The 57,671-nt window shown below is 42.4% G+C and carries 55 protein-coding genes and 3 pseudogenes (1 of these 58 running past the window's edge); 22 read left to right on the top strand and 36 right to left on the bottom strand.

The window, feature by feature from the left end; all coding sequences use genetic code 11:
• Nucleotides 1-509: pseudogene (locus V7K61_RS27715) on the bottom strand (hypothetical protein); the annotation flags it as partial.
• 37 nt (nucleotides 510-546) lie between these two features.
• A complete protein-coding gene (locus V7K61_RS27720; RefSeq protein ID WP_335058450.1) occupies nucleotides 547-759 on the bottom strand; it encodes an IS4/Tn5 family transposase DNA-binding protein in 213 nt (70 codons plus the stop codon).
• Between the two features lie 490 nt (nucleotides 760-1,249).
• Between V7K61_RS27720 and V7K61_RS27725 the strand changes: the two genes are divergently transcribed.
• The 3 genes from V7K61_RS27725 to V7K61_RS27735 all read left to right on the top strand — a co-directional run bounded on the left by V7K61_RS27725 (nucleotide 1,250) and on the right by V7K61_RS27735 (nucleotide 3,815).
• The gene (locus tag V7K61_RS27725; protein ID WP_289796130.1) at nucleotides 1,250-1,684 is read left to right on the top strand and encodes an NfeD family protein; all 435 of its coding nucleotides are present in this window, start codon (nucleotides 1,250-1,252) and stop codon (nucleotides 1,682-1,684) included.
• Nucleotides 1,685-1,810: 126 nt separating this feature from the next.
• The gene (locus V7K61_RS27730; protein ID WP_334704148.1) at nucleotides 1,811-2,818 is read left to right on the top strand and encodes an SPFH domain-containing protein; all 1,008 of its coding nucleotides are present in this window, start codon (nucleotides 1,811-1,813) and stop codon (nucleotides 2,816-2,818) included.
• A 427-nt stretch (nucleotides 2,819-3,245) separates the two neighbouring features.
• Nucleotides 3,246-3,815, top strand: coding sequence for a Uma2 family endonuclease (locus V7K61_RS27735; RefSeq protein WP_335058453.1), 570 nt, complete (start codon nucleotides 3,246-3,248; stop codon nucleotides 3,813-3,815).
• A 76-nt stretch (nucleotides 3,816-3,891) separates the two neighbouring features.
• On the opposite strand, the pseudogene V7K61_RS27740 reads toward V7K61_RS27735, so the two are convergent.
• From V7K61_RS27740 to V7K61_RS27750, 3 genes and pseudogenes are all read right to left on the bottom strand, one after another.
• A pseudogene (locus V7K61_RS27740) lies at nucleotides 3,892-4,224 on the bottom strand (type II toxin-antitoxin system VapC family toxin); the annotation flags it as partial.
• Nucleotides 4,225-4,414: 190 nt separating this feature from the next.
• A complete protein-coding gene (locus V7K61_RS27745) occupies nucleotides 4,415-4,621 on the bottom strand; it encodes a type II toxin-antitoxin system Phd/YefM family antitoxin (RefSeq protein WP_335058455.1) in 207 nt (68 codons plus the stop codon).
• A 221-nt stretch (nucleotides 4,622-4,842) separates the two neighbouring features.
• Complete coding sequence (locus tag V7K61_RS27750; protein ID WP_335058457.1) at nucleotides 4,843-5,247, bottom strand: Fur family transcriptional regulator; 405 nt, start codon at nucleotides 5,245-5,247, stop codon at nucleotides 4,843-4,845.
• Nucleotides 5,248-5,392: 145 nt separating this feature from the next.
• Between V7K61_RS27750 and purS the strand changes: the two genes are divergently transcribed.
• From purS to V7K61_RS27770, 4 genes are all read left to right on the top strand, one after another.
• Nucleotides 5,393-5,671 (top strand): phosphoribosylformylglycinamidine synthase subunit PurS, encoded by a 279-nt coding sequence (gene purS / locus V7K61_RS27755; RefSeq protein WP_335058459.1) that lies wholly within the window; start codon nucleotides 5,393-5,395, stop codon nucleotides 5,669-5,671.
• A gap of 197 nt (nucleotides 5,672-5,868) precedes the next feature.
• On the top strand, nucleotides 5,869-6,540 hold the full coding sequence (gene purQ / locus V7K61_RS27760) for a phosphoribosylformylglycinamidine synthase subunit PurQ (protein WP_335058461.1): 672 nt from the start codon (nucleotides 5,869-5,871) through the stop codon (nucleotides 6,538-6,540).
• A 432-nt stretch (nucleotides 6,541-6,972) separates the two neighbouring features.
• Nucleotides 6,973-7,497, top strand: coding sequence for a DUF937 domain-containing protein (locus V7K61_RS27765; protein WP_335058463.1), 525 nt, complete (start codon nucleotides 6,973-6,975; stop codon nucleotides 7,495-7,497).
• A gap of 116 nt (nucleotides 7,498-7,613) precedes the next feature.
• Nucleotides 7,614-8,168: a pyridoxamine 5'-phosphate oxidase family protein gene (locus tag V7K61_RS27770; protein ID WP_335058465.1), complete on the top strand. Its 555-nt coding sequence runs from the start codon at nucleotides 7,614-7,616 to the stop codon at nucleotides 8,166-8,168.
• A gap of 163 nt (nucleotides 8,169-8,331) precedes the next feature.
• Here V7K61_RS27770 and cls read toward each other — a convergent pair whose 3' ends face one another.
• From cls to V7K61_RS27790, 4 genes are all read right to left on the bottom strand, one after another.
• Nucleotides 8,332-9,774 (bottom strand): cardiolipin synthase, encoded by a 1,443-nt coding sequence (gene cls, locus V7K61_RS27775; RefSeq protein ID WP_335058467.1) that lies wholly within the window; start codon nucleotides 9,772-9,774, stop codon nucleotides 8,332-8,334.
• Nucleotide 9,775: 1 nt separating this feature from the next.
• Nucleotides 9,776-10,621 (bottom strand): endonuclease/exonuclease/phosphatase family protein, encoded by an 846-nt coding sequence (locus tag V7K61_RS27780; protein WP_335058469.1) that lies wholly within the window; start codon nucleotides 10,619-10,621, stop codon nucleotides 9,776-9,778.
• Between the two features lie 579 nt (nucleotides 10,622-11,200).
• Entirely contained in the window at nucleotides 11,201-11,857 is a 657-nt protein-coding gene (locus V7K61_RS27785; RefSeq protein WP_335058471.1) for a glutathione S-transferase family protein, read from the bottom strand.
• 4 nt (nucleotides 11,858-11,861) lie between these two features.
• Nucleotides 11,862-12,146, bottom strand: coding sequence for a hypothetical protein (locus tag V7K61_RS27790; RefSeq protein ID WP_335058473.1), 285 nt, complete (start codon nucleotides 12,144-12,146; stop codon nucleotides 11,862-11,864).
• 177 nt (nucleotides 12,147-12,323) lie between these two features.
• Here V7K61_RS27790 and V7K61_RS27795 point away from each other — a divergent pair, with 177 nt between their 5' ends.
• Entirely contained in the window at nucleotides 12,324-13,214 is an 891-nt protein-coding gene (locus tag V7K61_RS27795) for a LysR family transcriptional regulator (protein ID WP_335058475.1), read from the top strand.
• Between the two features lie 284 nt (nucleotides 13,215-13,498).
• On the opposite strand, the gene V7K61_RS27800 is transcribed toward V7K61_RS27795, so the two are convergent.
• The 5 genes from V7K61_RS27800 to V7K61_RS27820 all read right to left on the bottom strand — a co-directional run bounded on the left by V7K61_RS27800 (nucleotide 13,499) and on the right by V7K61_RS27820 (nucleotide 18,887).
• The gene (locus V7K61_RS27800; protein WP_179066346.1) at nucleotides 13,499-14,140 is read right to left on the bottom strand and encodes a transaldolase family protein; all 642 of its coding nucleotides are present in this window, start codon (nucleotides 14,138-14,140) and stop codon (nucleotides 13,499-13,501) included.
• 100 nt (nucleotides 14,141-14,240) lie between these two features.
• Nucleotides 14,241-15,170 (bottom strand): ribokinase, encoded by a 930-nt coding sequence (gene rbsK / locus V7K61_RS27805; protein ID WP_335058477.1) that lies wholly within the window; start codon nucleotides 15,168-15,170, stop codon nucleotides 14,241-14,243.
• Nucleotides 15,171-15,722: 552 nt separating this feature from the next.
• Nucleotides 15,723-16,370, bottom strand: coding sequence for a hypothetical protein (locus V7K61_RS27810; RefSeq protein WP_333783579.1), 648 nt, complete (start codon nucleotides 16,368-16,370; stop codon nucleotides 15,723-15,725).
• 236 nt (nucleotides 16,371-16,606) lie between these two features.
• Complete coding sequence (locus tag V7K61_RS27815; RefSeq protein WP_335058481.1) at nucleotides 16,607-17,695, bottom strand: DNA-methyltransferase; 1,089 nt, start codon at nucleotides 17,693-17,695, stop codon at nucleotides 16,607-16,609.
• Between the two features lie 4 nt (nucleotides 17,696-17,699).
• Nucleotides 17,700-18,887 (bottom strand): cysteine desulfurase family protein, encoded by a 1,188-nt coding sequence (locus V7K61_RS27820; protein WP_335058483.1) that lies wholly within the window; start codon nucleotides 18,885-18,887, stop codon nucleotides 17,700-17,702.
• 217 nt (nucleotides 18,888-19,104) lie between these two features.
• Here V7K61_RS27820 and V7K61_RS27825 point away from each other — a divergent pair, with 217 nt between their 5' ends.
• Nucleotides 19,105-20,736 carry a DUF655 domain-containing protein gene (locus V7K61_RS27825; protein ID WP_335058485.1) on the top strand — a complete coding sequence of 544 codons (1,632 nt, stop codon included), beginning with the start codon at nucleotides 19,105-19,107 and terminating at the stop codon, nucleotides 20,734-20,736.
• A gap of 95 nt (nucleotides 20,737-20,831) precedes the next feature.
• Here the strand turns inward: V7K61_RS27825 and V7K61_RS27830 are convergent, their stop codons facing one another.
• Nucleotides 20,832-21,908, bottom strand: a complete 1,077-nt coding sequence (locus V7K61_RS27830) for a glycosyltransferase family 4 protein (protein WP_335058487.1) — start codon at nucleotides 21,906-21,908, stop codon at nucleotides 20,832-20,834.
• Nucleotides 21,909-22,948: 1,040 nt separating this feature from the next.
• On the opposite strand from V7K61_RS27830, the gene V7K61_RS27835 reads away from it, so the two are divergent.
• From V7K61_RS27835 to V7K61_RS27855, 5 genes are all read left to right on the top strand, one after another.
• Entirely contained in the window at nucleotides 22,949-23,683 is a 735-nt protein-coding gene (locus V7K61_RS27835; RefSeq protein WP_335058489.1) for an ABC transporter permease, read from the top strand.
• A gap of 331 nt (nucleotides 23,684-24,014) precedes the next feature.
• Nucleotides 24,015-25,853 (top strand): bifunctional serine/threonine-protein kinase/formylglycine-generating enzyme family protein, encoded by a 1,839-nt coding sequence (locus V7K61_RS27840; RefSeq protein ID WP_335058491.1) that lies wholly within the window; start codon nucleotides 24,015-24,017, stop codon nucleotides 25,851-25,853.
• Nucleotides 25,854-25,879: 26 nt separating this feature from the next.
• Nucleotides 25,880-26,341 carry a hypothetical protein gene (locus tag V7K61_RS27845; RefSeq protein ID WP_335058493.1) on the top strand — a complete coding sequence of 154 codons (462 nt, stop codon included), beginning with the start codon at nucleotides 25,880-25,882 and terminating at the stop codon, nucleotides 26,339-26,341.
• Nucleotides 26,342-26,927: 586 nt separating this feature from the next.
• Nucleotides 26,928-27,602, top strand: coding sequence for a hypothetical protein (locus tag V7K61_RS27850; RefSeq protein ID WP_335058495.1), 675 nt, complete (start codon nucleotides 26,928-26,930; stop codon nucleotides 27,600-27,602).
• 191 nt (nucleotides 27,603-27,793) lie between these two features.
• Complete coding sequence (locus V7K61_RS27855; protein ID WP_335058497.1) at nucleotides 27,794-28,225, top strand: hypothetical protein; 432 nt, start codon at nucleotides 27,794-27,796, stop codon at nucleotides 28,223-28,225.
• Between the two features lie 490 nt (nucleotides 28,226-28,715).
• On the opposite strand, the gene V7K61_RS27860 is transcribed toward V7K61_RS27855, so the two are convergent.
• From V7K61_RS27860 to acsF, 17 genes are all read right to left on the bottom strand, one after another.
• Entirely contained in the window at nucleotides 28,716-29,261 is a 546-nt protein-coding gene (locus V7K61_RS27860; protein ID WP_335058499.1) for a GNAT family N-acetyltransferase, read from the bottom strand.
• Between the two features lie 50 nt (nucleotides 29,262-29,311).
• Entirely contained in the window at nucleotides 29,312-29,875 is a 564-nt protein-coding gene (locus tag V7K61_RS27865; protein WP_335058501.1) for an NUDIX hydrolase, read from the bottom strand.
• Between the two features lie 39 nt (nucleotides 29,876-29,914).
• A complete protein-coding gene (locus V7K61_RS27870; RefSeq protein WP_335058503.1) occupies nucleotides 29,915-30,493 on the bottom strand; it encodes an O-methyltransferase in 579 nt (192 codons plus the stop codon).
• A gap of 26 nt (nucleotides 30,494-30,519) precedes the next feature.
• On the bottom strand, nucleotides 30,520-30,906 hold the full coding sequence (gene hpxZ, locus V7K61_RS27875) for an oxalurate catabolism protein HpxZ (RefSeq protein ID WP_335058505.1): 387 nt from the start codon (nucleotides 30,904-30,906) through the stop codon (nucleotides 30,520-30,522).
• A gap of 68 nt (nucleotides 30,907-30,974) precedes the next feature.
• Nucleotides 30,975-32,228, bottom strand: a complete 1,254-nt coding sequence (locus tag V7K61_RS27880) for an MFS transporter (RefSeq protein ID WP_335058507.1) — start codon at nucleotides 32,226-32,228, stop codon at nucleotides 30,975-30,977.
• Between the two features lie 27 nt (nucleotides 32,229-32,255).
• The gene (locus V7K61_RS27885; RefSeq protein WP_335058509.1) at nucleotides 32,256-33,032 is read right to left on the bottom strand and encodes a sulfite exporter TauE/SafE family protein; all 777 of its coding nucleotides are present in this window, start codon (nucleotides 33,030-33,032) and stop codon (nucleotides 32,256-32,258) included.
• A 23-nt stretch (nucleotides 33,033-33,055) separates the two neighbouring features.
• Complete coding sequence (locus V7K61_RS27890) at nucleotides 33,056-33,736, bottom strand: HAD family hydrolase (RefSeq protein ID WP_335058511.1); 681 nt, start codon at nucleotides 33,734-33,736, stop codon at nucleotides 33,056-33,058.
• A 283-nt stretch (nucleotides 33,737-34,019) separates the two neighbouring features.
• Nucleotides 34,020-34,982, bottom strand: a complete 963-nt coding sequence (locus tag V7K61_RS27895) for a DMT family transporter (protein ID WP_335058513.1) — start codon at nucleotides 34,980-34,982, stop codon at nucleotides 34,020-34,022.
• A 278-nt stretch (nucleotides 34,983-35,260) separates the two neighbouring features.
• Nucleotides 35,261-36,640, bottom strand: a complete 1,380-nt coding sequence (locus V7K61_RS27900) for an LLM class flavin-dependent oxidoreductase (protein ID WP_335058514.1) — start codon at nucleotides 36,638-36,640, stop codon at nucleotides 35,261-35,263.
• A gap of 68 nt (nucleotides 36,641-36,708) precedes the next feature.
• Complete coding sequence (locus tag V7K61_RS27905) at nucleotides 36,709-37,302, bottom strand: glutathione S-transferase family protein (protein WP_335058516.1); 594 nt, start codon at nucleotides 37,300-37,302, stop codon at nucleotides 36,709-36,711.
• Between the two features lie 76 nt (nucleotides 37,303-37,378).
• The gene (locus V7K61_RS27910; RefSeq protein WP_335058517.1) at nucleotides 37,379-38,071 is read right to left on the bottom strand and encodes a hypothetical protein; all 693 of its coding nucleotides are present in this window, start codon (nucleotides 38,069-38,071) and stop codon (nucleotides 37,379-37,381) included.
• 102 nt (nucleotides 38,072-38,173) lie between these two features.
• Nucleotides 38,174-39,088, bottom strand: coding sequence for a TauD/TfdA dioxygenase family protein (locus V7K61_RS27915; RefSeq protein ID WP_335058817.1), 915 nt, complete (start codon nucleotides 39,086-39,088; stop codon nucleotides 38,174-38,176).
• Nucleotides 39,089-39,173: 85 nt separating this feature from the next.
• On the bottom strand, nucleotides 39,174-39,974 hold the full coding sequence (locus V7K61_RS27920) for an SDR family oxidoreductase (RefSeq protein ID WP_335058519.1): 801 nt from the start codon (nucleotides 39,972-39,974) through the stop codon (nucleotides 39,174-39,176).
• Nucleotides 39,975-40,003: 29 nt separating this feature from the next.
• A complete protein-coding gene (locus V7K61_RS27925; RefSeq protein WP_335058521.1) occupies nucleotides 40,004-40,378 on the bottom strand; it encodes a hypothetical protein in 375 nt (124 codons plus the stop codon).
• Nucleotides 40,379-40,515: 137 nt separating this feature from the next.
• Nucleotides 40,516-41,463, bottom strand: a complete 948-nt coding sequence (locus tag V7K61_RS27930; protein ID WP_335058523.1) for a zinc-binding dehydrogenase — start codon at nucleotides 41,461-41,463, stop codon at nucleotides 40,516-40,518.
• Between the two features lie 368 nt (nucleotides 41,464-41,831).
• Nucleotides 41,832-43,235: an eCIS core domain-containing protein gene (locus V7K61_RS27935; RefSeq protein WP_335058525.1), complete on the bottom strand. Its 1,404-nt coding sequence runs from the start codon at nucleotides 43,233-43,235 to the stop codon at nucleotides 41,832-41,834.
• Nucleotides 43,236-43,604: 369 nt separating this feature from the next.
• Complete coding sequence (acsF, locus tag V7K61_RS27940) at nucleotides 43,605-44,660, bottom strand: magnesium-protoporphyrin IX monomethyl ester (oxidative) cyclase (protein WP_099102199.1); 1,056 nt, start codon at nucleotides 44,658-44,660, stop codon at nucleotides 43,605-43,607.
• Nucleotides 44,661-44,926: 266 nt separating this feature from the next.
• On the opposite strand from acsF, the gene V7K61_RS27945 reads away from it, so the two are divergent.
• Nucleotides 44,927-45,106 carry a hypothetical protein gene (locus V7K61_RS27945; protein ID WP_335058528.1) on the top strand — a complete coding sequence of 60 codons (180 nt, stop codon included), beginning with the start codon at nucleotides 44,927-44,929 and terminating at the stop codon, nucleotides 45,104-45,106.
• A 48-nt stretch (nucleotides 45,107-45,154) separates the two neighbouring features.
• Here V7K61_RS27945 and V7K61_RS27950 read toward each other — a convergent pair whose 3' ends face one another.
• Both V7K61_RS27950 and V7K61_RS27955 read right to left on the bottom strand, forming a co-directional pair.
• On the bottom strand, nucleotides 45,155-46,906 hold the full coding sequence (locus tag V7K61_RS27950) for an ABC transporter ATP-binding protein (RefSeq protein ID WP_335058530.1): 1,752 nt from the start codon (nucleotides 46,904-46,906) through the stop codon (nucleotides 45,155-45,157).
• Nucleotides 46,907-47,144: 238 nt separating this feature from the next.
• Nucleotides 47,145-47,795: a hypothetical protein gene (locus V7K61_RS27955; protein WP_335058532.1), complete on the bottom strand. Its 651-nt coding sequence runs from the start codon at nucleotides 47,793-47,795 to the stop codon at nucleotides 47,145-47,147.
• 403 nt (nucleotides 47,796-48,198) lie between these two features.
• Here V7K61_RS27955 and galE point away from each other — a divergent pair, with 403 nt between their 5' ends.
• Complete coding sequence (galE, locus tag V7K61_RS27960) at nucleotides 48,199-49,197, top strand: UDP-glucose 4-epimerase GalE (protein ID WP_335058534.1); 999 nt, start codon at nucleotides 48,199-48,201, stop codon at nucleotides 49,195-49,197.
• A 108-nt stretch (nucleotides 49,198-49,305) separates the two neighbouring features.
• Here the strand turns inward: galE and V7K61_RS27965 are convergent, their stop codons facing one another.
• Together V7K61_RS27965 and V7K61_RS27970 are read right to left on the bottom strand one after the other, a co-directional pair.
• Nucleotides 49,306-50,007: a hypothetical protein gene (locus V7K61_RS27965; RefSeq protein WP_335058536.1), complete on the bottom strand. Its 702-nt coding sequence runs from the start codon at nucleotides 50,005-50,007 to the stop codon at nucleotides 49,306-49,308.
• Nucleotides 49,982-51,277 (bottom strand): annotated as a pseudogene (locus tag V7K61_RS27970) (urease accessory protein UreH domain-containing protein). Before V7K61_RS27970 ends, V7K61_RS27965 begins: the two are co-directional and overlap by 26 nt.
• Before the next feature lie 460 nt (nucleotides 51,278-51,737).
• Here V7K61_RS27970 and V7K61_RS27975 point away from each other — a divergent pair.
• From V7K61_RS27975 to V7K61_RS28000, 6 genes are all read left to right on the top strand, one after another.
• A complete protein-coding gene (locus V7K61_RS27975; protein WP_335058538.1) occupies nucleotides 51,738-53,129 on the top strand; it encodes an ABC transporter substrate-binding protein in 1,392 nt (463 codons plus the stop codon).
• 41 nt (nucleotides 53,130-53,170) lie between these two features.
• Complete coding sequence (locus V7K61_RS27980) at nucleotides 53,171-54,082, top strand: carbohydrate ABC transporter permease (RefSeq protein WP_335058540.1); 912 nt, start codon at nucleotides 53,171-53,173, stop codon at nucleotides 54,080-54,082.
• Nucleotides 54,083-54,085: 3 nt separating this feature from the next.
• Nucleotides 54,086-54,970: a carbohydrate ABC transporter permease gene (locus tag V7K61_RS27985; protein WP_335058542.1), complete on the top strand. Its 885-nt coding sequence runs from the start codon at nucleotides 54,086-54,088 to the stop codon at nucleotides 54,968-54,970.
• Nucleotides 54,954-55,220, top strand: a complete 267-nt coding sequence (locus V7K61_RS27990; protein ID WP_335058544.1) for a hypothetical protein — start codon at nucleotides 54,954-54,956, stop codon at nucleotides 55,218-55,220. The genes V7K61_RS27985 and V7K61_RS27990 overlap by 17 nt, the downstream gene beginning before the upstream one ends.
• Nucleotides 55,221-55,345: 125 nt before the next feature.
• On the top strand, nucleotides 55,346-56,437 hold the full coding sequence (locus V7K61_RS27995) for an ABC transporter ATP-binding protein (protein ID WP_335058546.1): 1,092 nt from the start codon (nucleotides 55,346-55,348) through the stop codon (nucleotides 56,435-56,437).
• Nucleotides 56,438-57,123: 686 nt separating this feature from the next.
• A protein-coding gene (locus tag V7K61_RS28000) for a M28 family peptidase (protein WP_335058548.1) crosses the window boundary here: on the top strand, nucleotides 57,124-57,671 show its 5' portion. 502 nt of this gene lie beyond the right edge of the window; 548 of the gene's 1,050 nt are visible here — the first part of the coding sequence; the start codon lies at nucleotides 57,124-57,126; its stop codon lies off the right edge, out of view.

Raw genomic sequence — 57,671 nt, forward strand, 5'->3', positions numbered from 1 at the left:
TGCGACCTAAAAACCCACCAAGTCGAGCAATCCAATTGACCACTTGAGCCAGAGTCGGTGGTGTAGTACGAGGATAAAGTTGATGATGAATAGTGTAAATGCTGCTCACAGTCAGCCAAACAGCGATTTTGTGTGGCTCTAATCAGAAAATCTGACCCTTGACGGCGAGGACAAGCAAATAAATCATAAATATCGGCTTCTCGGTCGGCAATTGTGACTACTTGTACCGATTCCGGGATGATTGAATCTGTTGTGTTCAAAGCATCCAGCCATCTAATACTTTCTTTGTGAGCAATCGATTTTTGTTTCCGATGTTCGGCTTTTCCTAATTCTTCTTCCTTTCTTGACCACACTTGTTGCTCAATGATACCTAATGGTATTCCCTGTGCTGAGGTCGTGAAGACTGAGTGGACTTTTAATCCTTGGGCATATTTACTATCGAGATATCCTCTTCCCGATAAGGCTTTGTGACTGGTGTAGTTCAGTTCTGTAGTGTCTTGTATTGCCAAGACTACTCTCTGCTTGGTGATTCGCTCTACTGTCGCATCAATATGTCAAGAGCCTAATCATCGATGGTTTGATGTATGGTGAATCCCAGAAGTCATAAGTGGCTTTTGTTTGCGCCCATGTCCCACTCGCTTGTGGAATACTCGATTCTGGTTTGGCACTTAAATTTTCCACTATTTTGATCAACCGTTTGGTTCTTCTGCTGTCACCTAATTCTGTCCTTTCTAGCTCTTGTGTGATCCATTGTTCCATTGCTGACTTTGATCTGCTGTTATCCCTTTTCCTACCAAGACCATATTTTCTCTCTTATGTCAATTTCTCTGTTAAGAAAGATGTTTATAATGGATAGCCCTTAGAAAGGGGAGGGTTAGGGTGGGGTAATTTAACTTGTGTGTACACTGTAGCCCGAAGAGCGGGGAGGGGCTGGGGGTGGGGTGCAATGATTGTGGAAATCATAACTAATTACCCGGACTTGATATCACTGGTTCCCTGCAACCCTTTTCATTCCTGAATTCTGAGTTCTGAATTCTTTTTTATACATAAACTTCGATTAACTTTAGCTGGCAATGAATTGAAGGCTAGAATAAACTGGACTTGTGTACCGCTAGCTACACCTTGTTACTGAAATTAATCAAAATTGTTGGTATAAATACCCAGTTTTGTTTTCTGTAAATAACTTATGTCTGGCTGTATCTAATAGTAGAAATGCATTTACGTCAATCGTAGAGACTAGGATGGCGCTATGCCAAGTTTTACCTTAATCTGGCTTCTGGCAGGAGCAGTTTTGTGTTTAACAGAACTGTTTTTACCATCGGCGTTTGTCGCCTTCATGATGGGAGTTAGCGCTTTTGTGGTGGCGCTGCTGTCTGGAGTAGGTATGGGAAGTGTATGGTTGCAAATTGTGGTTTGGCTCTTGCTTTCCACAGTATTAATCGTGCTTTCTCGTCGGTTTTTGCAACCAAGACAACGCAAATCAAAAATTCGGGATGCAGTCATAGCTGAAACCTTAACAGAAATTCTGCCTGGAAAAACAGGGCGGGTGCGGTATGAGGGAAATTCTTGGCAAGCAAGATGTGACGATGACAAATTTACCATACCACCCCATCAAAGAGTTTATGTGGTTAGGAGAGAAGGTACTACTTTGATTGTTGTACCGGAAAATCTATTGAATTCTTGAGTATTTGTCATTTGTCATTTGTCATTTGTCATTTGTCAAAATTCAAGAGTTCTTCTTACTCTACTTCCTCGGCTCACTCATCTCCTCCACTCTGCACTCCCTTTATTAAAAATTAGGAGATTCACAATGGAACAGTTCTTTTTACTAGTATTTTTAGCTCTTGGTGGTTCTGCTGTGGCAGGTTCTGTGAAAGTCATCAATCAGGGCAATCAAGCTTTGGTTGAAAGATTGGGTAGCTATAACAAAAAACTGGAACCAGGACTAAATTTTGTCGTTCCTTTCCTAGATAAAGTTGTTTACCGAGAAACTATCAAAGAAAAAGTCTTAGATATTCCTCCTCAACAGTGCATCACTCGTGACAACGTTGGCATTGAAGTAGATGCGGTGTTTTACTGGCGTATTGTGGATATGGAAAAAGCTTGGTATAGAGTAGAAAATCTCCAGTCGGCAATGGTAAATATGGTGCTGACTCAAATTCGCGCCGAAATGGGACAACTAGAGTTGGATCAAACCTTTACTGCTCGTTCTCACATCAGTGAACTTTTATTACAGGATTTGGATGTTGCTACCGATCCTTGGGGTGTGAAAGTGACACGAGTAGAACTGCGAGATATTATTCCGTCTCAAGCAGTGCGAGAATCGATGGAATTGCAAATGTCGGCAGAACGACGCAAACGGGCAGCAATTTTAACTTCTGAGGGCGAACGCGAAGCTGCTGTCAATAGCGCCAGAGGTAAAGCTGAGGCGCAAATATTGGATGCGGAAGCTCGTCAAAAATCGACAATTCTGCAAGCAGAAGCTGAACAAAAGTCGCTTGTTTTGAAAGCTCAAGCAGAACGTCAGCAACAAGTTTTGAAAGCTCAAGCGATCGCAGAATCAGCAGAAATTATAGCCCAAAAACTCCAAACAAATCCCAATGCCAATAAAGCAGTAGAAGTTCTGTTTGCCTTGGGTTATTTGGATATGGGCGCGACAATTGGTAGAAGCGATAGCAGCAAGGTATTATTTATAGATCCGCGCACTATTCCTGCTGCTTTCGAGGGTATGCGTTCCGTTATCTCAAATGGTCAGATTGACTCTAACGAGTTGTTTTCCAAGCAAATCCCAGGATTAGAAAATAACCGTCCTGGTTAGGAGTAAAGGTGGAGAGTGGAGACAAGGGAACAAGTTTCTTCCTTGTCTCTTTCCAATAACTAATGACAAATGACAAATGATAATTAACCCAGAACAGGTCATCAACGCTATTATTGCGATCGCCTAATATTTCATCTGACCTATTTGATAAAATTACAATAGCTAGTCAAAGGAATGTGATGTTTAAAAGGTTGTTTGAAAAGTAGTTAGCTGTGATTTTAGGCACTTGTACAACCCCCTAACCCCCCTTAAAAAGGGGGGAACTGGAATTAAAGTCCCCCTTTTTAAGGGGGATTTAGGGGGATCTAAAACTTTTTGTTACCGAGAAGAGGACTTTTCAAACAACCTCTAAGACGGGCTACGCCTATGCACTAATTGTTACATTCTTCTCATGATGAAATAATCAAGTTTTGATAAGTTGTAAATTATGACATTATCTATTCAGCCAACCACAGGACTAAGTTTAGAAGAGTTCTTAAAACTACCAGAGACAAAACCAGCAAGTGAGTATTTTAACGGAAAAATATACCAAAAACCTATGCCCCAAGGAGAACACAGTGCTTTACAAATTGAATTAGCTTCTGCCATAAATCAAGTTGCAAAACTACAAAAATTAGCTTATGCCTTTCCTGAATTACGCTGTACATTTGAAGGTCGTTCAATAGTACCAGATATTGCTGTATTTGAATGGCAAAGAATTCCCCTTGATGCAAAAGGTAGAATTGCCAATAAATTTGAAATTCCCCCAGATTGGATAATCGAAATTCTGTCACCGGAACAATCGCCTAACCGAGTTATCAGCAAAATTACTTTTTCTATTCAAAATGGAGCAAAGTTAGGTTGGTTGCTCGATTCGGCTGATGAGTCAATCATGATTTTTGAACCCAATAAATTACCAGAACTAAAAGAAAATCAAGATATCTTACCCGTTTTGAGTGTTATTGAAAATTGGCAATTAACAGTTGCAGATGTATTTAGTTGGTTGAGTTTTATTTGAATAAAGCAACAGTAAGCTGACACTAATGCACTTCTGAATCATTATATAAAATGAATATTTGTCAAGAAAAGTTGATTTACCCCAGTAACAAAAACTCAACTCCTAAAACCTCAGCACTTGTTGCTAAAGCTTCATCAGCCGTTACCAATTGGATATTATTTTGAAATGCGATTGTCAAATGTAGAGCATCAAGTGTACGCAATGATGTATCAAATCGACTAATCCACTCACGCGCTAAATTATAATGAACTGTTTCCACTGCAATTTGAGTATAAAATCCACTATCCAAATGTGCTTGGAACCTTTCTACAACGGCTATTGCATCCTGCTGAGATATTTCTTGCATTCTGACTCGACGCGATAACGCAGAAACAAGTTCAACCTCAACCAACTGACTCAAAGCTACTTCAGCTTCATTGTAGCGGTTCTCGGTTGAGTGAGGTACAAGAACCCCACCCCCAACCCCCTCCCCGCAAGCGAGGAGGGGGCTAAGATGTACCTCATGTGATTAGGAAACGCTATAAGTAGTAATTCTTCAACTGCATCGCTTAAAACTTCTCTCCAATACAAAGGAGCAATGACGCTTGTATCTAAATAAATCAACGACGTTCCTCTGTACGTGCATTTATGACAGTTGTACTCAATGATTCACCTTTAATCGCAAGAGAATCACGAAATTGTTTCATACTTGCTAATCGTTCTTCTTTTTGTAGCGGAGGAACTAAGCGAGCTACAGCTTTATCTTGCTCTAGCAAAATTACTTCTTCTCCCCTAGCTACTCGTTCCAAAAGAGATTTTAAATTCATAGCTGCTTCTTCAACGCTAATTCTCAACACTGCATTACTCCTGTAATTAAGCTTGAAGAGCAAAGAAAATTTCCTGCTCACACCATTTATTTATGAAAATTCATATCATTAGCCGTCTAAGCAGGCTACCCTACGGGAAGCCGATTTGCTTCTATGTTCTGGTAGCCACAGGCTTTAGTTTGTAGGAGAATAAAGTGCAACACCATATAAAATTGATATGACTATTGACCAATCTCAGTACCTTGATTCACCTGGCATTGACTGCACAACCCAAAAAACTCTAGGGTGTGGTAAAAAACTTTAAACTTATGGCTGGATTCTAACTGGTTTTCTAAGTCATGAACAGGGCATTGATGAATCGGAATTGAGACACCACATTGCAAGCAAGTAAGGTGGTGTTTATCTTGCTGCGCTAGGCTGTAGAGGGCTTCACCGTTAGCCAAATTCCGCACTTGTACCATGCCTTCTAGTTTTAAGGCTTCTAGAGAACGGTAAACTGTTGCTAAACCCATGCTCTGATTTGTATTACGTAGTTCTACGTAAATATCTTGGGCAGAAATGCCTTTTTTGATAGTTTTCAGTAGGTTGAAAATACGCTCTTGACTGCGGGTGCGTATGGCTCTCATAGACAATTATTTAAATATGCCACTGTAGTTGAAGCTGTTAGATTAAGTTAATCGATCGATTAACTTTAACCGCTTCGTAATCTTATTTTCACTCAGTTAGAGCATAAAGTTATAGTATAGCGATCGCAGCATTCAGCAAAAGCCCGTGCAAACCAAGTATCTAGCCAAAATTTTCGTGACCCTTCGTCCTTCAGTTTTAGACCCCGCTGGTGTGGCAGTACAATCCGGTCTTCAGCAACTGGGATACGATAACGTTGACCAGGTGCGGATTGGCAAGTACATTGAACTCACCATCACCTCAACTGATGAGAAGAAAGCGCGTAAAGACCTTGATACCATTTGTGACCAAATGCTATCAAATCCCGTAATTGAAAATTACCGCTTTGAATTAATTGAGGTCGAAACTCAAACTGGGGTATTTTAGGGATTGGATATAAGAGGCAGAGGGGCGGAGGGGCAGAGGAGCAGAGGGGCAGAGGGGAAAAACTTACTGCAACTTCTCCTCTGCTCCCCTTCTCCTCTGCTCCCCTGCTCCCCTGCCCCCCTGCCCCCCTGCTCCCCTGCTCCCCTGCCCCCCTGCTCCCCTGCTCCCCTGCCTCCCCCCTTCTCCCCTAACTAATCATGAAATTCGGTGTTGTTGTTTTTCCCGGTTCTAATTGCGATCGCGATGTTGCTTATGTAACCAGAGATTTACTGGGGCAACCAACTCGCATGGTTTGGCATCAAGAAACAGATATTGCTGATTTGGATGTCGTGATTATTCCTGGTGGCTTTAGTTACGGGGATTATCTGCGCTGTGGTGCGATCGCACGTTTTTCACCCGTGATGCAGCAGGTTGTGGAACACGCTCAAAAGGGTAAGTTTGTCCTCGGTATTTGCAACGGCTTTCAGGTATTAACTGAAGCTGGACTTTTGCCAGGGGTGTTAACCAGAAACCGGGATTTGCATTTTATTTGCGATCGCGTCCCCTTGAAAGTTGAGCGTACTAATCTATGGACGCAAGTTTATGCAACTGGTGAAGTTATCACTTTGCCCATTGCCCACGGAGAGGGGCGATTCTACGCTGACGCAGCCACTCTTGCAGAAATTGAAGATAACGGGCAAGTCATATTTCGCTATGAAGGGGAAAATCCCAACGGTTCACTGAACAACATTGCCGGGATTTGCGATCGCCGGGGTAATGTGTTGGGAATGATGCCGCACCCAGAAAGGGCATCAGACGCAATGCTAGGGGGTAGTGATGGCTTGAGGTTGTTTCAAGGCTTACTAGAGAAAGTAGCGGCATTAGCGTAGAGCAAATGTCGGTCAAATTAAGTTGAGCGTTTTGCGATCGCTGTCTGCAAGATAGACGAACATTCTTCTACAGACAGCGATTTATTTTTGTAGTAGAAACTTTCAAGCATTTTTTACAACGAAATCACGACATATTAAGGGTTTAAGGCTAGCGATTCCTGCGGTGGGCTTACACCTAAGCATCTCAGATTGTGATAAAAAACATCTGAGTAAAATTATTTATCAATCTAAGTTAAATCGAGGCACAGAATTTGGGTTGGCTTTGCTCACAACAAGTATCGCTCGATCGATTTCTCATACTTGAGCTAGTTGTTAAAATTTATAGGTAGCGTGTTTTAATCTTTTATTAGACTTACAAAAAAAGTCCGCGTACACAAAAAAACTTCAAGCCAGTTTTGGCAAGTTTTTGAGAACAAAGAGAGAAACAAACTTATGGGACTTTTCGATCAAATTCTTGGTGCTGTCACTAATCCCAATCAACAGGGCAGCTTAGGTCAAATAGGAAGCATTGTTAACACTGTACAGCAGTTGAGCAGTAGCACAGGCGCAGACCCTTCTACCATCCAATCAGTTTTGTCAATTGTGGGTGGTCAAGTGCGTTCTGCTTTACAAGACAAACAAGCCACAGATGGTAATGAAGCCACACAAAATTTAGTCAATCAATATGCTGGTACTTCTGCCAACCCCCAAGCCGTCAATTCGTTGTTTTCTCCTCAGATACAACAGCAAGTCGCTGAAGTTGCTGCCCAGCGCACTGGGTTGGATGCTGGTATAGTTCAACAATTGCTGCCTTTGGCAGTACCCTTGGTGCTAAAATTTTTGCAATCAGGAGCCAATGCTCAAAATCCCCAAGCTGGCGGAAATCCTGTCCTAAATTCCTTCTTGGATGCTGATGGTGATGGTGATGTCGATATCGCTGATGCCATCCAAATGGCTAGTCGGTATATGAGACAGTAACAGTTTTCCCCACTCCCTTCCGATAAACCAGACATCAGTAATTATACCTTGCTAGATTTTTAGCTAAGACATAGGCTGAGAAAACGATCAATTTGTAAATATAAATCAGACAGTCTATGTCTAAATTGTTTGACTGTATTACTGAAGAATTGCAAGACTTTATTGCTGCCCAACACCTTTTCTTTGTTGGCTCTGCACCTTTAAGTCCTACAGGTCATGTTAACCTGTCTCCTAAAGGTCAAGACTGCTTTCGTATCTTGTCTCCTAACCGAGTAGGTTATATAGACCTCACAGGTAGTGGTAACGAAACATCAGCCCATTTGCAAGAAAATGGGCGGATAACCTTCATGTTTTGTGCTTTTCAAGAACCCGCGTGTATCTTGCGTCTTTACGGTCAAGGAACCACGATTTTACCGAATTCTCCAGAGTGGGACTCTCTCTATTCTCTATTTTTGCCGATACCTGGAACTCGTCAAATTATTGTCGCTGACATTGAAAAAATCCAGACTTCTTGTGGTTTTGGCGTACCACTCTATGAATATCAAGGTCAGCGCCAGACTCTAGTAAACTGGGCTACTAAAAAAGGCGAAGAGGGAGTTCGAGAATATCAACAGAAGAAAAATCTTGTCAGTATTGACGGTTTAGCGACACCACTGAGCCAATTACCCTAACTTTGCCTGATGGATTATTATATTCATCCATATATTAATGATTAAAGTACAATACAGTTCAGTTAAGGCTAAAACTCTTTGCCAAAGTCAATTTTTTAACGAACCGCAAAGGACGCAAAGGACGCAAAGAGAAGAAAAAAATGCTTAACTGAACCGTATTGGATCAAAGTAAAGGAGTCAGCAATCGAGAGACTCTCACAGCTAACTTGAACCAAAAAGGTTTTTTATCGTACTCATTAAGATCGACAGCAACACAGACAGCTAAATCATCCTCTAACATCTTTTTCACACTTTGGACAAACCCAGACTTGGTAACAAAACCCATAACTTCAAAATTTAGGGAAAAAGAGCGATTATCTAAGTTAACAGTTCCTACCCCTGCTAGATTCTCATCAATGACTATAATTTTTTGATGCATAAATCCATTTTTGTAACGATACAACTTGATACCGATTTTTTCCATTTCGGTGTAGTAAGAGAAGGAACATAAATAAACAAATAAATGATCGGGTCGATTTGGTAAGAGAATTCGCACATCGACACCTCGCATTGCTGCCAGTTTTAAGGCTGACAATGTTGCCTCATCCGGTACAAAATAGGGACTAGCAATCCAGAGATGAGTTTGAGCTTGATTAATTAGTTCGACGTAAAAAAGCTTACAAGCTGGCAGATGATCTGCGGGGCCTGTAGGAAGTATGAATACAGTTTGATTAGTTTCCCGATTAATTTTTACCTGCCAGTTAACTTCGATAAGTTTTCGAGTTGCCCAATACCAATCTCGCACAAAGGAGTTTTGTAGACTTTGTACACTTGGCCCTTCAAGCATGATATGAGTGTCACGCCAGGGACTCAATCGAGGATTTTTTCCTAAATATTCATCACCAATATTTAGTCCACCTACAAATGCGATTTCTCCATCCACCACCAGAATTTTCCGATGATTGCGAAAATTAAATTGGAACCGATTACCCTGGCCTTTAGTGGTGTTAAATGCACTCACTGCAATTCCATGCTGTTGTAGAGATTGGATATAAGGGCGAGATAATTTCTTGGAACCAATTTCATCGTAGAGAAAGTAGATGTTTATTCCTTGCTTGGCTTTAGCAATCAACGCTTCTCTAAACTCATTACCTGATTCGTCATCGTTAACAGTATAGAATTGAAACAAAATATAACTTGTCGCCGATGCAATCTTTTTCAGCATCGCTTCATAGGTTTGCTGACCATTAATCAGTAATTCGGCAGCATTGCCTGATGTGAAAGAAATGTCTGTAAAAGCCTCTGCTAAGGGTTGCAACTGGGCTAGATTATCTGGTGGCGCAACCTGAAATTTAATCAGTTCGCTATAAGTCGAATGAAAAAGCTTATAGTGTTGTCCATAGACTGAGCGCAGTGTTTCAGCATATCCATGAAATTTAGTTCTTCCTAAAATCCAATACAACGGAATCGCTAGCCAGGGAAAGGTAATTAGAGAAATGCTCCAGGCAATTGCCCCTTGAGAAGAACGCACATTCATCACTGCATGGGCTGCATGTATAACTCCCACGCAATGAACAACAACTGTAGCTGTGCTAAAAATAGCTAGAACACCACCATCTACAAGCATCTTAATTTTTTTGAGTATTGGTATAAGTAAATTCTGCCAGCAATGGCTTATGATCGGATGAACAAATTTGGTCTAGCACTTTAGCACTAGCTTTCTTCATACTGATATCTCGATAAAAGATATGATCTAAAGGGGGTGACAACAGGAAGCGTTTAATTTTCTCCTTCTCTTCAGGTGCGAAAATTACAGGCGTTAATCCTAATTGAGTTGTTACTTGATTGAGAATAACTGCTCTTTTTCGACTCCAAGTATTGAAATCTCCTGAAAATATTAGTGGCCCCCGATGTATAGATAACGCTTGCTCTAATTCATTTAGTTGGATTTTAAATTTATTTAAATCTACAAAATTGATCAGATGAGTATTGATCGTCATGAGAGTTATGCTTTGCTCAGATAGCACATACTCAGTAATTAAAGAAATTTTCGGAGTTTTAACAATCGGCTCATAATGTTTAGTAGTTATAACTTTTTTGGTAATTGGGTTGATTGTCGATGCTGTAAAGATTCCTGAATAAGTTTGATGATGAATATCTACAAAATTAGGAGCAAAACTCCAATTCATTTTCAACCATTTTGCCCATTCGTCTGCTTCTAACTTTAAAGAAAATTCTTGTAGGAATATGAGGTTTGGTTGATAAGTTGCAATTATTTTGGAAAAATCTTCTAACCAAGCGGTATTATAGTTTTGTTTAGCAATATTCCAACTGAGAACTTTAATTGATTTACTATTAATTTCTGTTTGAATTGAATTATTTTTATCAATTGTCAGTTCTTGTAAACGAAAAAATCTATAACCCGGAACAAATTTCGTAACTAGAGTGTTTACGTGTTCTTGAATATTAGGCATTACTAATATTAAAATGGATTTATTCTAGCTTAACGCTATTAAACAATCATTAGAGAAGAATGGCAAGCTTGGAAAGCTATAAGCTATGCTCCATAAGCACTAGAGCTTGAACAGTGTCGGGCTGGATCGGGCGATTTTCCTGGATAGACCTTACAGTTTACCAGAGTGGCTTAAGAGAGCGATCGCAATCCTAAATGATTTGTAATAAAATTCACCCCCAGTTCGCCGTCCTCCCAATGCTTTGAGGGAACTACAGGGGGCTATAACTATCTCAAATTATCAATCTCTAAAAAAGAATATAGAGACGTAGCATTGCTATGTCTCTGTACAAGGGTTCTAGATAACGCATATTTAATTTCTAGAAATATCTATAGGAATCCGGTTTGATTTCTGAAAAAAATTAAGTATTTGTAGGGTGCTTTATGACTTTAGTCTAACGCACCAAACCCTTGAAAATGGTGCGTTACGCTTCGCTATAACACACCCTACGTGTTGTTCAAAAATCAAATAGTAATCCTATAGTAGGAATATCCCTTTGATTTGCATCTAAAATTGAAGTTATTCTTATTTCCTATTTCCTTAAAATTCATATTGGGGAATAACTTCTGTCTCATTTTTTGCTGCATTTATCCACTCTTGCATTGCTGGAAGTGCCAAAACTGACTCCACATAATTTCTAGAAATAGTATCTAACTGCACATCATAGGCGATAAAGCGCAGGACAACTGGAGCAAAAAACGCATCAGCAATCGTGAAATTGCCAAACAAAAAATTGCCACCAGTCCCAAACTTTTGGCGTGATTCTTGCCAAATACTAGTAATGCGGTCAATGTCTTGTTGTACGCCGGGTTCTAAACCTTTACCAGGATATTTAGTACGGCAGTTCATTGGCATATTCTGACGCAAGTTTTGAAATCCTGAGTGCATTTCCGCACTGACAGAACGGGCTAATGCTCTTGCGACCTTGTTCTCTGGCCACCATTGCAGGGTTGGAAAAGTTTCAGCTAGATATTCACAAATAGCGAGAGAATCCCACACCGTTTGCGTATCGTGCAATAACACAGGTACTTTTCCTGATGACGAGTATTGCCGAACCTTTGATGAAAAATCTGGGTTGTTGTAGAGAGAAATCCGAATCTCATTAAATTCCAAACCAAATTGCTTCATCGCTAACCAAGGACGAAGTGACCAAGATGAATAATTTTTGTTGCCGATTACTAAAGTAAGTTGTGTCATGTTTTTAATACCGATAAAGTTGTTCAATCCACATAAACACATCAGTTTCGGAACCAGAAGAAAAAGATTTTCCGGTTGCCGGGTCGTAAGCTTGCCAATAGATATTACCTTGGCGGTCAACCTTTTGCCAAACTTGTAATTCATTAGGATCTGCTAGGAGTTTTTTGACAAAATTTTCCCAAATCAGATGCAGAGATTTCCAGAAGTTTGAGGGGATTTTTTTCTGGAATGACGGACTACAATTTATTTCTATATCTTCTGTTGATAGACACTTAATGTTATTGTTCATAAAATGATTCCTGAAAGTTGCTCAGTAAATAAAACAGTAACAACATCTAAGTTAGGAATCAAATCATGGCTTGCATAGGTTCTATAAACAGGATTTATAGATATTAAAAATCACTCATACAACCTTTTTGCCACAATAAAGTCAGGATGTGTATACCCTTGTTCTCATCAATTGCCTATGAAACTCTCCCAACTCCGAGCCATAGTTGCAGTAGCAGATTGTGGTAACTTTAGTGAAGCAGCCTTAGAATTGCAGCTTTCCCAGCCTGCAATTAGTCATGCGATCGCTACCCTAGAAGAAGAATTAGGTGTGCCATTATTTGCTAGAGGTCGTCACGGTGCTGTGCTGACACCTGCTGGAGAGCGCATTTTGTATCATGCGCGTCAAGCAATGCAGCATCTAGAGATGATGCAGCACGAAGCAAACTTGCATAAAGGTTTACACGGTGGTCATGTACGAATTGCAGCTTTTCGGAGCGTCGCTACCCATCTATTACCAAAAGCGATCGCTCAATTTCACAATCAATTCCCAGAGATTGCTGTCACAATCATAGAGTGTGCTGCTTTCACGGATGTAGAGCAGTGTTTGCATGATGGACGTGCCGATATTGGTATTACCTGTCTCCCAACTGGTGAAGAATTTAAAACCTGGGAAATTTTTCGGGATGAATATGTAGCTTTACTACCACCAGATACCAAAATTAGCAGTCCGCAAATTACTTGGGAAGACATAGCAGCCTATCCGCCAGTTTTGCTTCCTTGTACACCTTGCGGACGCATTCTTCACAACCACCTAAAGACTTTGGCAATTCCAATGCATACTGCTAGCGACATTCAAGAAGATTCCACAGTCGTTAGCATGGTGAATCAAGGATTAAGAGCAGCTATTATGCCTCGTTTAGCTGCTGTACCCATTCCCCCAAAGGTGCAAGTATACAGTTTACCTGCACCGCTTGAAAGAGTAATTGCAACTGCAACTTTATCTAATGCTCTGCAAGTACCTGCGGTATTCACATTTTTGGAGATGTTAAGTAAATTTGATTTTTATAGTTTAGCTAAATTCACTTAGGGACTTCCAAGAAATAAATTATCCAAATAAACGTAGACGCTTCTCTACGAGACGCTACGCGAACGGCTTGCCGCAGGCTACCACAGAGACGCAGAGAACACAGAGAGAATACGCAAAATCATGAAAAAACGAACCGCAAAGGACGCAAAGGACACAAAGGAATAGGAGTTTCAGAGAGCTTTTGCGTAAGTCCTAGAGAAATAGAGAGGATTTTTGCGTCGGTTTTGGGATATTTTTTTATTTGGAAGTCCCTTATTGAATACATCCGAATTACGAATTACGAATTACGAATTAGTTAAACCAATGCCTCCTTTAGCGAATTCTTCAACAGTTTTTTGTGAGAATTCATGAGTTGCGATCGCCTGCAACATTGCCAATGGTAAAGTTAAATGATCCGCCCCGGCTTGCAAGGATGCGGCTGCTTCTTCAGGAGATTTGATACTAGCTGCTAAGATTTCCGTATCGCTACCTTTAAGTACGCTAGCCATATCCCGCACTAAAGCAATACCGTCACCTAACAATCGGGTAGCTCGATTTACATAAGCTATGGCAATTTTAGCTCCTGCTTCTCGTGCTACTGCTGCCTGGGCTGCACTATAAATCGCTGTCACCGAACAGGTAATTTCTGGTGAGAGACTCGCCACCACTTCAAACCCTAACGGTGTTGCGGGAATCTTCAAAATTGTTTGTGAACCAATAATCTCGAAAGCTTTTCTACCTTCAGCTAGCATCCCAGCTTTATCGGATGCCATAAGTTGATAGTATAACGGCCCATTTGTTAAGGCAACCAACTTTTTGAGCGTGGTTTCTGGTGGAGTATCGCTTTGAGATAACAGCGTGGGATTTGTTGTAATACCTTTTACCCATCCCCAAAGCTTAACAACTTCAGCTTCCGATGCGATCGCGGAGTCTAGATATAGTGCCATACTTAATTCCTCACTTTTCCTATCTGCATTTCTCCTGCTACCCTACATCGTTCAGAAGCTCCGCGTTGATATTTCTGCCAATCCTCATCAGATAAGTATTTTACCTGCTTATTCCCCTTTCCTGAAGAAATGCATCAAATGTAAACCTATCCGGTAGCGAAGTTTGTGCGCCTGGTTTTGTCGCTGTCAAAGCACCTGCTGCTGCGCCCCAAACAACTGCTTGATGTAAGGAAAGTCCTTCAAAAAGTGCCGCCGCTAAACCACCATTAAAAGCATCGCCTGCGGCTACTGTATCAACTGCATGAACTGAAAACGCGGGTACAAAAAACTTTTCTTCAGCAGTGGCGCAAAAAACACCCTTAGCACCCAATTTGACGATCGCACATTTCACACCCCGTTGTAATAAAACCGCAGCTGCTTTGGCTGCTTGTTCCTCTCCATTCACAGTAAAACCCACCAACTGCGCTGCTTCAACTTCATTCGGTGTAATAATGTCTACCAATGGATACAATTCATCTGGTAAATTAGATTGTGCGGGTGCGGGGTCAAAAATTACTTTTATATTTGCACCTTTTGCGGCTTTAGCAGCAGCAATCACGGTAGTAATCGGAATTTCTAGTTGTAAAAGTAGTGCTGTAGCTTCTGGTAAAAAGTGGGATAATCGCTCTACATCTTCTTGATTGACGCGCCCATTTGCACCAGGAATGACAACAATTTGATTTTCACCAGTCTGACTCACGGTGATAATAGCGACTCCAGAACTAACAGTTTCATCCACAAAAATGTTATCAGTCTGCACACCAGATGTTTGCAAATTGTTAACAAGTTCCTTACCAAAATCGTCTGCACCTACACGCCCTATTATCTGGGTAGGAATGCCCAATTTTGCTAATGCTACGGCTTGATTGGCTCCTTTCCCTCCCGAAACTTTAAAAAAATTTTCTCCTAGCAACGTTTCTCCTGCAACTGGCAACCGGGGTGTTGTTGCTACCAAGTCTATATTGATGCTGCCGAAGACGATAATACTCATGATGCTGATCTTAAAGTTATTTTGATTGATATTACAGGATGCGATCGCAAACTGCATAAATATCGCCCTTACTCAGGAACTTGCACAAAAACTGCGATTGTATAGAAGACACACTCAAAATTTTACCTGTTGCGAAAAAACTCGTTTCCGGCTTTCAGCGACAGTAACATAGAGCGCCGATCAGATAAAACCTAGATATTTTGATACGCGATACCCAAGCCAAATTCCTACAAGGCCACCAATGACGCTGAACAGGATCGAGGTGAACGATAGCAAACTTCCACCCCATAATACAGGAATGTAGCTACCAATCGTAGAGCCAACAAACATCCCAATCCCAATGATGAATTTATTCATTCAAAAAAAGCCTCAAAAGTAATTAAAATAAGTCATGCTTAAGCTCCTTTATGACTCAAAATATTAACTTTTGGGAAAATAATTATTTAACCATTTCGGCAGCCGTGACATAGAGAACTGTTAAATTAGCTAGTTTTTTGGGTGTTAGGTAGTTTCTCGCTTATAGTTCTACAAGCAGCCGTTATTTAGAAATTTTTAGCTGTCATCAGTAACATCTTCATGTGTAGAAACGGGTAATGGCTGTCCGACAAACAACAAGCTGCTTTGTTGTAACTTCTCCTCAATTTGCCTTAACATTACTTCTAGTTCCACTCTTGGGCTGGTTTGTAAACCAAGACACTGTGCAATTCCATTCGCATCCGTGCTCCAACGCTTTGTAAGTTGAATACGATAACCTGAAGCTTCAGCAAGCAACTCATAGGAGTGAAAATGCATAGGATTTCCAAGACGAGCATCTTGAATATGTTCAAAGGAAAATTCTCGTTGCATGTAATCAATAAGGCAATCTTGAACTACCAAAACAAGATGTTTGCTGAGATGTTCAAACGTGTGAATTTTGTGATGGAGTTGCATCAAGATTGTCTTTGCAGTCATTTTCCAGTTCATACCAAAACCTTTCCCCGATGCGACATCCACATCTCTCACTGAAACACCATGACGCTGAAGAAAACGTTGTCGTTCTGGCCAGACTGTTCCAGTAGTATCAAGAGTTTGCAGTTCAATGCCAATAAAATCGATGACTTTTCCTGAACGTACAGAAGCAAGACAGTAATCTATGCTGCCTCCTGGTACTGCAATTTCAGGAACAATCCGAAGTTCGTTACCAGGCTCATGAAGTGTCAATAAATGAATACAATCTGTAAAGATTTGACTACGCTCAAGAAGTCGAAACGGACAGATAATAATATTCCGGGCTTCTCTACCGTAAGAAACTGTGCATGAGCCGATAGTAAGATCAGGCTCACTTTTCCTATTCTTGAGACATTTGCGAGATAGGAAAGGACAGTTTTGACTAGAGGCAATATCACTCCAGATAAGTGATTGGTTTGTAGGATTCCCGTACAATTCGACAACTTTAGTCATGAGAGTAGTCCACACCTTTCATGAGCAGCAGTAATGTATTCGCCTGAAATATCAATTCCAATCGAGCTTCGTCCCAGTTGAAATGCAACCAAATTCGTTGTGCCTGTTCCTGTAAATGGATCTAGTACAAAACCGGATTGTGGACAGGTAGCCAGAATCGGAAGTTTACAGATATCTTCAGGGTAGGGTGCAAAATGAAGTTTCCGTTTTTGAGTATCTTCTGGCAAAATATCCCAGACATCGCTAGGTTTACTACCATTTGGGTGATATTTAAGAAAATAGAAGCCGCGTTCAGTAAGTTCACGCGCTCGTCCAGAAACCTTTGCTGAATCGGAGTGCGTAGTTCGTTGCTGACCACGAATAATCATACGAAAGTCAGATAATTTACCTAGTCGCACTTCCTGTAATATTTCACCAAGAGCCTTCAGAGCATTTGTACGTTCCAAATCACTAAGTGCTGTAGATAATTCAATTTGTCGACGATAGCGTACACCAGAAACGCCTGTTGCAGAAACTACGGAACCATTGACAACCTTGGCTTGTCTTGGCTTCGAGCGAATTGCATCAACATCGTAAAAATAGCGGTCTGTCTTTACAAAATGGAAAACAGGTTCATACACATTTCGGAGTTTGTCTTTTGCATTATCAGGTGCGCCTTTTACTTTATTCCAAATGACGCTGTTGCGAAGAATCCAACCTTGTTTATCGCTCATTGCTAGTGCAACTCGCCAGGGTATACCAATCAGAGATTTACGCTGATATGTATCTCCGAGATTGAGCCAAAAAGAGCCACTGGGTTTAAGAATTCGCTTTACTTCACAGAAGATTCCAAGCAAGTTATTGATATAATCTTCCCACTTGTCCTCAAGACCAATTCCTCCATTAATGTAAGCTCTTTGTCCCCAATAGGGGGGAGATGTGATTACACAATCGATACAATCAGCAGGAAATAACTTTAGTAGGGCATAACTGTCAGCCTGTAAGAACAGTGGTGTGCTGTTTGATGAAGTGAGGTAATCCTTAACAGAACCTATATTCTTCAGAAGCTCGTTCTCCTCAATCATCGGAACACCTAGCGAATTCATCCTATTACTTTACTCGAATTTGAAGGAGTTGTTGCTTTAATGATTCACTTGTCAGCCTTTGCAAAACTTGCTTCAATACCATCACTGTCCAATCTATATCAGCTTCCGTCGTATCACGCCCCAATGTGATGCGAATTCCCCCCAAAGCGGCTTTTTCGGAATAACCCATTGCTAACAATATCGGGCTAGGGCTAAGTTTACCACTGTGACAGGCAGCACCAGCACTGATGCCAATGCCAGCAAGGTTTAGCTGTCGTACTAAGGCTTTACCGCTAAGTTTTTTGCCATCAGCGTTTTCTAAGCACATACTGACATGGTGAGGTAAACGATCGCAGCCATCCCCTGTAGGAATTAAACCAGGAATTTCAGCTAGTTGGGCAAAGGCGCGATCGCGTAATTCAATTAATCGTGGTGTTTCTATAGCTAATTCTTGCGCTGCTAATTCTGCTGCTACACCAAATCCGGCAATTATCGGTACTGCTTGCGTACCAGAACGCAGTCCCATTTCTTGCCCACCACCACTCAGCAAGGGCATCAATTCCACACCAGGACGCACATATAGCGCCCCTACACCTTGCGGCCCATATATTTTATGACTGGAAAGGCTAAGTAAGTCTACAGGTAGTTGTTGCACATCTATCGGTAAGCGTCCCGCAGCTTGAACCGCATCTGTGTGGAACAAAGCACCATGCGATCGCACAATTTTACCCAGTTCTGCGATCGGTTGCACAGTCCCAACTTCACTTTGACCGTAAATTATAGAAACTAAGGCTGTGTTATGTCGCAACGCCGCCTTTAAATCCAACGGGTTGACTCTGCCTTTAACATCTACAGACAAGCGCGTAACTTCCCAACCCCACATTTCTAGCAACCGTGCTGTCTCAGAAATTGCGGAATGCTCAATGCTGGAGATAATTATATGTTGAGGTACAGCATACAACCGAGCCACACCCATAATTGCTAGATTATCTGCCTCAGTGCCACCAGAAGTAAAAACGATCGATTCAGGGGTAGCGGCGTTAATTAAACCAGCAACTTGGACTCTGGCTTGTTCTACAACCGTTGCCGCCCGTTGTCCCCACTCATGTAAGCTGGAAGGATTGCCCCACTGTTGAGTGAGGATTGTTTGCATAGCTGCGATCGCTTCTTTTCGAGTCGGAGTAGTGGCGCTGTAATCTAGATAAATTTGCATAAAACCGATAATAGTGAGAACACACGTTAGTGATAGACTGCGGATTTGTCAGCATATACAGTTTTAGTGGACAAATCCTGAAAAAAATATCTGTAATTTTACATCGAATAGTGGATTTTTCCCTTTACTTGGAAACTTCTTTCTCTACTTAATTCAGAACACAAAATTTTGGGAATGATAAATATATCCACTTCCAATCCACTTTTAACAGATTACAGTGCAACTTATCTCTAGACAAAGATATTTTTTATATATCTTTTTACTGATATTCTCCCTCGCTGGTTGTCAACGAGTCCAGTCTTATAATCAGCGTCCAGCACCCTTACCACAAGACCCATTAATTCAAGCTTACTTTAATCATTCTGAGTCTTCAGAATACCAAGAAGCTTACCGTCAGCAAACTCGTCTGGGGGATGATTTAGAAAAACAGATTGTGGATGCTATTACGAATGCTAAATCTACAATAGATGTAGCGGTGCAAGAATTACGTTTACCCAAAGTTGCCCAAGCACTGGTTGATAGACAAAAAGCTGGGGTAAAAGTCAGGATAATTTTAGAAAATCTCTATAGCCGACCTTGGAGTAGCTTAACATCTGCTGAAGTAGGTAAGTTAGATAAAAGAGAACAAGAACGCTACAACGAATTTCGCCAATTTATTGATATTAACCACGATAATCAACTTAGTCCAGCCGAAATCAATCAAAGAGATGCTCTGATAATTTTGCAGAATGCCAAAATTCCCTGGCTAGACGATCGAGCCGATGGTTCAGCGGGTAGCAGTTTGATGCATCATAAATTTGTGATTGTGGACAATCGCCTCGTAATTATCACTTCAGCTAATTTTACATTAAGTGATACTTCGGGTGATTTTACAAATTCTAGCAGTTTAGGCAATGCCAATAATTTATTGCAGATTGACAGCCCAGAATTAGCATCTTTATTTACAGAAGAATTTAACATTATGTGGGGTGACGGGCCGGGAGGTCAACCAGATAGTCGATTTGGTTTGCAAAAGCCGATACGTTTACCTAAACAAATAACTTTGGGTAATACCAAAATTACTGTGCAATTTTCGCCTACTTCTCCAACTCAACCTTGGAATAATAGTAGTAATGGTTTAATTGGTAAAACTTTAGGTTCAGCAACCAAGTCTATTGATATGGCGTTATTTGTCTTTTCTGAACAGCCTCTTGCCAATATTTTAGAAAAACGCCATCAACAAAGTGTGCAAATTCGCGCTTTAATTGAACCACAATTTGCCTACCGTCCTTACAGCGAAGCCTTAGATATGATGGGGGTTGCTCTTAGTAACAAATGTAAATATGAAGTTGACAATCATCCTTGGCAAAATCCAATTACTACCGTAGGTGTACCTGTATTACCCAAAGGCGATTTATTGCATCACAAATTTGGTGTTATTGATAGTCAAACAGTAATTACAGGTTCTCATAATTGGTCTGATGCGGCCAATAATGGTAACGACGAGACGCTTGTAGTGATTGAGAATCCGATAGTTGCTGCCCATTATGTGCGAGAATTTGCTCGTCTTTATACCAAAGTCAAACCCGGTTTACCACCAGCAATTCAAGAAAAAATTAAATTAGAACAAACACGGTGTCCTCAGATAAAAACTTCTTCATCAACTGAGCTAGAAACGATTCAAAAAGTCAATATTAACACTGCAAGTTTAGCAGAATTAGTAACTCTCCCCGGCGTGGGTAAAAAATTAGCACAACGAATAATTATTAGTCGCCAACAGCAAAAATTTACATCTTTACAAGACTTAGAAAGAGTTCCAGGAGTGAGTGCTAGAACTTTAGAAAAATGGAGCGAACATATGACTTGGTAGGGTAGCACAGTTGTGCTACCCTACGATAGTCTGTATTCTACTTAGTTAAAAAGATGTAAAATTACACAAATGCGATATTTAAAGGCGATCGCTAGCTAGCTAGCTAAATCAACCAAACTGCGGAAATGCCCATTCTGAGAAAATCGTTCTGCGATTATTTGTTGATAAACCGCCTCATAGCCATCAGTCATGTGCTTAACACTGAAAAGATTTTCGACATACTGACGACAAGCATAACGGTCTAACTCAATGACGCGATCGATGGCACTAATACACTCTTGAATATTATTGCAGAGGAAACCCGTCTTGCCGTGGGAAATTACCTCTTCAGTAGACCCCAATTTCATCGCAATCACTGGCGTACCAGAAGCCATTGACTCTACCATCACCAATCCAAAAGGTTCCCGCCAAGTGATAGGGAATAGAGTTGCGACTGCACCACCCATCAGGGCATTTTTTTGAGCATGGTTGGCTTCACCCAGATACTCAATTTGCTCTCCGTCAATATGTGGTTTAATTTCCTTCTCAAAGTATTCCACATCAACGACATCTATCTTACCTGCCATTTTTAAATGCCAACCGGCTTTTTTGGCAATTTCTATAGCTAAGTGCGCTCCCTTCTCTGGAGACATCCGACCTAAAAATGCTAAGTAAGGAGGATCTTCTGGTTGGGAGTGAAACTCATAACTGCTGACATCAATCCCGTTGTAAACCGTCGCTACATAGTTCAATCCTAACCTTGGTTCTCGTTGTGCATCAGAAATATTGACGTAGGGTTGTTTTTTACCAAAACTAAACATCTTTTCGTTGTCAGAGGTAAAAATACCGTGCAACGTGTGAACCGTAGGGGTTTTTACCAGATTTGCATAAGCCAGCGCCCCATGTCCGATATGGGAGTGAATAATATCAAACTCTCCTGCGCGTTCGTACACCGAAGCTAGATTCAGCATCTCGTAAATGCCGTAATCTTTGATAGTAGGATCGAGTCTGAGAGCGCGGGGATGAACTGAAGTTAGTTTTGCCAGACTAATAGAATCTCCCGATGCAAATAAAGTTACTTCATGTCCGCGTCGGACTAACTCATCGGTCAGTAACCCTACTACTAACTCTATGCCACCATAAGCTGGAGGCGGAACTCTCTCCCACAATGGAGCTAATTGAGCAATTTTCATCACAAATCTCCTGAAAAATAAAACTTGAATTAGAAGTTTTTTATTTCTGTTGTTTTAGTGCTTGTAATTGATCCACTTTGGCATCAGAAAGTAACTTCAGATTACTAAACTTATTAACAATTTCCTTTAAATCTTACGCTGTACCTTCTATATTTTTTGTCTATCTTAGTACGGAAATTACCCACTCCTAAAGAGGTAGCTGTATTCTGATTTATTAATTTTTATGCGATCTATGGCAGTTTTTAATAGAAGTTTTTTTATAAAAAGTAGCTTTCTATAATCGTCTAAAAATGTCATTTAAAGGTAGTTTTAACTGAAAAAGCTCTATTTCTGACCCTCAATCATCCAATTTTAAAATGTTAATTAAAGAATAAAGTCTGTAGACACTCTTTGGGTGGCTTTCCGTACTCTAAAGGATCATTTCTAGCCGACTCAAAGGTAAATTTTCGTAAAGTAGGTACTCTGAAATCAGAAGCAGCAATTTTTCTGATAACTTCTATCCAAGTTCTTAAAAGTAAAATTAACCTGACTTTTAACGTTGTATGGAAAAGCCTACAAAAAACCTAACCCCTAACCGTTCTGATGATTGCGATCTGTTGAAATCTGCCTAATTTTATTGGTTGATTTTGGGGGTTATTTTTCGTCTTTTTTCGACTCCCTGAACGCTTACATAAATTTAGCGTCTCGTAGAGAAGCGAGAATCAGATTGAGATGACTCATAAAATCTCTGCGTTCTCTGTCCTGGATTTCTCACTTGTGAGAAATCCAAGGGGTGTGGGAGGTGTGGGAGGATGGGGAAGAAGTCTTACCCCCACACTCCCCACACTCCTCTTCCCCTGAAGCCTACACTATGCGTGAGAAATCCGGGTCTGTGCCTCTGCGGTTCGATAAATAAATTTTAAGTCGTGATTGACTGATTGCATAAAATATGCTATTTTGTATTTCTATCAATAACATATATAAACGTGAATATCTCTCCATCTCTCAAAAAACCGCGTGTCTCATGGCAGGCGGTTTTCTCACTGTTGATATTTGTATTCATGTACCTGCCCATACTGGTACTTGGCTTTTATAGCTTCAATCAGTCGCCCTACAGCGCAACTTGGCAAGGATTCACTTTCGATTGGTATCGCAAGTTGTTCAGTGACGATCGCATCTTATCAGCTTTACAAAACAGTATGATAGTTGCTGGTTGTGCCGTGGCAATTTCCGCAGTGCTGGGAACCTTGATGGCGGTTGGGTTGGCGCGTTACGAATTTCCTGGTAAGAAATTGTATCTTGGTATTGCTTACCTACCATTGATTATTCCCGATATTGCGATCGCAGTGGCTACCCTAGTATGTCTAGCAGCCTTTGCGATACCTTTGAGTTTGTGGACAATAGTTGCAGCCCATGTAGTGTTTTGTCTGGCTTATGTCGGACTTGTAGTTGCTTCCCGACTGACTAATTTAGACCCACACTTAGAAGAAGCAGCACTAGATTTAGGTGCGACACCAACCCAAGCTTTCATCAAAGTATTGTTACCTCAATTAATGCCTGGGATTGTCGCTGGTTGTCTCTTGGCTTTTGTTCTTAGCTTAGATGACTTTCTTATTGCTAGTTTTACTGCTGGTAGTGGTTCTAACACCCTGCCAATGGAAATTTTTAGCCGCATTAGAACCGGAGTTAAACCTGATATTAACGCGCTGAGTGTCATGTTAATTTTAGTATCTGCGATCGTTGCCCTTGTAGCGGAATTAATTCGCGCTTCTGGAGAGAATAAAACTTTTAAATAAGACTCGCTATTGCCAATAAAAATTATGGTTAATTTGGTTCTTTATGAACTTTTTTAGATAGTGAACAACAGCTATATTAAAATATCGGGTGATTTATGCTTGCCATAAAGCACAAATATCAGTGTAATTCAGAATTTTAAATCCCCTGATGTAACTCTCTTAAATTTTTAATTTTTAATTTTTAATTTTTAATTGTACTTATCCTTATGCCCTCGTGTGAAAGATAGTTTTAAGCACATGAATAAACTTCCGTGTTCGCTTCTCTACATAACTGTTTTCAATTAGATAATATTGGGGCTAACTTTGGAGAAGATGCTATTTCCCCCTCATTATGCAAATCTGCCAAAATCCCAATTGCTCAAATCCATTCAACTCTGATAGCAATAGATTTTGCGTGAGTTGCGGACAAAGCAACTTTGGCAAACTTCTTAGAAACCGTTACCGCGTATTAAGACTCTTAGGCGAAGGTGGATTTAGTAGAACCTATGCTACAGAAGATGTAGACAGACTAAACGCCCCTTGCGTCATCAAGCAATTTTTCCCACAGTTTCAGGGAACAGGACAACGTACTAAAGCCGCAGAATTTTTCAAAGAAGAGGCTTTTCGGTTGTATGAACTGGGAGAAAATCATACGCAAATTCCCAGATTACTAGCTTATTTTGAACAAGGTACTAGCTTGTATCTCGTCCAAGAATTTATTCAAGGAAAAACTCTCTTACAAGAAGTTCAGCAACAAATTTATGGCGAACAACAAATTTGGGAACTTTTAGCTGATTTATTGCCAGTTCTGGAATTTATTCATGCCCATAACGTCATTCATCGAGATATCAAACCGGAAAATATCATCCGCCGTGCAAGTGATGAAAAACCCGTATTAATTGACTTTGGTGGTGCGAAACAGGTAACACAAACCAGTATAGGAAGACAAGCTACGGTAATTTATACCCTTGGCTATGCCCCAACAGAACAAATGGCTGGATTTGCTTGTCACGGCAGTGATTTGTATGCTTTGGGCGTAACTTGTGTGCGTCTTTTAACTCAATGTTTGCCTTTGCAGGATGCTTCTGGACAGATTAATGACCCTATTTATGATGCCATGAGCGCTAAGTGGTTGTGGCGCGAACGTTTACAAAAAAAAGGTATTACTATCAGCGACGAATTAGGAAAAATTTTAGATAAATTACTCAAACATCTACCGAGTGAAAGGTATCAAACAGCAGTGGAAGTCATCAACGATGTAAAGTTTGCCACATCGAACATTGAACCTGTTGCCTTAAAAATTGTTTCGATGCCTCAACCTATATTACCGCCGCTACCACAAAAAGTAATTGTCCCATTACCCCCATTAAAAACCTTTGAATTTGACGTAGTGACAGTAGACACAGGTGGTAGAGAAGTAAACCGCATGAGTGGTAATGCAAACTTCTTTGCTGAAGAATTAGGTAAGTCTGTCACATTAGAAATGGTATCGATTCCTGGTGGTACTTACATGATGGGTTCACCGGAATTTGAAGGAGATGCTGACGAACGTCCTCAGCATCAAGTTACCATCGAACCATTTTTTATGGGGAAATTTCCTGTAACTCAAGCACAGTGGAGAGTAGTAGCAGCTTTACCCAAAGTCAAACAAGCTTTAAATCCCCATCCATCGAAATTCAAAGGTTTAGATAGACCAGTAGAAAATGTATCTTGGTATGAGGCTGTAGAATTCTGTCTCAGGCTATCAGAAAAAACTGGACGCGATTATCGTTTACCGAGTGAAGCTGAATGGGAATATGCCTGTCGGGCTGGAACTACAACCTCATTCCACTTTGGCGAAACCATTACCTCTGAGTTAGTCAGCTGCACTATGGAACCAAAAAGCAAATTCCGTAAAGAAACAACAAACGTCGGTAGTTTTGAAGTCGCCAACGCCTTTGGATTGTACGATATGCACGGGTTAGTTTGGGAATGGTGTGCTGATTCGTGGCACAACAATTACAATGACGCACCCTTAGATGGAACAGCTTGGGAAGTTGGCGGTGATATAAATCGTCGGGTGCTACGCGGTGGTTCTTGGAGTTTCAGTGCAGAACTGTGTCGCAGCGCTAGCCGTAGCTGGAATGAGTCAGACGGTGGACTGAGGGTTTGTGGCTTTAGAGTAGTATTTTCTGTAGAGGAGATTATTTAGTAATTCAATACCAGGCTATATAAATTATGAACAACAGAATTGAGAAAGGTGACATAGTAATTATAAATAAAAGTGGAAACCATTATCAGCAAGTGGGTGAAGTTAGTGAGGTAGATTACAATATTTTCTTTGTCAAAATAGTCTTAGTAAAGTTAGGTAATCAAGAAGAAACTTTTGAAGAGAAAGATTTACAATTACAAACTAAAAAGCCGAGTCTGCAAGAAGTTATTACATCAATAGACAAAATTTTAGAACAAGTAGATCGGATTTACCAATTGCCGACACAAGAGAAAGTAGAGTTACCCAACCGTTTGAAATATCTGAAATTAGATATTCCTAAACTAGATAAGCAATTGATTCAAAAAAACTTCGACAGTATAGATAAAATACTTGCAGCAACAAGAGAAGTAGACTCTTCAGCCAGCTTTTGGCAAGAAATAGATCCTAATTTGGAGAAAATAAGCTGGTGGATTAGAACAAGTCTGTGAACTAAGAAGTAAATCAGCGAGAAGAAATCAGCTTTTTCTGGTTCTCAGCTAGAGTCTATAGGAATCCGGTTTGATTTCTGAAAAAAATTAAGTATTTGTAGGGTGCGTTATGACTTTAGTCTAACGCACCAAACCCTTGAAAATGGTGCGTTACGCTTCGCGATAACACACCCTACGTGTTGTTCAAAAATCAAATAGTAATCCTATACGAATACCTAATTAGACTTATTGCATGAATCAATGAGCTTTCACCCTAAATCCCTATCCCAAGCTTGGGAGAGGGATTTTGAAATTGGCTCCTAAATAATTGGCATTGGACATAATTAAACGTAACTATATTTTTTCCTCTTCTATCCTTAATGCTTGATACCTTATACTTTACGCTTCATTTTGATGATTGATTTTTATTTGTACCTACTTACTGAACTTTCTTTTTGCAACTGTCTAGCTTAAATTTTGTTATTAACTGTACGTTTACATAAACTTAACTTTTTTGAATATTTTTTTAGAGTAAATAATGACTTTATATATTAAGAAAAGACGTTTTATTATATAAAATAAACTACGAAGATCATCAGAAATATATATGCGTTTTTTTCAGTGTGCAGGAATTCTTGGTTGTACGACAGCAGCTTTTATCTCAATAGCACCCATACAGGTAGAAGCTGCAACTTTTAAAGTGATATCTGGAGTCACCAGCATCGATCGCGATCACGAAGAGATTCTTAGTAGTATTGGGCTAACCTTGACAGGCACTAATCAGGCAGTTGCACCAATTCCCAGCAATTATTTAGTTGGCTGGAACATCGACTCACTTACTAACTTCACCTTCAGTGACGAGGGCGGTTTTACTCCGCTCTCAGGTACAATCGAGCATACTGGTACTGTTACATTCAATAAAAATGTTACTGTTGGTGACTTTTCAATTGGTTTTGCTCCAGGACGTACTGTTACAGGTGCCAGCGGACTTGTTTTAAGAGACACATTTTCTTTAAATACAATTTTGTTTGATTTGAGCGCTCCGGGACTTGTCGCATTTGATGGTCAAAATTTAACCATCCCTGATGTGAAATTGTTGATTTCTCCAGAGTTTGCTGATATATTAGGCGACTCTAAATTGACCGGTTTGTTTGCTGGAACTGCACAAATTGATGCTCAAGTTGCTGCCGTCCCTGAACCTGATAATGTACTAGCAACTTTAGTAGCAGGTGCGGCTCTTTTAGCAGCTAGGTTTTATACTCAAAAAATTAAATGCACCTGATATTTTGAAGCATAGCCAACCAGAAGTTCGCTCTACAACCAACGCTTAATCGTTTTCAAATCTCGTTCCTAGTCTCCGCTGGAACGAGACAGCCCAATTATCACGACTCCTACAAATCTTTTAGGTAGTAGCGAGATTTGACCGAAAGATGTTTTTGCTGGAAAACTATGTAAATTACCACAAATACAATAATGCACCGCATCTGTGTTTTAGCTATTTTCCTTTTCATCGCTTTACCAATAACCATTTTAAGCATATACTTTAGCTTAAATTATTCAGGCTTCTGCTTTGCTAAAATGCGTTATCTCAGCGATGAAGAGAGATTTGGAATGGTTTTTGATTATCAAAATGAGCGAACAGATTTAGGACGAAGCAGTTACAACTACATCAAGTATGCAAGTTTTGATGAATATATCAAAGAAAATCCAGACTGCTGTTCTATAAATCCCGGTGGCCCTTACGAGATTCGACATTCTTCATTTTTAGATCGTATATTTGGATATGATGCTCGCGATGTCATAGTTATTAATTTCAAAGTGCGTTATTTAGATGAAAACGATAATAAAAGAGTTTTTGAAACACGTTTTGAAAATACCTTACAAAATTGTGGACATCCCCAGTGATATTTTTATTTATTAAAAAACTCAAAAATATCGGAGATGAATAATGGCAAACCTAACAAAAAATGATATTACAAATTTGTATTTGTACGGGTAATTATAAACTCCTACAAATCTTGTAGATGCTAATTTAATTTCTCACTTCTTTACTCAGCACAGGCTAAACGTCTCGCTAACGCTAACGGAACTCGCAAAAGAGAAACTGTTATGCCCAATATTTCTCCACAAGACGCTACGCTAACGCTCAGTAAAAATAAATGCCCTATGATCAAATACTTTCCGCTCTCATGTTGATGCAATGGCTAATACCAATTCTGTATGAAGATGCGCTAAACCATATTTAAGTACAAGAAAGAAGAAAGAAAAACGAACCGCAAAGGACGCAAAGGACACAAAGGAAGAAAGAAAGAAGTCAAAAGGGTTTGGCGCAGCCTCATAAAGAAATGGTATAACTATGTTCCCGCGAACAGCCTCAATGTTGGTACAGAGATTATTAAACTTCTCTGTTTCTGAGATTACTTGTTGTAAGAAGTTTTCTTTCTGAGCGCTGCACAGCATATATATAGTGCGGTATGTCGCGCCAGAGTGTCTCCTGAACAACCTTGAGTCCATTCTTTTCAGCTACACGGCGAGAGGGAATGTTTTCTGGACGAATCAGGGAGATAACGCGATCGCTACCCAGCACGTTAAAGGCGTAGTCTTGGCAAGCAGATGCAGCTTCAGTTGCGTAACCCTGCATTTGTTGGTCGCGGCGGACATGATAGCCAATTTCGAGTTCTTGTTGTCCCTCGACCTCCTGCCAAATCAGTCCGCAGTCGCCGATTACCTCACCCGTCGTCTTGAGAACCATCGCCCACAAGCCGAGGCCGTGCTGTGCGTAGTTGTGGCGATGCCGCTCGATCCATTTTTCCACCATCTCGCGGTCAAAGGGCTTTGGGTAGTAGCGCATCGAATCTGCATCGCCGAGGACAAGCAGTAATGCATCGAGGTCAGAAAGCGTCATTTCCCGCAGTAATAGGCGTTGAGTTTCCAATATCATTGATGAATCCTCATTTAGCCATTGTCTAGTTTACCTAATTGAGACACACTCTAAGAAAATTGCATTTTACCAAGTTTTCTTAAAGCAAAGAATAAGGAACTAATATGTAATGTTTGCAGCAATATACCATTATCAATATTTTTGATTAGCCTTTCTAGAGGTAATAAAACTACATCAATCTGTTCTGTAATGTCTAGCTTTAAATCAGCCACACGTTCTACATCTGTTGCTAAAAAGCAATGGGTTAAATTAGTATGATTAGCTGGGTTTGGTGATAATATCCCAGTTTCAATAAATTGATTGCTAGTGTAACCAGTCTCTTCCAATAATTCGCGTTTTGCAGCTTCCACTGGTAAAACATCTTCAGTCTCTACAGCACCACTGGGCAATTCTAGAATTGTTTTTTTCAGACCGTGGCGATATTGCTTTACTAAAATAACTTCCTGATTTTTGGTTAAAGCTACAACATTTACCCATGTTGGATATTCTAGAACATAATAGGGGTCAACTATTGTTCCATTAGGCATTTGGCAAGTATCAGACCGTACTGAAATCCATTTATCTTTTACTATATGTCTAGATTTTAATACAATCCAATCAAATGAATTTCCCATATTTCAACCTCTATTTGTCTACTTTTTACAGTAATTATTTCATTGAATGCGTGTTGCTAAAATTACTGAATTTTTTGCTGTCACGCGGATTTCTGTGGCAGCAATCCGAGGATCTTTGAGCCAAAATTCCCTGATTGGATCTGTGCGTCCGTGCCATTCTGGTGGCCAGTATTCTTCGGGTGTGAGATCGTCTAGTAAGATGAAGCCTCCGGGTTTGAGAGCAGTTATCAATGTCTGAGGTTCTGTGAGTTTTGCCTTTCCGCCATCGGCAAATAACAAATCAAAGGGAGCATAGGTAAGTAAGTCGCGCCAGTCGCCTTGAAGTGCGCGGACATTAGACTTATCTGCAAATAGCTGTTGCACAACTTTGGCACGATCGCGATCGCTTTCAATAGTAATCAATGTACTATCTGGGTGTAATGCACTCACAATCCACGCTGCACCAACCCCACACCCGCTACCAATCTCGCCAATTTGACCCTGTGTGATATGGCTGGTGAGGACGTGCAACAGCCGACCAACTTCTGGGAGTGAGGATTGGGTAAACTCAAGTTGTGCAGCTAAGGATTCAGCCTGCTGCACTAATGATGGACTAGAGGCGATGGGATAGGTTGTCATATCTACTCCTCGATCAAAACGCACCATCACACTGGCAATAATGAAACATGGGCTGAAACCACCCTCCATCCTTCGGTAAACCTGTACCAAGTCTGGCTTTGTCGTCCGAAACGCTCTACACCATTAATCATCCGGCGAAATTCTAAAGTTACTGTTGCTGCATCTTTCCCAAAGGCTGCAACCTTGAGATTCGAGATTTCTCGCTCTATTTTTGGGTTTGGTCGATTCTGGCGAAAGTTACGAACTTCATCGCCACCATAGAGGTTTTCTGTGATGCCAAACCGTACTACTTCGGGTGCATCCCAAAACAAGCTATCCATCACCTCCAAATTGTTATTAGAAAGGGCTTCTTCGTACTTGAGGTACAAATCAGTTACTTCATTTACAATAGTGGGGTCATTTATAGTAGTCATTATTGTTACCAATTTTTGGTGTTATGGCTGATTATGCACTCTTTCAAATAGCCAGAGCTATTTTTCTTTTAAGCTCCTTCAGTACGTAAATTTAGACGAATCAGATCGCGGAAGGTAGAGATTTGTTGCATAAATAAAATTGAGCCTGCAATACAAATACTTGCACCAAAAATGACAGTATTGCTACTACCAATTTTACTTGCTAGTGCGCCAGCTATTAAGTTCCCTATAGGCACTGCGCCTGTAGATGCCATAACGTAAAGACCGGTAATTTGTCCGCGATTTTCATCGCTCACCAACAACTGAAGCAAAGTGCGTCCGGCAATTATCTGCAAAATAAAGCCGAAACCAGCTGCAAATAATGAGAGCAGTGAAAGCCAGAATACACGGGATAGGGCAAAGATAATTAAGCTTACTCCCATAAAACCTATACCCAATGCTAGAACTTTACCCGATTCCAATACATTGCTATGTTTAGTTAAATAGATACCACCTGCTAAGGTTCCCAAACTGGAAGCTGTCATCAAGAAACCGAAGGTGTTAGGGCCACCTTGCAAAATATCCTTGGCAAAAATCGGCCCCAAAGCTAAATAAAATCCCCATACGCAGCAGACTAAAGCCGAACCAATTAAGACTGAGCGAATTGGCAAAAATCCAAAGGCATATTTAAAACTAGTTTTTAATTCTTCTAAAGGTTTGCGTTTGGAAATAATGGCTTTTCTGGATGTCAGCCGTATTGCTAGGAGGGCAATAATTACAGCGATGTAACTGATGCTATCAATTAGGAAACATAGCCCCGAACCAATGGCCGCAATTAGTAAACCTGCGATCGCAGGGCCTAGCATACTAGTCACACTCACCAGGGAAGAGTACAAGGCAAAGGCATTACCAAGATTTTCCTTACCAACTGTTTCAGGAAGAAATGCCTGTCGAGTCGGAATATCGAAGGCGTTGATAATCCCTTGCAGTACACCAAGAATTGCAATGTACTCGATATTAATCGTACCGCTTAGGGCTAGCCACGTTAGAGCTAAAGACTGAAGCATCCCTAGAATCTGGGCAACCAGCAAAATTTGATGACGATTCCAGCGATCGGCAATGATTCCACCTATAGGAATCAATAGAAGTGTGGGAATTTGACTGGCAAAGCCCACTAGACCTAGTAACCAAGCGGAATCGGTGAGGCGATATACTAACCAACTAGTAGCTACTTGAGTCATTGACGTACCAATCAGAGAAATTGCTTGACCTGTGTAGTACAGGCGAAAATTTCTAGAACTAAAAGCACGCAGCATGACTTGTGATTTTTTTGATGCTTCCATACATCACCCCTGAGTTGTTCCCAGTTTTTAACCGTGAATAAAAAAGTAGGCAGTCATAGTGAAGGCAACAATCATGACAAATTTCCGAATTAAGTGCGGTTCAAGTTTACGAGCATAATGGGCACTTAAATAACCACCAAGAGAGCCACCGACTGCCATCAAAATAGCTTGATGCCAAGCAATCACACCTGCAAAAAGAAATGGAACGATCGCAATACCATTGATACAACTCCCTAAAAATGTCTTAAAAGCATTCATTTTGTGGATACTTTTGATACCTAAAAATGTCAGAGTTGCCAGCATTAAAATCCCTAAACCTGCGCCGAAGAAACCCCCATAGATGGCGATCGCTAGTTGAGCCAGTGCCAAATTAAACAACGGTACAGATTCCGGTGATGTATTCTGGTTTCGACGCTGCAACCATTTTTTGAACGGTTCGCCAAAGGTAAACACAATTGTTGCTAGCAGCAATAGATAGGGAATCAGCTTTTTAAAGACATCTGGCGATGTATACAACAAAGCGATGGAGCCAATCATGCCACCAACTAAACTGATGCCACATAGAACTAAAAAATCTCGCCGCTCGATGCCCAAATCTTGACGATATGCTCCAGCACTGGCGAGAGCTGCCACCCAAATTGCAGTATTATTGGTGGCGTTAGCTGCGATCGGGGGTACACCCGTAAAGATAAGAGTTGGAAACGTGATAAAGCTTCCACCACCCGCTACAGCGTTTAAGCCGCCTGCAATAAAAGCGGTACTAAACAATAGCAAGCTATGGATAAACGTTAATGATGGCGGCATTATTTTTAATTACGAATTACGAATTACGAACTTGTACTGAGCGTAGCCGAAGTATTACGAATTATTAATCTGGGAATATCACTTGGAGAATGAGCAATCAAGTCAGCACCATGAGCTTTCAATTCCTCCTCAGTTCCATAGCCATAGGTGACACCAATTGAGGCGATTTGATGGCGCTTGGCTCCAATGATGTCATGTGAGCGATCGCCTACCATCACCACAGTAGAGGGTAAAAGTTTTTCTGTTAATAGAATATGGTGAATTAAGTCACCTTTTATGCTCCGCGTTCCGTCAAGTTCACTACCATAAACACCATCAAAAAGCAATGACAAGCCAAAATATTCAATAATTTGCGTAGCATAAATATATGGTTTAGAAGTCGCAACAAAAGTTTTACAACCAGCAAAACGAATGGCTTTTAGGACTTCTGAAATTTGGGGATAAAGGGAGTTTTCAAATAATCCAATTGTGGCAAAGCGATGACGATACAGTGAAATCGCCTGTTCAATTACTGTGCCATCTAAGGTATTGAGTAATTGCGAAAAGCTATCTTTCAGGGGTGGGCCAATACACCAATGTAATTCATCAGCATTCGGTGGTTTGTAACCGAGTTCAGAGAGCGCATACTGAATGCAACTAGTAATGCCAGGTTTAGGATCTGTTAAAGTCCCGTCTAAATCAAAAAGGATAGCGGAGAAAGGCATATTTGATATTAATTCGTAATTCGTAATTCGTAATTAAGAAAGTCAATTTTAATCGGGGTTTATAGGTCTATATCTCTAGCTTTATTTGGGATAATTGGTATTACATAAAGCGGTTTTCGTTTATATGCAATAGATTTTGACCTATCTCCAAACCTCTCTCCTCAAAGGAGAGAGGCTTTGAATCTTACTCCTCTTCTCTTGTAGGGAAGGGGCTGGGGGTTAGGTCTGTATTCGACTCAACCCAGAAGCGCTGTAAGGTATTCTAAAATTCTCCATGCCCAATTCAACCCCTAATTTTGAGCGATTTCACAAAGCCTTCTGCACTAAGTAAGGCGATCCCCAATGTGACAACACCAATCCCCACGCTCTGAACAACGTTTAAAGTTTCGTTAATCGTTATCCATGCAACTAACGCTGTCAATGCTGGACTGCTAGAGCCGATTATGGAGGCGGTAGATGCGCCAACCATCCGAATCCCCACATTGTTTAAAGTGTGTCCGAGAAAGCTGACAAGACCGGAAAATATGCTACCAATCCATAAGGGTGTCCAGTCAAGTTGAGCGCTTTTACCTGGCCAGAACAGTAAGCTAATACCAGAAAGCAGTAGAGTACAGGCAAAACTGATCCAGGTAAAGGGAATTGGATGGAATTTTTCTAAACATTTTTGAGCAATGATGCAATAAAAGGCGTAAACAATCCCAGCGCCAAAACTAGCGAAAATGCCGATCGCAATGGTATGACTGCTGTAGGTGGCAGAAGATTGGGGAATGGTGAGAGCGCTTCCCACCAGAATAATAGCCATTACCAGCCAACGGAACAATGTGGGGCGTTGTCCAAAAAACCTCCATGACAGCAGCGCTGTAAATACGGGATAGGTGAAGAAGAGGGTCAAGGCAATGCCTGTGGGAATCAAGCCAATAGCAATGTAGAGTGAGGCAATATACACAAACATCAGCACTCCACAGCCAAGAGCTTGGATTAGAATATCTCTGCGATCGCGGGTTAACAAGTATTGGAGTTCTGTCCAAGCAGATGGATATAGCTTGAATGATAGAGATGCCATGAGTGGAACCACCAGCAGCATTCGCATGAACATCAGCAAGAAGGAATTCTGCAAATCCGGTTTAACGTATCCACCGAGTAAAAATAAACCTAGTACGAGATGTTCTGAAAACAAAACTCGGACTGTAACGTTGTGAAACGTCAAAACAAAGGAGGATAGTAGAACCGTTAGGATGCCCAACACGATAAAAAGTTTCCTTAGAGACGACTTGATTGTATTGTTAAAACCACTGGAATAACAAACCAGATGAAGTTTGAGGAAATCAAAGCCGTCGCTTCAAAAGACGCGATAAATCGCCGTCTCTACAGGGAATTTATCCATGAACCTATCCCACTATTCTAAAAATCCCTACTTCTTTTCGTAAAATGTGCTTGAAAACCTTGATTTTTCGTTTTCATTTCTCAATAAGCTTAAGCTTTGTAGCACAAATATTATTAGTGGGATAGGTTCATCAATTATTACTATGCCAAGGAACCGGCGCTCACAGGTTCAGGAGCAGTCTTTGTAATGAACTGGTTCACTGGACGAGGCAAACCGAGATTCTCGCGCAAAGTACTACCTTCATACTCAGTACGAAATATTCCTCGGCGTTGCAGTTCGGGAATTACCAAGTCTACGAATTCCTCTAAACCCCCAGGTAGCCAAGGCGGCATGATGTTAAATCCATCAGCCCCACCATTAACAAACCAATCTTCTAACTGATCGGCAATATGTTCTGGTGTTCCGAGAATCGTTCGATGTCCCCGCGCTCCTGCAATCCACAAATACAGTTGTCGGATTGTTAAATTTTCTCTGCGGGCAAGATCGGTAATCAGTTGCAAGCGGCTTTTGCCACCGTTAGTATCAGGCAGATCCGGCAGCGGCCCATCTAAAGGATATTTGGACAAATCATGACCACCCACTAGTCCAGAAAGTAGCCCTAATCCAACCAGCGGATGGATCAAGTCCTGAAGTTGCTCATATTTATCCTTAGCTTCTTGCTCAGTCTTACCAATTACCGGGAATACCCCTGGCATAATTTTGAGATGGTCAGGGGAACGTCCGTATTTAGCCAATCTCCCCTTAACGCTGCTGTAGAAGGCTTGAGCTTCTGCCAATGTCTGTTGTGCAGTGAAAATCGCCTCTGCTGTTTGGGCAGCTAAATCCTGTCCAGCCTCGGAAGATCCCGCTTGTACGATTACTGGATATCCCTGTGGTGGACGCGCCACATTCAGCGGGCCGCGCACCGAGAAATATTTACCCTTGTGGTGGGGAATATGCAACTTTTCTGCATCGAAGTAAATACCTGACTCCTTATTGTGGAGGAAAGCATCGTCTTCCCAACTGTCCCAAAGTTTGGTGACAACATCCACAAATTCCCTCGCCCGTTCGTAGCGTAGCGAGTGTTCTAGGTGGTTTTCTTGGCTGAAATTGTGCGCTGCGGCTTCAGCAGCAGAGGTTACAAGATTCCATCCGGCACGACCACCGCTGAGATAATCTAGTGATGCAAACTTGCGGGCGAGATGAAAAGGTTCATCATAAGTCGTTGATGATGTCGCCACCAACCCGATATTTTCTGTCACCGCAGACAGAGCCGATAATAAGGTTAAAGGTTCAAAGTGGACACTGAATTGTCCCGAACGGCTAAAAGCCTCAGTCCCTTGCCCTCGATCCCAGACGGCTAAACCATCTGCGAGGAAAAGCATATCAAATTTTCCCCGTTCAGCCGTTTGTGCCAGCTGCTTGTAATGTTGGAAGTTTAAACCTCCATCAGCCGGGGTATTGGGATGTCGCCATGCTGCGACGTGATGACCACTACCGGGTAAAAATGCTCCGAGTTTAAGTTGTTTTTTTGTACTCATGTTTGTATTTGCGAGGGCGTACTTATGCTTTTTTCGTTCTCTTGTTTGGAACAAGAAAATGTTAGTTATTAAGACTCTGGTCTTGTTGCTTGCATGGAGGGTAGTTTAGAGAATTCATCATACCAATAGGCAAGTTTTGGATATTTCTGCCGCCATTGCAAATCAGGAAGACGGATTTTTAGTCCCAGTGCAGAGGCGAGGGTTATATGAGCAAGTTTTGGAGTTTGGTCGAGTTTATCTGATATCTTCTCGAAGTAGTCCAAAATTCTCAACGCCCGCTCACGCTCAAACTCAATCACCCCAGGAGACTGCTCACTGTGGGGACGCCTTAACTCCCGCACCCAGACAGCAATACCATCTATGAACCCACCAGTCATACCTTCGAGTTGCTGTAAAAAGCCATTAGAAATGTCAGCAACTAGTTTGATCTCAGGATTTAAGTGATTCAGATAGACGCAAATTATACGTGTTTCACTCAAAATAAATCCGTCGTCAGTCGCTAGAGTTGGAACTTTACCTGTAGGGTTGTAATTCAATAGGCTGCTGTTCGGATCTCGTGCAATGACTTTTTGCGTTTCGATGCGATCGCATAAATTCAATTCTATTATTGCCACCCGTACAATGCGTGCATAGGGTGAGTTAGGTGTATAGAAGAGTTTCATAAAAAAGTGCGATCGTCATTAGATACTGGGTTCAAATGTCTACCGTTTTAACATTTGAAAAAATCTGGTAAATAAATTAGGAAAGATGATTTGCTCTAAAGAAGAGAATCGGTTCTGCCAAATTATTGTTTTTCAATAAAGCATCGGCATACTGCACAGGATTAGATTCTGCAAAATAGATTCGTTGTGCAGCATGGTATCGCTGACGATACAGAAGAACTGCGTTTTCCCAAGATCCAAGCCGTGCTGCATCCCTGTCTACCCCACGCTGCTCGGCCACCTCAAAATCTGTATCTATATAGATACGATAGTCAAAGTAAGAGACAATCTCTGGTCGTAGCAGAAAACTGGCAGCAAAAAGAAAAATGTCTCCAGGATGGGCTTTATTAAGTGCCTCTTCCACTGGAGCATCTGTTTCCAAGTCGAACCCACGTGCCTGGTAGATTAAATTACCTCCAGGCCCAAGTGGTTCAAGCACAAGCTTTTTGAGGAGCGAATAGTTGTAGGCATCAAAATAGTAGCCTTCAGCCGACTCACGACCTCGGCGATGGCGCAGATCGCGTGGGTTATGAAAATCATCCACTGCAATGTGAACAGAACTTCTTCCACGTCTGGTTAATATCTGCGCTAGCTCCTGTGCCAAAGTGGATTTGCCACTAGCAGTAATGCCTGTCACCGCTACTTGCAGAACACGAGAAGGCAGAGCCTCAGCACGCTCGATTAAAGTATCCGCTATTGTTTCCAAAACAGTAGCGCGTGTATCACCCATGCATTGCTCCTCTGTCCAAGTATGGAACTTGCTTTACTACCAATGAAACTTCTACTTCATAGAGATTGTCTAGCTGGTATTTGATTTTGACGCGAGTCTCTATTACGCAGTCACCGCCTGACGGCGATTGTACTCAGAAGCATCTCCTTTGATAGCCTCACTTTGTTTACCATCGATGCCCACTGGGAGATCGCCGACAATTGTCACGCGTTGAACGTGGCGGGGCTGATCGCCGTAATCTGCGATCGCATAATGTTGAGTAGCCCGGTTGTCCCAAAAAGCAACATCACCAACTTGCCAACGCCACCGGACTGTGTTCTCAGGACGTGTAATATATGCTTGCAACAGCCGCAGAATGTCATCTGATTCAGTTGTTGATAAGCCACGGAACTGACGCACAAATCCGCCGATGAATAGTCCCCGCTCCCCAGATTCGGGATGGACGCGTACAACTGGGTGCAGAGTCTCGTATACAGTGGAGGTGAAGACAGCCCGGTAAGCCTTGGCATCTTCAGGTAGGTCAAATGCAGTGGCATAGTCGTATTTGTTGCTATGTACTGCCCAAAGTTGGTCTGCAAGATTACGCAAATGAATAGGTAAATCTTCGTATGCAGTTACCGAGTTTGCCCAGATTGTATCGCCACCAGTTGGGGGAATATCAAGCGCTCGTAAGACGGAACCGAGAGGTGGACGGTCTACAAATGTCACATCGGTATGCCAACTATTGGCGCGGGAAGTGGTGCGCCCATAATTCAGGTCTAAGACTTCTGGGTTTTCTGGCAGCGATGGTACGGTAGGGTGGGCTGTAGTGACTTCACCAAAACGACGAGCGAAAGCAACCTGTCCATTAGCATCGAGTTGTTCCTGACCGCGGAAAAAGATCACTTTGTATTTAACTAGAGTCTTGCGAATATCACTGATAATGTCATCGCTGAGGTTAGAACTCAGATTAACACCAATGATTTCAGCACCGATACGTCCTGCAACTGGTTTGATATCAAAGTATTGAGAACCCATGTTTTTATCTCCAAGAAGTTTATGTTTTTGATGTAGAGACGCGATGAATCGCGTCTGATTTATCGCGTCCGATTCATCGTGTCTGTTAAACACCAGGGGTAGATCCGCCATCAACGATAATCTCTGTTCCTGTAATCGATGCAGCAAGATCGGACACCAAAAATAGCGCCAACGCGGCAATTTCTTCTGGCTGGGCGATTCTTTTTAAAGGAATACTTTGGATGCTTTGCGCCTTCACTTCCTCGACGGTGATGCCTTGCGCTTGGGCATTTTGCCGCGCTAAAGTCTCGGCACGATCGGTAGCTGTAGCACCAGGGGAGATAGCGTTAATGCGAATCTTATACTCGGCTAGCTCTTTAGAAATGCCCTTTGTGAAGTTCAGCAAAGCAGCATTGCTTGTACCACCAGCTAGGAAGTTCGGACGAGGTGTCCGTCCTGCACCGCCGATTATATTGACAATCCGGCCATCACCGCGACTTTTTTGATGGGGAACGACGGCTCTAACGAAGCGGATATAGCCCAATAATTTTAAGTTCCAAGCATCCAAAAATAAATCATCCGTGGATTCTAGGAAAGATCCAGCACGGGCTGATCCGGCATTGTTAATCAAGATATCAATCTGATTAAACTGGGCTAATGTAGTTGAGACAACTTTCTCAATATCTTCTGCTTTCGTTAAATCAGCGCTAATGGCAATAACTTTCGCGCCTGGGGTGGGTAAAGACTGGATGTCAGCGACAGCCCGATCTAAGCGTTCTTGATTGCGGGCTGCGATCGCCACATTCACACCCTCACTATAAAGTGCTTTGGCAGTAGCTAATCCAATTCCCGCGCTTCCTCCTGTAACGATCGCTGTTTTACCTGATAGTTTTAGTTCTAAGCTCATACAAACTTACCCTCAAAAATGTAATTAATTTATTTGCGAACCAATAATATTGCTGATTGAGAGCCTATATTCTGGATATCCAAGATGACTTGATTTTCCTCAGAAGTGCAGCCCAGAAGTATTTTGATTTCTGCATCCCGCTTTTCCAAGTCAACACTACAAATGACGGCGGTAACTTTTTGACTAGACAAACTACCTATCCAGACATCAATATCGGCTCCATCTCCAGAGCGAGTATTTTCCAAGTATCCATAGTCCAACGGATAAACAAAGGATGGATAACGTGGATGTGATGTCCCTTTTGGGCGATCTATCTTGAGATTACTAAGGGCTACAAGCCGATCTAGTTTGAACCAAAAGTCAGCAGAATTAGTAGTTCTTAATTCATAATTCGTAATTATCACCTCACAAATAAATTAAATCTGCTTGATTGCAACAAGAAAAAACATTAGTCTTTCTCAATAAATCAGTGCATGAAAATAAAAATAATTACGAATTACGAACTTGTACTGAGCGAAGTCGAAGTATTACGAATTACGAATTATTTGGAAATGTGCAACACAGCTTTGCCAGGAAAACGCCTATCGAGTAGTTGTTGGGCCACATCAGCTATTTCTGTCCAAGAAGCTTCTAAATCAATGTGAGGATGTAACTCACCTGCTTCTACTAGACTCAAAAGCCGTTTTAAACCGACTGCTGCTGATTCAAATCTCAATTCATCGAACAGACGTAAACCATACAGGCTGACGCTACCAGTCCCAAAAAATTGAGCCGCGTTGAATGTCACTTCATCTCCCCCAGATACTCCATACAGCACAGTTTTCCCATCCTGCGCCAGAAAGCCAAGGGCTACCCCCAAAGTCTTGCCACCTACTGACTCTACAATTAGATCGTAGGGGCCGTACTCGCTGGCGGGTGAAAGGTCTTCGCCAATCACCACCGATTGCGCCCCTGCTTCTCTAACTAGAGTTTCATAGCCAGCTTGACGAATATGTGCCACAACTTGCGCGCCTGACAGTTGCGCCAATTGGATAGCGAAGTAACCAACGCCTCCTGATGCACCTGTAACCAGAACTGTCCGACCCAAAAGTGAACCACCTTTTAACACCGCATGGTATGCAGTTAAACCCGCTACAGGCAGTGTGGCAGCTTGAGCAAAAGATACCGATGGCGGCACTACAGCTAAGGCGTTAGTAGGAACAGACACGAGTTCTGCCCAAGCACCGGCACGGCGCAAGCCAACTACACGCTCCCCTTGGGGAGGCCCCGAACCATCGGTGGCGGGGATTTCCACTACACCTGCTAAATCCCAACCAGGCTGCCAACCAGCCTCAGCAGTGGTTGAACGTTTTATCTCTCCCCGATTTAGGGAAATTGCCGCTACCCGCACTAGAGCTTCATCTGGGGCGGGCTTTGGTGCAGTCACTTCACTCAGTGCCAAACGCCCCGGCACATTGGGATCGACAATCACAGCACGTATTTTGCTCATAAGGTTGCCCTGGCTTAGAGATTAATTTCTAGTTCGTTGGTTCGCAATCTTATACCTGCAATACATAATCTCGATAGATTAGCTATTTATTCTTAACTTCAAATCTTTGCAACTAGGTTAACGAAAATCATAAACAACGGTATCTTGATAAACTTAAAGTATTTTATGGTTTGTAAAAAGAAAACTATCACAGACAGCCAGAAGAATCAAGCACCTTGTGAATAAATTCGCCGTTGACACTTCTTGCACTGTAGTCAAACCAAGTGGCTTCCGTATCGTTCGGCGTTCTTTTTATGATTTATCCATGTGAGTCCAAACAGTGCAAACGCGAAAATGATTAGCAGGTCTGCGTTATGGTGTTTTCGCCTCTATTGTTGAGTTTGAACCTCTACCTTTGCATCCGATTCATCTCCACTTTGAGAAACTTTTTCTGGGCCGCACTGTACCGGAGTTACTCCTGTACCTTGAGTGAGTCCGTGTTTCGTTGTGGCATCGTAAGTATTATTATCAGTATTCGCTTGAGCGTAAGTATCGTTAAAAATCTTGTCAGATGCTGAGGTTGTTTTGCCAAGAAGCTTTTTGTGTAAATCTTTAAAAGCCTTCTCGTCAATACTTATATGCCCATTTTCGTGCGTATCAAGAGCGCTATAAAACCTTGCCCATTCTTTTTTAACAGGTTCGCACTGTTGGTCGAGTTCCGTCCAGACGGGCATTGCCTTAGTTTCTGTTACTAAGACATCTGCCTCGTAAACAATTTCATCGGATTTATCTTCTGCTTGGTAAGTTTTGACATCTTTTGCGGGGGCACAGGTAACACTGCCCGCTTCGCCCTTTCCTTGTGATGTTAAGTTTGTAATTGCTTCTGTAATATTTTTTCCCGAAGCAGTAATTGTGGCATTCTTTTTGTCAATTTTAGTTGTCCCTTTTTTGGGCGGCATACCATTAGATGTCTGTTCAACAGTGGCTGGTGCTGTAGATGCATCGCTTTGTTTCTGCACTTTGCCTGTCTGCTGTACCACATGGGTTAACTCATGGGCTGTCAACTCGTTATTACCAGGTGATTTCTCGGCGCTAAAGTAAACATCACTACCATGAGTAAAGGCCTGCGCTCCCAACGACTTACTAATCTGCGTAGCATTGGAGTCAGTATGTACTCGTACATCGTCGAATTTACTACCAAAGCGTGGTTCCATAAAGTCTCGCACTTCGGGAGATAACGGGCTTCCTCCACCCTTACTATTGCTTAACTGACTCTCAATATTGTCTTGGGTTTGAACGCTGTTATTACTAACGCGTTGTAGCGACAACTCAGTTTGTACTTCCTCTTTTTCTTGCTCACAATCTACACATTCTCGTTGTACTATATGCGAATCTATTCCACCAATATTTATATTTGACTTAGGTCTAGGTAGAAGCATAATCTGGTCAGTTGACTGCTCATACTGGTCTTTTGGCTGGCTACCTATAAGTTGCGGCTGTGGACGACGCAAAGATATCCGACTAATGTCGTGAACAAGAGGTTTTTCTTTAATAGCTTCTGGTTCTAATAATTGCTCGTTAGCAGACGGGGCTTTTTGAAGGTCGCCTACTACTTCAATGACTGTATCTAGTGGAGTATTATTATTTGTTGGTAAACCAAAACTGCGTGTTGGATTGGCCAATGTGGGAATATTGGATGAGACAAGCGATGGATTCGTAAAATTTGATGTTTCTGTGTTGGGTCGCTTCCGTGTGGGTAAAGGCAAAGCGGCTTGTATTTTAATGTCGCTCATCTCTCAATTCCTACATTTTCTAGATTAATTAGTGAACCTCTTATCTATTGCATTCCAGGATTATATATATACAAAAATTTAACTATTTTATTGACATATTTATATATAGACTTTAGTCTAATTTTGTCATCATATCAAGTCCGCTTAATCACTTACGATATGTCATTGCGAGTGGAACAGAGTGGAACGAAGCAATCACTTCGGATGCGATTACTTCACTCCGCTATCGCTGCGTTCGTAATGACAAGTATGTAGCCGGACATGATATCATTCAGCTACCCAAATATTCAAGAATTGACATCTGGTGAAATTAATTATGTATTATTCAGAACGCATAATTAATTTCACCAGCAGATGTCTAATAAATAACTAGCGAACCGTTCCCCGCAGGGCTTCAGTATCAATTGGTTTGATGAGGTAAATTAACAGTAGATTCCAAACAATTGCTGCAATCAAAGGTAGTTTGCGAATTAGCTTTACCAATTTCGGATGATAACTGCCTTCAATCTCTGCAATTTTCAAGTTGTAACCTGCACAGCGTTGCAGACGTGGGAAAAACTTGGGATGTTCGGTATTCAACATCACAGGAAAAGCCCGTCCTGCGGTTTCATTGGTGTTGCGGACAACTTGGATATCAAATTCTGTGGCATCAAGTCCCAATGATTTGTAGAACCCAGAACGTTCATGAACTGTCAGAGTGTGAGTAGCAAATACTGATAGCAAGAAAAAGCGACTCCACAGCCTAGATTTCCAAGTGTTCCAAAGTTGCGGTTGAGAACGCAATAATGCCTTGAATATATCTCCGTGGCGGTTTTCGTCCTGACACCAGCTCTCAAAGTAGCGGAATATCGGGTAAAACTGGTTTTCCGGGTGCTTTTCTAGATGCCTGAAAATAATAATGTAACGCCAGTAGCCGATTTTTTCTGAGAGGTAGACGGTGTAAAGTACCCATTCAATCGGGAAAAATGTATAAGTGCGGGTTTTGGTAACAGTGCCCAAATCAAGGGAGAGTTTAAAATCGGCCATGGCTTTGTTGAGAAATCCAGCATGGCGGGCTTCATCACGTGCCATCATTTGAAATATTTCCGCTAGCACTGGACTGCGATTTTTTAGCTTGCGGGATAATTCCTTGAATAGCAAGAAGCCGGAAAACTCAGAAATGCAAGAGCGTTCCAAATACTCTATGAACGCCTGCCTTGCTTCACCGTCAATGTGTTCCCAAGACTGCTCAAAGGCTTCATCGCGAACAAAATGGTGGCGGTTGTAGTCTGTCCGCATTTCTGTCAACATCGCCTGCAATTCCGTTTCCTGGGCAGACAAATCCAGCTTGGCTGCGGTTTCAAAATCTGTAGTGTAAAACCGGGGGGTGAGTACGGTTTCTTTGCTGGGGGTTTTGATTTCTGGCTTGGGTAGGGTGTTAACCATGAGTAATGAGGCGATGGAATCAATAGTTCTATAACTATCAAGTTATGACAAATGCAATTATTTTGCTAGACCTCTTTACAAATCCTTCAGTAAACTCGGCAGGCAGGGATTTTTAATAAAGAAATTATCCATCTTGTGGGTTGGGCAGCCTTTGACTGAGCGCTGACGCCGAAGCCTTGCTGCCCTGAATATGAGACGGGTGGAGCGATCGCAGCAATTCATGTAGAATTTACAGGATGAGATTTGCACAGCGTTAGAGCAAGTTGATGGAGAAGAACGCTTTCAACAAGCCACTGAAGCTAGCAGAAGGCAAAGAAAGACGTAACAGCGTGATTCCAGAAGGGCGGGTGTTTGAAGAGGGTGTGAATTTTCCGCAGTTTGGAAAAATAGCCTATCGGTTTTTAATCGATTGCGATCGCACCGTTAGACATTTAGCTGGGGCATGAGATACTCCTAACTATTTATCCTATCTAAATTCTTGCCCTCTGTCTTCTTCACCGCAGTAATTCTTCAACTTGATGCTGGCTCCACAACGTTCTGTATAAACCCTGTTGTTGTAAAAGTTCTAAGTGATTTCCGACCTGAACAATTTTTCCCTTTTCCATGACAAAAATTCGGTCAGCAGCCGCCGCCGCTGATAATTGGTGAGTGATAAAAATTACTGTTTTACGTTCAGTACCACTGGAGAGATTTTTGAGAATTTTCGTAGCTGTTTGATTATCCACGCTAGAGAGAGCATCATCCAAAATTAACACTGGAGCATTGACCAACATTGCACGAGCTAAAGCAGTACGTTGTCGTTGACCACCAGAAAGATTAATACCGCGTTCGCCAACAATAGTTTCATATTGCTGCGGAAAATTCTGAATTTCTGATTCAATTTGGGCAAGTTTAGCGACAGATTCTACCTGCTGTTGTTCGCTAACTGGATCGCCGTAGCGAATATTATTTTTGATTGTAGTGCTAAATAGAAAGCTATCTTGAGGAACGTAGGCGATCGCACCTCGTAAATCTGTCAAAGCGATCTTAGTAATATCTACCCCATCTAAAAACAATTGTCCTGATTCAACATCCAACAAGCGTGGTAAAGCATTGGCCAAAGTAGATTTCCCCGAACCAATTGCCCCAACAATCGCGACAGTTTCTCCAGCAGCAATGCTAAAGTTAACATTTGCTAAAGCTGGAGTAGTGGAACCAGGGTAATTGTAGGTGAGATTTTTCGCTGTCACTTCGCCTTTGAGTTCAGCCACAGGCAGATGTATGGCATCGGCTGCATCTTTAATTTTTGGTGTGACAGAGAGAATAGCTTCAAGCCTATCGATACTAACTTCACCGCGTTGGTAGGCGGTAATTGTAAATCCTAAAAGGGCAGTGGGGAAAACTAGGCGCTCTACATAAATTAACAATGCTAAAAAATCGCCAACCTGAAGTGTCCCAGCAGACATCCGTGCCGACCCTAGCCAGATGATTACCAGCGAACTGATATTAGCTAGCCCACCAATTAGCGGAAACAGTGTATTGCGGATTTTTGCCAATTCCAGGTTAGCAGTCAATAGCTGCTGATTTTTCTTGGCAAAAGCTCGACGCTCGTTTGCTTCTTGAGCATAGATTTTAATTAAGGCAATGCCACTAATATCCTCCTGGATGAGTTCGCTGATGTCAGAGAGTTGCTCTTGGACTGCTGCTTGTTGTTTGCGTAAGCGATCGCTAAATAAACTCACCAACAAGAGCATAAAAGGATACACTGCTAGGGCGGCTAGGGTGAGATCCACACTAATCGCCAGCATTACTGGCAGTGTCAGGGCGTAAGCAAACACCGTATTTGCCAAACTCAAGACCGCAAAACCTAATAACCGCTTGATATTGTCCACATCACTGGTCGCCCGACTAATCAAATCGCCAGCAGTATTACTAGCAAAATAACCAGGCTCCAACTTCAGTAAGTGTTCAAAAATCCGTTGTTTCAGGTCAAATTCCACCTGACGCCCCACCCCAAATAGCCAAATGCGTGATGCCATCCGCATTAGCCACATCGCCGAACTGAGCAAAACAATAACTACTACGTAATGTAGTATTTGGTTCCAGCTGAAGGTTGTCGAGAGTTTATCAACACCAGCACGAATCAACCAAGGGATATAAACACCCAGTGCATTGACAGACAACAAAGCGAGAATACCCAAGGAGGCTTCCCGCCAATGGGGTCGTAGGTAAGCACTGAGTTTAGCGATTCGTCGAGATTTTGCCATTAAAGCAATTGTGCAACTTTATCATCTAGATTAACTGCTAGTCCAAGAAGGCAGCTATGAAGAGGAAATATCGCTTGTGATAAATTCAGCTTTTTTTACCTCTTTTAACTGGATAGTTATGGCCGTTTGGTACTAGTAGTCCACCACAGCAACTTTAATGAAGAAATAAGTTCGTAGTCAGGACTTTAGGCCTTAAATTAAGCGCTCACTACGAACCAAGTATTGTTTTCTTGCCTGATTACCGCTGAACACGCAAGAACCTGTAGACTTCAACGAGATAACTTTCCCAAGTTCTTGTTGTCAATTGCAACGTTTCCGAATTTGGTACAAAGTCTTCAAGTCGTAAACCGCGTGTGCGAATATCTTGAGGATTTCCTTGTAACAGGTACGGAGGCACTCTCAAATTATAAGAAAGAATGCGATCGCCCGTTACATCTGAGATGTTTGCTGTGGTGGGTTGCCCTAATGCCACCAGTGTCCCAGATGTTGGTGTAGCAGTTGCGACAGATGTTTCACCTGTCATTGCTAGAGGTGCTCTATAAAGGAAATAGGCGACTGCTGGTGTACTTGCCAACAGCAAAATCGTCAGTGCCCAACCAATCAAGTATCCTCCTGGTTTCTCTATTCCACCTCCTTTGATTTTCTGAGCGGCAATAATCATCAGTAAAACAGAGGCTCCTAGAGGCTTGAGGGGAAAAGATAGCATCCTCCACAACGAAGCCACAGCAGGTTCATTGGGATTAAGAAATGATAGGGCTACGATTACCAAGATAACGACTAAGATTAATCGCCCGACAAAACTTCCAGAGGGATAAAATCGCTGGAACAGAGAATAAACGATAGTGCCAATCAGCAGCCACAGCAGTACCCGGCTTAACAATAGAAACATAGACTAACTCTCAAATTTTCTGGTGCAGTGAGCCAGTGTGGTGGTGTTCGCGTAGCGTCTCCGTCAGGAGAGGCAGTCCGTTTCGATTGGGGTTGCCCCCAGAAAAGACTGCCATGCTGGAAAACCATGCATGAAACAACTGGCGACTTCTTACTGATAGCGACGTTAGAAGCGTCACCCGTAAGGCTCAACCTAGAGGTTTCGGGAAATGGATTTATTTTATTGTCAAATTGTAATCGCACTGTTTGACTTAAAATTTCTCAAACCTCACACCCAATGACTACCGTCGTAGTGATTTTAGTGCAATTTTTTGACACTGCGTCTATTATTTATAATTTTCCAGAAGAGTAATCTGGTACCGGTAAACTAAATTAATTAAGTAATCGACTCAAAAGGAAAAACTATGTCGCCTGGAAAGCCTACTATTCTGGTAACGGGGGGAGCTGGATATATTGGTTCCCATACAGTGCTTGCTTTGAAGAAAGCGGGTTATGGCGTTGTCATACTTGATAATCTGGTCTATGGACATCGCGATCTAGTAGAAAAGGTTTTACAGGTAGAACTAATAATTGGGGACACAAGCGATCGCGCCTTGCTGGATCATGTATTTAAAACCCACGATATTGCCGCGGTGATGCATTTTTCGGCTTATGCCTACGTAGGAGAGTCGGTGAGCGATCCGGCCAAATATTACCGCAATAACGTTCTTGGTACTTTGACCCTGTTAGAAGCGATGCTGACAGCATCTGTAAAGAAATTTGTCTTTTCTTCTACCTGTGCCACCTACGGGGTACCGGAATTCGTGCCCATTCCAGAAACCCATCCCCAAAATCCGATTAATCCCTATGGCGCTACAAAGTTGATGGTAGAAAGGATTCTCTCTGATTTTGATGTCGCTTACGGTTTGCAATCAGTACGTTTTCGCTACTTCAATGCTGCTGGTGCTAATCCCGATGGTTTACTGGGTGAGGATCACAACCCAGAAACCCATTTGATTCCCTTGGTGCTAATGACAGCTTTAGGGAAACGAGAATCCATTTCAATTTTCGGCACTGATTACCCCACGCCCGATGGTACGTGTATTCGCGATTATATTCACGTTAACGACTTAGCAGACGCCCATATTTTGGGCTTGGAATATTTATTAAAAGGTGGCGATAGCGAAGTTTTTAATTTGAGCAATGGCAGCGGTTTCTCCGTTAGAGAAGTCATTGCCGCAGTCGAAGAGGTGACAGGAATTAGCATACCAGTAGAAGAACGCGATCGCCGTCCTGGCGATCCCCCAGTTCTCATTGGCACCAGCGACAAAGCCAGAACAATCTTAGGCTGGCAACCTCAGTACCCATCCATCAAAGATATCGTCGCTGACGCGTGGCAGTGGCATCAAAAGCGACATAAGTAGGAGGGAATGGGGAATGGGGAATGGGAAAGAATAATAATTTGCTCCCCCTGCTTCCCCTGCTTCCCCTGCTCCCCCACTCAACACTCAGCACTCAGCACTCAGCACTCCCTACTCCCCACCCCTCCTCATACTTTGCATGACGACAACTAAGATGCCGATAAATCCGAGAATTGGCAGTGCGATCGCCCAAGTTGGTAATTGTTGAGATTGACCTTCTACTAAATCACCATTGACATTTCGGAGGTTCTGTGTATTCTGTGTAGACCCACCTCCTGCCACAGTCACTTCAAATTTGAATTCAAAGGGTTTAAATCTTGCTCCAGAGACAGGTTTTCCATTTAGTTGCAACTCATAAAGCCCTGGTTTGGGAAAGACAACTTCTGCACCTGGGATGCCTTGATAACGTTCGGCTGCCACAGGTTTTAACTGTGGTTCTAACAGCGGTGGCTCTCCGGCTGCATAAGGTTCGGCATAAACAGCCAACTGACAATTACACTGTGACAGAGGAATCACCTTTCCACCTCTGCGGGTAAGTGCAAACCAGGCTTGGCTTGCTTCTCCAGCACGGGGATTATCATTTGGTTCAATGTGGAGAGTGCCGCCAACATCTGAGGCTACTTCCACCTTATGAGCAAAAGCAGGGTAAAGATTAGTTATTGATATAACTAAGCAACTCAGGAATAATAAATACTTTATTGTTCCTTGATTCTTCCAGAAAATGCCTTTGAGGGGGTAACGCCTCTGTTTTTGACTCGTTGAGACGGAGCCAGAAAATAAAGATGATTTACCGCGATTTGGTTGGGGGAACATAAAACTTTTCTACGGCTAACTTTGACCAGAAAAAGCGCGATGCCTACGGCAAGGGCTTCGCCCTACGCACTAGCAAAACACTGAGAGTAATCATTACCATCAGTACTGCCGCTAATTTATTTCCCCAAGTTGATTGCAAGGAACCCAGATAATGGGAACCAATCAACACAGTATGAATGGCACTCAAGAGCAAGGCTGGCACACCCAATAGATGAATCTGTCGCCAACGCTTGCCCAAAGATTTTTGCAACGATTCCCAACTTGTAAAAGCGGCGGGGGACATTAATACCAATGCTACAGCACCCGCAGCCATCCCCCACTGAAATTCTGGTGGCAGAAACGAAAAGGCGGCAAAATTCCATTGCAATGAGTGTTCTATCATGTGGAAGGTGTGAACCACAGAAAGCACAAAAGCTCCCACACCCAAGCCGCGACGATAACGCAGTGGTGAAGCCCACAAGCCACTAATCGGACGCGCAATTAACGCCAAAATTAAGCAGATTAAGGCAGCGTGTCCGGTGTAATCTACCATTGTGTCACCAGTCCGCAGCAAGGTGATAACGCCAATGGTGAGTGTTACCCAACCACCTAATCGAAATAACTGACTGCGCCTGTCTTTACTTACCAAAGATGTGGAAACGCCTACACCTAACATCGTGGGTAAGGTTCCCAAGCCAAAAGCCAGCATAGTAGCTGTACTCATCCATAAATTGCCAGTTTCAGCGGCTTTAATTTGGGCAGCATACAGGAAACCACAGGGCATTAAACCCCAAGTCATCCCCAAAAGCATTGGCGTCCACCATTTGGTTTTTAAAGAAAGTTTAACCATTCCGCTGCTGAGGCGATCGTGTAAACCACCTTGCAATAGGGGATGTAACACGGGAATGCGCGGTAATAAATCGGGCTTTACTTGTCCTAAGCCAAACCAAATCAACATCACACCAGTGAGAATTGCCATCCAGCGCCGGAAGTCGCTGCCAATACCCGCTAGCTGTCCACCTTGCAGCAATACCGAACCTAGCGCCCCAATGCCAGCACCGACTAGAGCATAGCTCAACATTCGCCCCAGGTTTAGCAGGATATGAAATTTTAATTGCTGTTGCCAAGTGTCGGGCTTTTCTAAGGTTGATGTCCGTCCCAAAGAGACTGTTTGTGGAATTTTCGGCTGATGAGACAGAGAAAATGCCACTGTTAGCGGGCCACACATCCCAAAGCAATGTCCAAAACTCCCCAGGAACCCCAGGACTGCAATCAGCAACAAATCTACCATAAAAAAAGTTCCGAGTTCTGAGTTCTGAGTCCTGAGTGTCCGAATAAAGATTTTGAAGAAGTAATTAAGAAATTCTTTTTTTCTTTGCTTAGTACTCAGCACTCCTCTAGTGGGGCACTTTACGTGAAGTTGCGATCGCTGTCAAAAGACAAAGCGTCAAACTTGATGTTTTCTCTAGGAAATGTAATTTATCTAAACTTTTGCTGACAACTGCCTAAATTCTGTTATCAAGCGCTAAGTAGGTAAGCAAAATAAAATCAAACTATGTTGACAAAAATAAATGAGGCTAAAACCCTCTTCTCTCTTGACTTCTGCCTTCTGTTTCCTGCCTCATCCCAACAACAAATATTTATGCCGACCTACTGATTAAGCCGTAAAAAAATAATACAAAATAATCTTTTTTGAGATATTTTATGTTTTTCTTTCCTAAGGATTACTACTAGCGATCGCTACATTGATAATGTTGTACCGAAAGCCAATAAACAAGTTGCAAAAATTTATCCAAAAACAAAGTTACTTACACATGGGGGTTTTCCTGGCAACTCTCTTGAGCATTATATTGTTAAGTTTGGTAGCACTTTCGCAGCAACCAGTTACCCTCAATTTGTTAATGACTGCCCCTGATGCCGAACCTTGGAGACAGGGTTTAATTAGAGACTTCGAGGCTGAGAACCCTGGTATTCGCATTAACCTAGTTGAAGGGCCGAATGCCACAAATTTGCTCGAAGACCTGTATACCTCATCTTTTATCTTGGGTGAATCCCCTTATGACCTGATCAATATGGATGTGATCTGGACATCCAAGTTTGCTGCTGCGGGATGGTTGCTACCTTTAGGCGATCGCATTTCTAAAGAGGAGTTGGCAGCATTTTCACCCCAGGATGTAGAAGGGGGACGTTATCAAAACCAGCTGTACCGCATTCCAGTGCGTTCTGACGTGGGAATGCTCTACTACCGGGAAGATTTAATCAAACAAGCAGGATTGCAACCGCCAGAAACCTTTGATGATTTGCTCCGAATTTCCCAAGTCTTGCAGAAGAAAAAGCAGGTAAATTGGGGCTATGTTTGGCAAGGTCGCCAATATGAAGGACTTGTGGCGATGTTTGCAGAAATCCTCGATGGCTTTGGTGGCTTCTGGGTTAAACCCGACACCCTCGAAGTTGGACTAGATCGACCAGAAACATTACAAGCCATTGAGTTTCTGCGTAGTACTATCAGGGAAGGCGTTTCTCCTCCTGGAGTCACGACCTACCAAGAAGAAGACACCCGACGCTTATTTCAAAGTGGTCAAGTAGCGTTTTTACGCAGTTGGCCCTATGCGTGGCCTTTAGCCCAGGCAGAAAATTCGCCAATCCGGGGCAAAATAGCGATTAAACCGATGGTTCATGCTCCTGGTAAGACAGGAGCGGCTTGTCTAGGGGGCTGGGGTTTAGGGATTGCGAAATCTTCTCAACATCCTGAAGAAGCTTGGAAAGCAATTAATTATTTTACCAGTCGAGAAGCACAGCGCCGATTCATTTTCAGTGCGGGCTATGTACCAAGTCGTCGGGATTTGTTTACAGCCCCAGAGATTGTTGCTAAATACCCCCACTATCCGCAGTTATTGGAGGTCGTAGACAATGCAGTTTTACGTCCACCGATCGCCCAATATGCTCAAACATCAGATATTTTACAGCGTTATCTCAGTGCCGCATTATCCGGTCGGATGAATTCGGAACGAGCAATGCAAGCTGCGGCGGCTGAAACGCGGCGATTGTTGGGGGCAGGGGGGCAGAGGGGGAGAGGAGCAGGGGAGCAGAGGAGCAGGGGAGCAGAGGAGCAGGGGGAGAAGAATTACATAGCCAGTTCCTAATTCCCAATGCCTAATGACAAATGACAAATAACAAATGACAAATGACAAATTTACATACACTCAGAAATCGAGAACAACAGACAGCCTGGATTTTACTAACACCCGCATTGCTGCTGTTGTTGTTTGTATTTGCCTACCCGATTTTACGAGCATTTTGGTTAAGCGTATTTACTAAAAATTTGGGGACAGAGTTACAACCTGTATTCTCTGGTTTAGAGAATTATGTGCGGATGGCGGGTGATGGTCGTTTTTGGCAGAGTTTGTGGGCGACAACCGTGTTCACAACAGCATCCGTAATCTCAGAACTACTACTAGGACTGGGGATTGCCCTAGTTCTCAATCAGGCGTTTGTTGGTCGGGGCATAGTGCGTACAACTGCAATTATCCCTTGGGCTTTGCCTACTGCTTTGATTGGTCTGGCGTGGACTTGGATTTTTAACGACCAGTTTGGGGTTGTGAACGATATTCTGCGGCGCTTGGGGCTGATTGAGACTGGAATTAACTGGTTAGGAGATCCAACGCTGGCAACGATCGCACTGGTTTTTGCTGATGTTTGGAAAACTACGCCGTTTATCAGTATCCTGTTGCTAGCTGGGTTGCAGTCGATATCAAAAGACCTCTATGAAGCTTATTCGGTCGATGGGGCAACTGCTTGGCAAAGCTTCCGCAATATTACCCTGCCACTGCTGCTGCCGCAGATATTAATTGCAGTGCTATTTCGGTTTGCTCAAGCTTTCGGGATTTTTGACTTGGTTGCTGTGATGACTGGGGGTGGCCCTGGTGGCGCTACGGAAGTGGTGTCATTGTACATTTACTCCACAGTGATGCGCTACTTAGATTTTGGTTATGGAGCAGCCCTGGTAGTGGTGACATTTTTAATATTAATTGCGGCGGTGGCGATCGCTAGTTTCTTACTTAACAGATACCGTGCCAAAACATCAGGAGCCATTTAAGCCATGAGTGTAACTCCCCAAGCAGTTCCAACGACTCCAAAACGAACAGGGAAAACCAAGTTTTCTCTGAAAAAAATCTTACTGTTCATCATAGTTGTATTAATAGTCCTATTTAGCCTAGCGCCAGCTCTATGGCAATTGCTGACCTCATTTAAAGTGAATGAGGATATTGCCGCCGTTCCTACTGTCTATTTCCCCACACGATTCACTTTCAATCACTACATTGAGTTATTTACCCGTCGTCCATTTTGGCGCTACATCTTCAACAGCGCCTTTGTGTCGATTACTTCTACCGCTGTAGCTTTAGCGATCGGCGCACCTGCGGCTTATGCTCTCGCACGGTTACGCCCTTGGGGTGAAAAAGTTATCCTCGCCAGCATTTTAATTGTTACCTTATTTCCTGGAATTCTCTTGTTCTTAGGACTATTAGAAATTATCCAAGCGCTGAAATTGGGCAATAATTATCTGGCGCTAATTATACCCTATACTGCGATCAATTTGCCGCTAACAATTTTAGTACTTAAAAGCTTTTTTGAACAATTACCAAAAGACTTGGAAGATTCTGCTAGGGTCGATGGCTACAACACCTTTCAACTACTGTGGCAAATCGTGCTACCCATGACCCTTCCCGCCTTAGTGACTACTGGAATCCTTACCTTTATTTTTGCTTGGAACGAGTTTATTTTTGCTCTCACGTTTATGACGCGTGAAGAGTTGAAGACAATTCCCGTGGCTGCTGCTCAGTTGGGTGGTGCGACAATATATGAAATTCCCTATGGCCCGATCGCTGCTGCTACTGTTGTGGGGACGTTACCCCTGATTTTACTAGTTTTGTTTTTCCAGCGCCGGATTGTCCAAGGTCTTACCGCTGGTGCTGTCAAGGGATAAGAGGGAGCAGGGGGAGCAGGGGAGCAGGGGAGCAGGGGGAGCAGGGGAGCAGGGGAGCAGGGGAGCAGGGGAGCAGGGGAAGCAGGGGAGCAGGGGAGCAGGGGAAGCAGGGGAGCAGGGGAGCAGGGGAGCAGGGGAAGCAGGGGAAGCAGGGGAGCAAGGGAGCAGGGGAAGCAGGGGAGCAGGGGAGCAGGGGAGCAGGGGAAGCAGGGGAAGCAGGGGAGCAAGGGGAGAAGAATTACATAGTTAGTTTCCAATGACTAATGACCAATGACAAATGACAAATGACAAATGACAAATGACAAATGACAAATGACCAATGACTAATGACAAATGACCAATGACAAATGACAAATGACAAATGACAAATGAAAAATGGCTAAACTCGAACTCAAAAACTTGAATAAAACCTACAGTCCTAAAGTCGTCCCTGTCAAAGACGTTAGTTTAACTGTAGATAACCATGAGTTTCTCACTTTACTTGGCCCTTCTGGCTGTGGCAAATCCACTGTGCTACGCATGATTGCGGGTCTTGAGGAACCGACTCGCGGTCAGATTGAGATTGGGGAGGTGGATGTCACCTATAAACGAGCAAGCGATCGCAATATTGCAATGGTATTTCAAAGCTATGCACTCTATCCTCACATGACAGTGTACGAAAACCTCGCTTCTGGACTCAAGCTGAAAAAAGTACCACCGACAGAAATTAAACAGCGAGTGGCAGAAGTAGCAGAAGTTTTAGGATTAGCAGAGTTAATGAACCGCAAACCTGGACAAATGTCTGGAGGTCAAAGGCAGCGGGTTGCTGTCGGTCGTGCTTTGGTGCGTAATGCCGATGTCTACCTGCTGGATGAACCTTTAAGTAACCTGGATGCACTATTGCGGGAACGAGTCCGAGCCGATATCAAGCAAATTTTTGCCGCCCAAAAAGTGCCAGTTGTCTACGTCACCCACGACCAAACAGAAGCGATGACGCTCTCCACGAAGGTTGCATTGCTCAACGATGGCTATGTCCAGCAACTTGACCCGCCTGACCGCATTTATAACCATCCCGCTAATCTATTTGTGGCTGGATTTGTTGGTAGTCCGCAAATGAATTTGCTGACTCTACCTTGTAAGGGACAATACGCGCTCCTGGGTAATTTCCAAGTGCTTCTCCCAGATATACCAACAGTACCACCGCAGATTGTTTTGGGAATCCGCCCCGAAAATGTCCGCATAGCTCAACCAGGTGATACCCAGACTCTTCAAGGGAAAGTGTTTTTAGTGGAAAATTTGGGTATGCACTATTTGGTCAGTGTCAAGGTTGAGGGTTCACAAACCGGAGCGATTACGGTACGTGCTTTGTTGCCAACAGATCAAAATTGGAGTAACGAGGATATTACACTAGCATTGCCCCCTGAAGATATTCACTGGTTTGATGTGCAATCTGGCCATGCTCTTGTTAAAAGACAAATGTTAGGTTAACGCAAGCAAGAGACGCGATGAATCGCCGTCTCTACAATAGACCTCTTGCATAAATAAAAAACAAAGAACCCCACCCCGCATTTGCTAACGCAAACGTTCCCCTCCCCGCAAGCCTACGGTGTACACACAAGTCTGAAGTTGTTCAAGAATCTGAGTTTTACTCCACCCTAACCACTGCTTGAATTCAATGAACAACCACCCGAATTCAATAAACGACCACCCGAATTCAATGAACGACCACCCGAATTCAATAAACAACCACCCGAATTCAATAAATGACCACCCGAATTCAATAAATGACCACCCGAATTCAATAAATGACCACCCGAATTTAATAAATGACCACCCGAATTCAATATATTTATTGCATAAATTCTCAAAACCTCACCTGAAAACTGATTTACTAAGGTTTTAGCTTTAGTTTTACCCCACCTTAACCATCACTGCGATTAAGTAGGTAATCTTTGGGAAAGAAGAAATTCGACTTGTGTATACACGGTAGCCCCGCAAGCGGGGAGGGTTTGGGGGTGGGGTGTTAGGGACTTTTGCAAGAGGTCTAATAATCAGATTTATCGTGTCTTTGCCATCGCTAGAATTTTCATCAAAAAACCTTAACCGAAGCAATCCTAGAAAGTGATGCTTGGGGATTTGCGCTACCCTAAGTCAGGAAGCCAAGGATAAATCAGATGAGAAAATGGATTTGGCTGATGCTGTTGGTGCTGATGACAGTTGCCGTGTTGGGTAGCAGAGGTAGCACGTTTTTTGAACAGCGTCCCTCACCCACAATTGTTGAGCGGATTCCAGTGAAAACACTCGAACCACAGCCATCAAGGGAAGTTGACATTACCCCCCAAGTGTCTACTGACAAGCTGTTAAACCATATCCAAAAGTTGAATTTTCAGCGCTACACCACAAAAGAGCGATCGCAAACTCGCACTTATATTACAACGGAACTGAAAAAATTCGGCTGGAAACCTAAATTAGAAAAGTTCTCTGAGGGTGTGAATATTTTTGCCGAACGTCCAGGAACGAATAAAGCCGCGAAAGCAATTCTTGTAGCAGCGCATTACGATACTGTTGCCTCTTCCCCTGGTGCTGATGATAATGCCAGTGGTGTAGCTGTAGTTCTAGAAGTCGCCCGGTTACTCGGTTCTCGTCCTACGCCACGAACCTTACAGCTAGCTTTTTTTGACCAAGAGGAAGCAGGACTTTTGGGTAGTCAGGCTTTTGTGAG

Origin of the sequence: Nostoc sp., from assembly GCF_036918015.1 — a bacterium.
Classification (GTDB): domain Bacteria; phylum Cyanobacteriota; class Cyanobacteriia; order Cyanobacteriales; family Nostocaceae; genus Nostoc.

Coding starts and splice junctions, on each gene's coding strand:
- galE (WP_335058534.1), top strand. CDS start 48,199: ATGTCGCCTGGAAAGCCTACTATTCTGGTAACGGGGGGAGCTGGATAT.
- V7K61_RS27880 (WP_335058507.1), bottom strand. CDS start 32,228: ATGGAAGCATCAAAAAAATCACAAGTCATGCTGCGTGCTTTTAGTTCT.
- V7K61_RS27770 (WP_335058465.1), top strand. CDS start 7,614: ATGTCTAAATTGTTTGACTGTATTACTGAAGAATTGCAAGACTTTATT.
- purQ (WP_335058461.1), top strand. CDS start 5,869: ATGAAATTCGGTGTTGTTGTTTTTCCCGGTTCTAATTGCGATCGCGAT.
- cls (WP_335058467.1), bottom strand. CDS start 9,774: ATGCTTGTAGATGGTGGTGTTCTAGCTATTTTTAGCACAGCTACAGTT.
- V7K61_RS27950 (WP_335058530.1), bottom strand. CDS start 46,906: ATGGCAAAATCTCGACGAATCGCTAAACTCAGTGCTTACCTACGACCC.
- V7K61_RS27830 (WP_335058487.1), bottom strand. CDS start 21,908: ATGAAAATTGCTCAATTAGCTCCATTGTGGGAGAGAGTTCCGCCTCCA.
- V7K61_RS27745 (WP_335058455.1), bottom strand. CDS start 4,621: ATGAATTTAAAATCTCTTTTGGAACGAGTAGCTAGGGGAGAAGAAGTA.
- acsF (WP_099102199.1), bottom strand. CDS start 44,660: ATGGTTAACACCCTACCCAAGCCAGAAATCAAAACCCCCAGCAAAGAA.
- V7K61_RS27965 (WP_335058536.1), bottom strand. CDS start 50,007: ATGTTCCCCCAACCAAATCGCGGTAAATCATCTTTATTTTCTGGCTCC.
- V7K61_RS27750 (WP_335058457.1), bottom strand. CDS start 5,247: ATGAGAGCCATACGCACCCGCAGTCAAGAGCGTATTTTCAACCTACTG.
- V7K61_RS27785 (WP_335058471.1), bottom strand. CDS start 11,857: ATGACACAACTTACTTTAGTAATCGGCAACAAAAATTATTCATCTTGG.
- V7K61_RS27915 (WP_335058817.1), bottom strand. CDS start 39,088: ATGGGTTCTCAATACTTTGATATCAAACCAGTTGCAGGACGTATCGGT.
- V7K61_RS27800 (WP_179066346.1), bottom strand. CDS start 14,140: ATGGCACTATATCTAGACTCCGCGATCGCATCGGAAGCTGAAGTTGTT.
- V7K61_RS27765 (WP_335058463.1), top strand. CDS start 6,973: ATGGGACTTTTCGATCAAATTCTTGGTGCTGTCACTAATCCCAATCAA.
- V7K61_RS27855 (WP_335058497.1), top strand. CDS start 27,794: ATGCACCGCATCTGTGTTTTAGCTATTTTCCTTTTCATCGCTTTACCA.
- V7K61_RS27995 (WP_335058546.1), top strand. CDS start 55,346: ATGGCTAAACTCGAACTCAAAAACTTGAATAAAACCTACAGTCCTAAA.
- V7K61_RS27815 (WP_335058481.1), bottom strand. CDS start 17,695: ATGAATTCGCTAGGTGTTCCGATGATTGAGGAGAACGAGCTTCTGAAG.
- V7K61_RS27945 (WP_335058528.1), top strand. CDS start 44,927: ATGGAGAAGAACGCTTTCAACAAGCCACTGAAGCTAGCAGAAGGCAAA.
- V7K61_RS27820 (WP_335058483.1), bottom strand. CDS start 18,887: ATGCAAATTTATCTAGATTACAGCGCCACTACTCCGACTCGAAAAGAA.
- V7K61_RS27920 (WP_335058519.1), bottom strand. CDS start 39,974: ATGAGCTTAGAACTAAAACTATCAGGTAAAACAGCGATCGTTACAGGA.
- V7K61_RS27870 (WP_335058503.1), bottom strand. CDS start 30,493: ATGACAACCTATCCCATCGCCTCTAGTCCATCATTAGTGCAGCAGGCT.
- V7K61_RS27975 (WP_335058538.1), top strand. CDS start 51,738: ATGTTGTACCGAAAGCCAATAAACAAGTTGCAAAAATTTATCCAAAAA.
- hpxZ (WP_335058505.1), bottom strand. CDS start 30,906: ATGACTACTATAAATGACCCCACTATTGTAAATGAAGTAACTGATTTG.
- V7K61_RS27905 (WP_335058516.1), bottom strand. CDS start 37,302: ATGAAACTCTTCTATACACCTAACTCACCCTATGCACGCATTGTACGG.
- V7K61_RS27910 (WP_335058517.1), bottom strand. CDS start 38,071: ATGGGTGATACACGCGCTACTGTTTTGGAAACAATAGCGGATACTTTA.
- V7K61_RS27795 (WP_335058475.1), top strand. CDS start 12,324: ATGAAACTCTCCCAACTCCGAGCCATAGTTGCAGTAGCAGATTGTGGT.
- V7K61_RS27860 (WP_335058499.1), bottom strand. CDS start 29,261: ATGATATTGGAAACTCAACGCCTATTACTGCGGGAAATGACGCTTTCT.
- V7K61_RS27725 (WP_289796130.1), top strand. CDS start 1,250: ATGCCAAGTTTTACCTTAATCTGGCTTCTGGCAGGAGCAGTTTTGTGT.
- V7K61_RS27900 (WP_335058514.1), bottom strand. CDS start 36,640: ATGAGTACAAAAAAACAACTTAAACTCGGAGCATTTTTACCCGGTAGT.
- V7K61_RS27985 (WP_335058542.1), top strand. CDS start 54,086: ATGAGTGTAACTCCCCAAGCAGTTCCAACGACTCCAAAACGAACAGGG.
- V7K61_RS27865 (WP_335058501.1), bottom strand. CDS start 29,875: ATGGGAAATTCATTTGATTGGATTGTATTAAAATCTAGACATATAGTA.
- V7K61_RS27840 (WP_335058491.1), top strand. CDS start 24,015: ATGCAAATCTGCCAAAATCCCAATTGCTCAAATCCATTCAACTCTGAT.
- V7K61_RS27850 (WP_335058495.1), top strand. CDS start 26,928: ATGCGTTTTTTTCAGTGTGCAGGAATTCTTGGTTGTACGACAGCAGCT.
- V7K61_RS27930 (WP_335058523.1), bottom strand. CDS start 41,463: ATGAGCAAAATACGTGCTGTGATTGTCGATCCCAATGTGCCGGGGCGT.
- V7K61_RS27955 (WP_335058532.1), bottom strand. CDS start 47,795: ATGTTTCTATTGTTAAGCCGGGTACTGCTGTGGCTGCTGATTGGCACT.
- V7K61_RS27730 (WP_334704148.1), top strand. CDS start 1,811: ATGGAACAGTTCTTTTTACTAGTATTTTTAGCTCTTGGTGGTTCTGCT.
- V7K61_RS27935 (WP_335058525.1), bottom strand. CDS start 43,235: ATGAGCGACATTAAAATACAAGCCGCTTTGCCTTTACCCACACGGAAG.
- V7K61_RS27790 (WP_335058473.1), bottom strand. CDS start 12,146: ATGAACAATAACATTAAGTGTCTATCAACAGAAGATATAGAAATAAAT.
- V7K61_RS27845 (WP_335058493.1), top strand. CDS start 25,880: ATGAACAACAGAATTGAGAAAGGTGACATAGTAATTATAAATAAAAGT.
- V7K61_RS27780 (WP_335058469.1), bottom strand. CDS start 10,621: ATGCCTAATATTCAAGAACACGTAAACACTCTAGTTACGAAATTTGTT.
- V7K61_RS27835 (WP_335058489.1), top strand. CDS start 22,949: ATGTACCTGCCCATACTGGTACTTGGCTTTTATAGCTTCAATCAGTCG.
- V7K61_RS27720 (WP_335058450.1), bottom strand. CDS start 759: ATGGAACAATGGATCACACAAGAGCTAGAAAGGACAGAATTAGGTGAC.
- V7K61_RS27890 (WP_335058511.1), bottom strand. CDS start 33,736: ATGCCTTTCTCCGCTATCCTTTTTGATTTAGACGGGACTTTAACAGAT.
- rbsK (WP_335058477.1), bottom strand. CDS start 15,170: ATGAGTATTATCGTCTTCGGCAGCATCAATATAGACTTGGTAGCAACA.
- V7K61_RS27980 (WP_335058540.1), top strand. CDS start 53,171: ATGACAAATTTACATACACTCAGAAATCGAGAACAACAGACAGCCTGG.
- V7K61_RS27735 (WP_335058453.1), top strand. CDS start 3,246: ATGACATTATCTATTCAGCCAACCACAGGACTAAGTTTAGAAGAGTTC.
- V7K61_RS27885 (WP_335058509.1), bottom strand. CDS start 33,032: ATGCCGCCATCATTAACGTTTATCCATAGCTTGCTATTGTTTAGTACC.